The organism is Janthinobacterium paucivorans (assembly GCF_051380805.1).
GTDB classification, from domain to species: domain Bacteria; phylum Pseudomonadota; class Gammaproteobacteria; order Burkholderiales; family Burkholderiaceae_D; genus Janthinobacterium; species Janthinobacterium lividum_D.
In genome coordinates this window covers 1-57,671 of sequence record NZ_JBNYXR010000020.1, presented here as the reverse complement: position 1 = coordinate 57,671, position 57,671 = coordinate 1, and the positions used below count along the sequence as shown (strand labels likewise).

General features: G+C 56.4%; 47 protein-coding genes, 1 tRNA gene and 1 pseudogene (1 of these 49 running past the window's edge). 33 read left to right on the top strand and 16 right to left on the bottom strand.

The window, feature by feature from the left end:
* The 19 genes from pseC to ACQ4V8_RS20095 all read left to right on the top strand — a co-directional run.
* On the top strand, positions 1–362 hold the 3' end of the coding sequence (gene pseC / locus ACQ4V8_RS20185) for a UDP-4-amino-4,6-dideoxy-N-acetyl-beta-L-altrosamine transaminase (RefSeq protein ID WP_010401122.1). The gene continues 796 nt to the left of window position 1, outside the view; only the last 362 of its 1,158 coding nucleotides appear in the window; the start codon falls outside the window, past its left edge; it ends in the stop codon at positions 360–362.
* Positions 359–1,261: an aldo/keto reductase gene (locus tag ACQ4V8_RS20180; RefSeq protein WP_010401121.1), complete on the top strand. Its 903-nt coding sequence runs from the start codon at positions 359–361 to the stop codon at positions 1,259–1,261. The genes pseC and ACQ4V8_RS20180 overlap by 4 nt, the downstream gene beginning before the upstream one ends.
* A complete protein-coding gene (locus ACQ4V8_RS20175; RefSeq protein WP_010401120.1) occupies positions 1,258–2,037 on the top strand; it encodes a cytidylyltransferase domain-containing protein in 780 nt (259 codons plus the stop codon). Before ACQ4V8_RS20180 ends, ACQ4V8_RS20175 begins: the two co-directional genes overlap by 4 nt.
* Position 2,038: 1 nt before the next feature.
* The gene (locus ACQ4V8_RS20170) at positions 2,039–3,328 is read left to right on the top strand and encodes an aminotransferase class III-fold pyridoxal phosphate-dependent enzyme (protein WP_029496643.1); all 1,290 of its coding nucleotides are present in this window, start codon (positions 2,039–2,041) and stop codon (positions 3,326–3,328) included.
* The gene (pseG, locus tag ACQ4V8_RS20165; RefSeq protein ID WP_029496642.1) at positions 3,325–4,422 is read left to right on the top strand and encodes a UDP-2,4-diacetamido-2,4,6-trideoxy-beta-L-altropyranose hydrolase; all 1,098 of its coding nucleotides are present in this window, start codon (positions 3,325–3,327) and stop codon (positions 4,420–4,422) included. Before ACQ4V8_RS20170 ends, pseG begins: the two co-directional genes overlap by 4 nt.
* 6 nt (positions 4,423–4,428) lie before the next feature.
* Complete coding sequence (gene pseH, locus ACQ4V8_RS20160; RefSeq protein ID WP_010401116.1) at positions 4,429–4,977, top strand: UDP-4-amino-4,6-dideoxy-N-acetyl-beta-L-altrosamine N-acetyltransferase; 549 nt, start codon at positions 4,429–4,431, stop codon at positions 4,975–4,977.
* Positions 4,978–4,982: 5 nt separating this feature from the next.
* On the top strand, positions 4,983–6,026 hold the full coding sequence (pseI, locus tag ACQ4V8_RS20155) for a pseudaminic acid synthase (protein WP_029496641.1): 1,044 nt from the start codon (positions 4,983–4,985) through the stop codon (positions 6,024–6,026).
* A 116-nt stretch (positions 6,027–6,142) separates the two neighbouring features.
* On the top strand, positions 6,143–7,468 hold the full coding sequence (locus tag ACQ4V8_RS20150) for a UDP-glucose dehydrogenase family protein (protein WP_010401113.1): 1,326 nt from the start codon (positions 6,143–6,145) through the stop codon (positions 7,466–7,468).
* Positions 7,469–7,578: 110 nt separating this feature from the next.
* The gene (locus ACQ4V8_RS20145) at positions 7,579–8,517 is read left to right on the top strand and encodes a UDP-glucuronic acid decarboxylase family protein (RefSeq protein WP_010401111.1); all 939 of its coding nucleotides are present in this window, start codon (positions 7,579–7,581) and stop codon (positions 8,515–8,517) included.
* An 83-nt stretch (positions 8,518–8,600) separates the two neighbouring features.
* Positions 8,601–9,551: a phytanoyl-CoA dioxygenase family protein gene (locus ACQ4V8_RS20140; protein ID WP_050855962.1), complete on the top strand. Its 951-nt coding sequence runs from the start codon at positions 8,601–8,603 to the stop codon at positions 9,549–9,551.
* A gap of 23 nt (positions 9,552–9,574) precedes the next feature.
* Positions 9,575–10,834, top strand: a complete 1,260-nt coding sequence (locus tag ACQ4V8_RS20135) for a hypothetical protein (protein ID WP_436572080.1) — start codon at positions 9,575–9,577, stop codon at positions 10,832–10,834.
* A complete protein-coding gene (locus ACQ4V8_RS20130; RefSeq protein ID WP_436572079.1) occupies positions 10,831–11,829 on the top strand; it encodes an acyltransferase in 999 nt (332 codons plus the stop codon). The genes ACQ4V8_RS20135 and ACQ4V8_RS20130 overlap by 4 nt, the downstream gene beginning before the upstream one ends.
* A 21-nt stretch (positions 11,830–11,850) precedes the next feature.
* Positions 11,851–13,134: an O-antigen polysaccharide polymerase Wzy gene (locus tag ACQ4V8_RS20125; protein ID WP_010401104.1), complete on the top strand. Its 1,284-nt coding sequence runs from the start codon at positions 11,851–11,853 to the stop codon at positions 13,132–13,134.
* 13 nt (positions 13,135–13,147) lie between these two features.
* Positions 13,148–14,716, top strand: coding sequence for a hypothetical protein (locus ACQ4V8_RS20120; RefSeq protein ID WP_436572078.1), 1,569 nt, complete (start codon positions 13,148–13,150; stop codon positions 14,714–14,716).
* Positions 14,706–15,464: a glycosyltransferase family 2 protein gene (locus ACQ4V8_RS20115; RefSeq protein ID WP_010401101.1), complete on the top strand. Its 759-nt coding sequence runs from the start codon at positions 14,706–14,708 to the stop codon at positions 15,462–15,464. Before ACQ4V8_RS20120 ends, ACQ4V8_RS20115 begins: the two co-directional genes overlap by 11 nt.
* 60 nt (positions 15,465–15,524) lie before the next feature.
* Positions 15,525–16,511, top strand: a complete 987-nt coding sequence (locus ACQ4V8_RS20110; protein WP_436572077.1) for an NAD-dependent epimerase/dehydratase family protein — start codon at positions 15,525–15,527, stop codon at positions 16,509–16,511.
* On the top strand, positions 16,495–17,055 hold the full coding sequence (locus ACQ4V8_RS20105; RefSeq protein ID WP_029496636.1) for a sugar transferase: 561 nt from the start codon (positions 16,495–16,497) through the stop codon (positions 17,053–17,055). Before ACQ4V8_RS20110 ends, ACQ4V8_RS20105 begins: the two co-directional genes overlap by 17 nt.
* A gap of 115 nt (positions 17,056–17,170) precedes the next feature.
* Positions 17,171–19,117, top strand: a complete 1,947-nt coding sequence (locus tag ACQ4V8_RS20100; protein WP_010401096.1) for a polysaccharide biosynthesis protein — start codon at positions 17,171–17,173, stop codon at positions 19,115–19,117.
* Positions 19,118–19,167: 50 nt separating this feature from the next.
* On the top strand, positions 19,168–20,391 hold the full coding sequence (locus ACQ4V8_RS20095; protein WP_010401095.1) for a GumC domain-containing protein: 1,224 nt from the start codon (positions 19,168–19,170) through the stop codon (positions 20,389–20,391).
* Positions 20,392–20,509: 118 nt separating this feature from the next.
* On the opposite strand, the gene ACQ4V8_RS20090 is transcribed toward ACQ4V8_RS20095, so the two are convergent.
* The gene (locus ACQ4V8_RS20090; protein WP_436572076.1) at positions 20,510–21,418 is read right to left on the bottom strand and encodes a sulfurtransferase; all 909 of its coding nucleotides are present in this window, start codon (positions 21,416–21,418) and stop codon (positions 20,510–20,512) included.
* Between the two features lie 137 nt (positions 21,419–21,555).
* Here ACQ4V8_RS20090 and dnaE point away from each other — a divergent pair, with 137 nt between their 5' ends.
* Positions 21,556–25,095 (top strand): DNA polymerase III subunit alpha, encoded by a 3,540-nt coding sequence (gene dnaE / locus ACQ4V8_RS20085; RefSeq protein WP_010401090.1) that lies wholly within the window; start codon positions 21,556–21,558, stop codon positions 25,093–25,095.
* A gap of 63 nt (positions 25,096–25,158) precedes the next feature.
* Here dnaE and ACQ4V8_RS20080 read toward each other — a convergent pair whose 3' ends face one another.
* Positions 25,159–25,389: a DUF6139 family protein gene (locus ACQ4V8_RS20080; protein ID WP_010401087.1), complete on the bottom strand. Its 231-nt coding sequence runs from the start codon at positions 25,387–25,389 to the stop codon at positions 25,159–25,161.
* 441 nt (positions 25,390–25,830) lie between these two features.
* Here ACQ4V8_RS20080 and ACQ4V8_RS20075 point away from each other — a divergent pair, with 441 nt between their 5' ends.
* Positions 25,831–27,045 (top strand): O-antigen ligase family protein, encoded by a 1,215-nt coding sequence (locus ACQ4V8_RS20075; protein ID WP_010401085.1) that lies wholly within the window; start codon positions 25,831–25,833, stop codon positions 27,043–27,045.
* An 89-nt stretch (positions 27,046–27,134) separates the two neighbouring features.
* Here the strand turns inward: ACQ4V8_RS20075 and ACQ4V8_RS20070 are convergent.
* Positions 27,135–28,373, bottom strand: a pseudogene (locus ACQ4V8_RS20070) (malic enzyme-like NAD(P)-binding protein); the annotation flags it as partial.
* Between the two features lie 207 nt (positions 28,374–28,580).
* Here ACQ4V8_RS20070 and ACQ4V8_RS20065 point away from each other — a divergent pair.
* Positions 28,581–29,606, top strand: a complete 1,026-nt coding sequence (locus ACQ4V8_RS20065; protein ID WP_043462670.1) for a LacI family DNA-binding transcriptional regulator — start codon at positions 28,581–28,583, stop codon at positions 29,604–29,606.
* Between the two features lie 72 nt (positions 29,607–29,678).
* Positions 29,679–30,218 (top strand): hypothetical protein, encoded by a 540-nt coding sequence (locus ACQ4V8_RS20060; protein ID WP_280721077.1) that lies wholly within the window; start codon positions 29,679–29,681, stop codon positions 30,216–30,218.
* Here the strand turns inward: ACQ4V8_RS20060 and ACQ4V8_RS20055 are convergent.
* From ACQ4V8_RS20055 to ACQ4V8_RS20005, 11 genes are all read right to left on the bottom strand, one after another.
* Positions 30,194–30,820 carry a LysE family translocator gene (locus ACQ4V8_RS20055; protein WP_436572075.1) on the bottom strand — a complete coding sequence of 209 codons (627 nt, stop codon included), beginning with the start codon at positions 30,818–30,820 and terminating at the stop codon, positions 30,194–30,196. The two genes, ACQ4V8_RS20060 and ACQ4V8_RS20055, sit on opposite strands and share 25 nt — an antisense overlap.
* 79 nt (positions 30,821–30,899) lie before the next feature.
* Entirely contained in the window at positions 30,900–31,697 is a 798-nt protein-coding gene (locus ACQ4V8_RS20050) for an AraC family transcriptional regulator (RefSeq protein WP_070346316.1), read from the bottom strand.
* Between the two features lie 5 nt (positions 31,698–31,702).
* Positions 31,703–32,266, bottom strand: a complete 564-nt coding sequence (locus tag ACQ4V8_RS20045; RefSeq protein ID WP_436572074.1) for a retropepsin-like aspartic protease — start codon at positions 32,264–32,266, stop codon at positions 31,703–31,705.
* A gap of 19 nt (positions 32,267–32,285) precedes the next feature.
* The gene (gene rng, locus ACQ4V8_RS20040; RefSeq protein WP_010401074.1) at positions 32,286–33,749 is read right to left on the bottom strand and encodes a ribonuclease G; all 1,464 of its coding nucleotides are present in this window, start codon (positions 33,747–33,749) and stop codon (positions 32,286–32,288) included.
* Positions 33,750–33,792: 43 nt separating this feature from the next.
* Positions 33,793–34,413: a Maf family protein gene (locus ACQ4V8_RS20035; protein ID WP_010401073.1), complete on the bottom strand. Its 621-nt coding sequence runs from the start codon at positions 34,411–34,413 to the stop codon at positions 33,793–33,795.
* 7 nt (positions 34,414–34,420) lie between these two features.
* A complete protein-coding gene (gene rlmH, locus ACQ4V8_RS20030; protein WP_035821794.1) occupies positions 34,421–34,891 on the bottom strand; it encodes a 23S rRNA (pseudouridine(1915)-N(3))-methyltransferase RlmH in 471 nt (156 codons plus the stop codon).
* Between the two features lie 6 nt (positions 34,892–34,897).
* Entirely contained in the window at positions 34,898–35,587 is a 690-nt protein-coding gene (rsfS, locus tag ACQ4V8_RS20025; protein ID WP_436572073.1) for a ribosome silencing factor, read from the bottom strand.
* Positions 35,588–36,256 carry a nicotinate-nucleotide adenylyltransferase gene (locus ACQ4V8_RS20020; protein ID WP_010401068.1) on the bottom strand — a complete coding sequence of 223 codons (669 nt, stop codon included), beginning with the start codon at positions 36,254–36,256 and terminating at the stop codon, positions 35,588–35,590.
* An 11-nt stretch (positions 36,257–36,267) separates the two neighbouring features.
* The gene (hemF, locus tag ACQ4V8_RS20015; protein ID WP_029496632.1) at positions 36,268–37,182 is read right to left on the bottom strand and encodes an oxygen-dependent coproporphyrinogen oxidase; all 915 of its coding nucleotides are present in this window, start codon (positions 37,180–37,182) and stop codon (positions 36,268–36,270) included.
* A 204-nt stretch (positions 37,183–37,386) separates the two neighbouring features.
* Positions 37,387–38,655 (bottom strand): phosphoribosylamine--glycine ligase, encoded by a 1,269-nt coding sequence (gene purD, locus ACQ4V8_RS20010; protein WP_436572072.1) that lies wholly within the window; start codon positions 38,653–38,655, stop codon positions 37,387–37,389.
* Positions 38,656–38,727: 72 nt separating this feature from the next.
* On the bottom strand, positions 38,728–39,453 hold the full coding sequence (locus ACQ4V8_RS20005) for a YebC/PmpR family DNA-binding transcriptional regulator (RefSeq protein ID WP_010401062.1): 726 nt from the start codon (positions 39,451–39,453) through the stop codon (positions 38,728–38,730).
* Positions 39,454–39,608: 155 nt separating this feature from the next.
* Here ACQ4V8_RS20005 and ACQ4V8_RS20000 point away from each other — a divergent pair, with 155 nt between their 5' ends.
* From ACQ4V8_RS20000 to ACQ4V8_RS19985, 4 genes are all read left to right on the top strand, one after another.
* A complete protein-coding gene (locus ACQ4V8_RS20000) occupies positions 39,609–42,080 on the top strand; it encodes an alkaline phosphatase D family protein (RefSeq protein ID WP_436572071.1) in 2,472 nt (823 codons plus the stop codon).
* Between the two features lie 118 nt (positions 42,081–42,198).
* Entirely contained in the window at positions 42,199–43,119 is a 921-nt protein-coding gene (locus ACQ4V8_RS19995) for a DMT family transporter (RefSeq protein WP_029496630.1), read from the top strand.
* 29 nt (positions 43,120–43,148) lie between these two features.
* Positions 43,149–43,544, top strand: a complete 396-nt coding sequence (locus ACQ4V8_RS19990) for a methylglyoxal synthase (protein ID WP_010401058.1) — start codon at positions 43,149–43,151, stop codon at positions 43,542–43,544.
* A 92-nt stretch (positions 43,545–43,636) separates the two neighbouring features.
* Positions 43,637–44,566 (top strand): quinone oxidoreductase family protein, encoded by a 930-nt coding sequence (locus tag ACQ4V8_RS19985; RefSeq protein WP_050855965.1) that lies wholly within the window; start codon positions 43,637–43,639, stop codon positions 44,564–44,566.
* Between the two features lie 186 nt (positions 44,567–44,752).
* Here ACQ4V8_RS19985 and ACQ4V8_RS19980 read toward each other — a convergent pair whose 3' ends face one another.
* Positions 44,753–45,382, bottom strand: coding sequence for a DUF4136 domain-containing protein (locus tag ACQ4V8_RS19980; RefSeq protein ID WP_010401054.1), 630 nt, complete (start codon positions 45,380–45,382; stop codon positions 44,753–44,755).
* A 218-nt stretch (positions 45,383–45,600) separates the two neighbouring features.
* Here ACQ4V8_RS19980 and pepN point away from each other — a divergent pair, with 218 nt between their 5' ends.
* From pepN to ACQ4V8_RS19950, 6 genes are all read left to right on the top strand, one after another.
* Positions 45,601–48,255, top strand: coding sequence for an aminopeptidase N (gene pepN, locus ACQ4V8_RS19975; protein ID WP_436572070.1), 2,655 nt, complete (start codon positions 45,601–45,603; stop codon positions 48,253–48,255).
* 136 nt (positions 48,256–48,391) lie between these two features.
* Positions 48,392–49,393, top strand: coding sequence for a class 1 fructose-bisphosphatase (locus ACQ4V8_RS19970; RefSeq protein WP_010401051.1), 1,002 nt, complete (start codon positions 48,392–48,394; stop codon positions 49,391–49,393).
* Positions 49,394–49,509: 116 nt separating this feature from the next.
* Positions 49,510–49,585 (top strand) — tRNA-Thr (locus ACQ4V8_RS19965).
* A gap of 229 nt (positions 49,586–49,814) precedes the next feature.
* Positions 49,815–52,184: a type I restriction-modification system subunit M gene (locus tag ACQ4V8_RS19960; RefSeq protein WP_436572069.1), complete on the top strand. Its 2,370-nt coding sequence runs from the start codon at positions 49,815–49,817 to the stop codon at positions 52,182–52,184.
* Between the two features lie 157 nt (positions 52,185–52,341).
* Positions 52,342–53,595 carry a restriction endonuclease subunit S gene (locus tag ACQ4V8_RS19955; RefSeq protein WP_436572068.1) on the top strand — a complete coding sequence of 418 codons (1,254 nt, stop codon included), beginning with the start codon at positions 52,342–52,344 and terminating at the stop codon, positions 53,593–53,595.
* A gap of 274 nt (positions 53,596–53,869) precedes the next feature.
* The gene (locus tag ACQ4V8_RS19950; protein WP_436572067.1) at positions 53,870–57,181 is read left to right on the top strand and encodes a type I restriction endonuclease subunit R; all 3,312 of its coding nucleotides are present in this window, start codon (positions 53,870–53,872) and stop codon (positions 57,179–57,181) included.
* Positions 57,182–57,224: 43 nt separating this feature from the next.
* Here the strand turns inward: ACQ4V8_RS19950 and ACQ4V8_RS19945 are convergent, their stop codons facing one another.
* Positions 57,225–57,383, bottom strand: coding sequence for a hypothetical protein (locus tag ACQ4V8_RS19945; RefSeq protein ID WP_436572066.1), 159 nt, complete (start codon positions 57,381–57,383; stop codon positions 57,225–57,227).
* Positions 57,384–57,671 lie beyond the last annotated feature (288 nt).

Sequence of the window (57,671 nt, the reverse complement as noted above, 5' to 3'; positions counted from 1 at the left end):
ATCGCCATGTGATGGCGCGCCGCTATGATGCCTTGCTGGCAGATTTTCCTGTCATCACGCCATGGCAGCATCCTGACGGTTATTCGGGCCTGCACCTGTACGTGATCCGCCTGCAAACCGAGCGCTTGACGCAGACGCACCGCGACGTCTTCGACGCCCTGCGCGCGCAATCGATAGGCGTCAATCTGCACTATATTCCCGTGCATATCCAGCCTTACTATGAGGCAAAAGGCTTCAAGTCTGGTGATTTCCCGGAAGCGGAACATTATTATTCGCAAGCCATCAGCCTGCCCATGTATGCCACCCTCACGGAAGAGCAGCAAGACCGCGTTATCGAGGCCTTGCGGAAAGCGCTGAGATGAAAATCGGCTTGGGCGCAGTTCAGTTCGGGCTCGATTATGGCATCGCCAATACGGCAGGCAAGGTAAGCGAAGGGGAAGTGGCGGCGATTCTGGCCGCTGCGGCCCAGCTGCAATTGACATTGATCGATACGGCGGCACTGTATGGCGACAGCGAGGCGGTGCTCGGCCGCACGATGTCGCCTGCCTCGCCTTTCGATATCGTGACCAAAACACCGCAGTTTGCCGGTTCGACGCTGAGCGAACTAGCGGCGCAGCAACTGGAAGACAGCCTGCACGCTTCGTTGCGCAAGCTGCAGCGTCGCAGCGTTTATGGCCTGCTGATCCACCGCGTCGACGATTTGCTATTGCCCGGCGGAGAAGTGCTGATGGCGCGCATGGCGCTGTTGAAGCAGCGGGGCTTGGTCAGCAAGATTGGCGTGTCCGTCTATACCGGGCAGCAGATTGATGCCGTACTGGCGCGCTTCCCGATCGACCTGATTCAGCTGCCTATCAACGTGCTGGACCAGCGCTTGCTGCATAGCGGACATTTGCGCAAGTTGAAACAGGCCGGCGTCGAAATACATGCTCGTTCCGCTTTCCTGCAAGGCTTGCTGCTGATGGCACCCCACGAATTGCCTGCCCATTTTGACGGTGTGCGCGAGCATTTGGCTGCCTATCATCGTTTTATTGCCGGGCAAGCTTTGACACCGCTGCAAGCCGCGTTGGGCTTTGTGACTGGACTGGAAGAAATCGACCGCGTGATATGTGGCGTCAATTCCGGAATGCAATTGCATGAAATATGTGCGGCGGCCGGACACGCGGTGGCAGGCACTGCGCGCGCCGACTATGATGCATTTGCGCTCAGCGACGAATTGTTCGTTAATCCCGCCTTGTGGCAGCATTCAAAGGAGAAATCATGATATTGGCAATATTGCAAGCCCGTGTTTCGTCGTCGCGGCTGCCAGGCAAGGTGCTCAAGCCCTTGCTGGGCGAGCCGATGCTGCTGCGTCAGATCGAACGTTTGCGCGACGTGCGCCAGATCGATCAATTGCTGGTGGCAACGAGCCGCGAAGCGTCCGACGACCCGATTGAAGCATTGTGTGTGGCCAACGGTATTGCTTGCTTCAGGGGTGATCTGAACGACGTGCTGGAGCGTTTTTACCAGGCCGCACATACCTTTGCGCCCGAGCATATAGTGCGTCTGACGGCCGATTGTCCGCTGACTGACCCGGCGCTGATCGACGAGGTCATCGCGTTCTATTTGGCAGGCGGCTATGACTACGTGAACAACAGCTTGGAGGCCACTTACCCGGATGGCCTAGATGTGGAAATTTTCCGTGCCTACTGCTTGGACGAGGCGTGGCGCGAAGCGCGTCTGCCGTCGCAACGCGAACACGTCACGCCATTTATTCACCAGCAAGCCGAGCGCTATAAGGTGGGCGTGTACCGTAACGCCACGGATTTGTCGCACTTGCGCTGGACGGTAGATGAACAGAAGGATTTCGAACTGGTCTCCATGATTTATGATGAACTGTATCGGAAAAATACGCGGTTTTCAATGCAGGATGTCCTATCCCTCCTTGACCAGCGCCCCGAATTAGTAAATTGGAACACTATGTATAGACGTAACGAGGGATATAAAAAATCGCTCGATGCCGATGCTATATCGACTACCCTCCCCACTATAGAGAACTAATATGTCTACACGCTATCAACGCTCTGAAGAGTTATTGGAACGCGCCCTTAAAACGATCCCGCTCGGATCGCAGACTTTCAGTAAGAGTAAAACCCAATTTCCATTGGGTGTTTCGCCCTATTTTATTCAACGTGGCAAGGGTAGTCATGTATGGGATGTCGATGGTAATGAATACATCGACTTCATCAGCAGTTTGGCATCGATCACCCTTGGCTATAACGATGCGGATGTAAACAATGCGGTCAAGGCGCAAATGGAGGAGGGCGTAATTTTTAGTCTTCCGCATCAGATTGAAATGCAGGTTGCGGAAAAAATCTGCGAAATCGTTCCTTGCGCCGAGATGGTGCGTTTTGGCAAGAATGGTTCCGATGCTACCGCCGGTGCGATACGCCTTGCACGCGCGTATACTAATCGCGAACACGTAGCCGTGTGCGGCTACCATGGTTGGCAGGACTGGTACATCGGTTCGACCGCGCGTAACCGCGGCGTCCCCGCTGCCACGCGCGAACTGACGCATACCTTTGTCTACAATGACCTGGCTTCGCTGGAAAGGCTGTTTGCCGACTTCCCCGAGCAGATCTCGGCCGTGATGCTCGAGCCGATGAATGTTTACGCACCGGTGGAAGGTTTCCTTGAAGGCGTCAAGGAACTGGCCCACAAACACGGTGCGCTGCTCATCTTTGATGAAACCATTACTGGATTCCGCTACGCCAATGGCGGTGCGCAAGAGCTGTTTGGCGTCACGCCCGATCTCGCGACGTTCGGTAAGGGCCTGGCGAATGGTTATCCGGTATCTGCCATCGCTGGCCGCGCCGATGTCATGAAGCTGATGGAGGAAATCTTCTTCTCGTTCACCTTCGGTGGCGAAACGCTGTCGCTGGCGGCGGCTTTGGCCACGATGGAAAAATTGCAGCGCGAACCTGTCGTGGCGACGATCAAGAAACAAGGCCAAAAAATTATCGATCGTCTCAACGCTATCATCGTTGCCAATGGGGCCGAGCATATCATGAGCGTCGCCGGACATTCGAGCTGGAGTTTCGTGCTGATCAAGGATGCTGGCTCGTATACGCAATGGGACATCAAGACCTTGTTTATGCAAGAAATGCTGGCGCGCGGAATATTGACGTTTGGTTCACATAATGTCAACTATAGCCATAGCGATAGCGATCTGCATCAATTGTTTTCCGCATATGAAGAGGTTATTCCCATGCTCGTTAATGCAGTGAGAGATGACACGCTGGAAGGACTGTTGCGTTGCAAGCCACTTGAACCTTTGTTTAAGGTGCGATGAAAAGATCTATCGTCATTCGCACAGATGCTTCGGTGCAAATGGGAAGTGGGCATGTCATGCGGTGCGCCACACTTGCTGATGAACTTAGAGCCAATGGCGCTAGCGTAACTTTTATTTGCCGAGATTTTCCTGGCAATTATATTGACTGGCTATCGTTAAAGGGATATGAGGTAATTCGACTTACATCCTCCAGTGTCAGACAAGACACGGGGGGAGACTATCCTGCGCATTTATATTGGCTGGGTGTGCCGTTGCAACAGGAAATTATCGAAGTCAGCAGCGTATTGTTACAACGGCCTATATCCGATTGCATAATTGTTGATCATTATGCTCTTGAACTGGAATGGGAACGGCAGATTGCCAAGTTTTCCCGAAAAATGATGGTGATCGATGACCTTGCCGATCGTCAACATGATTGCGATATATTGCTGGACCAAAATTATTATTACGACATGCAATCGCGGTATGATAATTTGATCCCTTTGACATCCACGAAGTTGCTTGGTCCTGCCTATGCTTTATTGCGTCCTGAGTTTATCCGGATGCATAATCACTTAAGGCTACGTGATGGGACTGTAAAGCGGATTATTGTTTTTTTGGGGGGGGCAGATCCTGCCAATGAAACAAGTAGTGTTATTCATGCCCTGCGTATGCTGAAACGTGCAGATCTTGAGGTGGACGTGGTCGTTGGTGCAAGCAATCCACATTGTTCCTTGATCCAGGCGTTATGTGAAGAAACGGAAAATTTTGAATATCACTATCAGATAGACAATATTGCGGAATTGATGCTGGCTGCTGATCTGGCTATCGGTGCAGGTGGTTCCACATTATGGGAACGCGGCTATCTTAGTTTACCGAGTTTGATCATTATTCTGGCGAAGAATCAGGAAAGTGCTGCTCGAGATCTGGAAAAAATCGGCGCATTGAAAATAATTGGAGAGTCTGGAAAGATATCTAGTCGTCAAATATATGAGATCTTGAATGACTACATTGATAAGAAGGATATACTTTTAAGTATGTCTAAAATTAGCAATTCCTTGGTCGGTCATGGCGCAAAAAAAATTCAAGAAACCATCTTTACTACTCTTTGCTAATTAAATATGCCATCTTTTGTCGATTATAGTTTAAGAAAAATTAAGCCTTCGGATCGTGATTTATTACGAAATTGGCGTAATAAAGATATTATCCGGAAGAATATGTATACGGACCATATTATTGGTGATCTGGAGCACAATAAATGGTTTGAAAAGGCGTTGCTTGATACGATTAATCAATATTTTGTTTTTGAATATCAAGCAAGGCCAGTTGGCTTTGTTTCTTTTACAAAAGTTAATGTTTCGGACCGTCGATCTGATTGGGCATTTTATCTCGGTGAGACAGATGTTCCAAAGGGTTCTGGTTCGGCAATGGAATATTTTGCATTGGTGCAAGCGTTTGAGGTTTTAAATTTCAGAAAGCTGTGTTGCGAGGTATTTTCTTTCAATCAATTGGTTCTCAATTTACATAAAAAATTTGGCTTCCAGCAGGAAGGTTTTTTCAAGCAGCATATGAAAAAATCTGAATCATTCCAGGATGTCGTGGCGCTTGCCTTGTTCGACACGGAATGGGCTGCCAGTAAAAATACTCTCTTCAACCGTTGTTTTCGGTGATAACTATGAAAATTAAAGATAGAAATATTGGTTTAGGTCATGCTCCATTCGTTATCGCCGAAATGTCTGGTAACCATAATCAATCGTTGGAACGCGCGCTGGAAATCGTCGAGGCTGCTGCCAGAACCGGTGCCCATGGTTTGAAGATACAGACTTATACGCCCGATACCATGACCTTGGATATTGACGAGCGGGAGTTCCACATCAGTGATCCGAATAGCCTATGGTCCGGTACATCGCTGTACAAGCTGTACGGTGAAGCGTACACGCCTTGGGAATGGCACGCACCGATCTTCAAGCGCGCGCGTGAGCTTGGCATGATACCGTTCAGTACACCGTTTGACGATACTGCAGTCGACTTCCTGGAAACGCTGGACATGGACTGTTACAAGATTGCATCGTTTGAAAACACCGACTTACCGTTGATACGCCGCGTGGCAGCCACTGGCAAGCCCGTGATTATTTCCACGGGCATGGCAACCGTTGCCGAACTCGACGACACTGTGCGCGCGGCGCGCGAGGCCGGTTGCCGCGATTTGATCCTGCTCAAATGCACCAGCACTTATCCTGCCACCGCCGCAAATACGAATATTTTGACGATTCCTCACTTGCGGGAATTGTTTGGCTGTGAAGTCGGCCTGTCCGATCATACGATGGGTGTAGGCGTGTCGGTTGCTAGCGTGGCGCTGGGTGCCAGCGTGGTGGAAAAACACTTCACCTTGAGTCGTGCCGACGGCGGCGTCGACAGCACATTTTCGATGGAACCGGCTGAAATGGCGCAGTTGGTGGTGGAAACCGAGCGCGCCTGGCAAGCACTGGGGCATGTTGCTTACGGTCCGACTGCGGCTGAGAAGAAGTCTCTGCAATTTCGTCGTTCGCTGTACGTTACGCAAGATATCAAGGCCGGTCAGATGTTAACCAGGGAAAATTTGCGAGCGATCCGTCCTGGCCTCGGCCTGCCGACCAAATTCATGGATGTTTTTCTGGGCAAGTGCGTGACCAGTGATGTATCGCGCGGCACCCCTTTGACCTGGGACCTGATTGGTTAGGCGTCGTACTCCCCTTGCTCAAATAGCCCTGACGCCTGCATCTGTTACTGGGCGTGCATCAAGCGAGATTGCTATTGTTTATTAATAAAGTATCAGAATTTTAGAAGAGTAATATTATGAATGTGACTGTCATAGGCACGGGTTATGTTGGCCTGGTCAGCGGTACCTGTTTTGCGGAGGTTGGCAACAATGTGCTGTGTCTGGACCTGGATATAGAGAAAATCCGTATCCTGAATGAAGGCGGCATTCCTATTTTTGAACCACATCTGCTGGAAATGGTACAGCGTAATATCGCTGCCGGGCGTCTGCAGTTCACCACCGATGTCAAGAAAGCTGTTGACCATGCTGCACTGCAATTTATCGCTGTCGGTACGCCTCCAGATGAAGATGGCTCGGCCGATCTGAAGTATGTGCTTGCGGCTGCGCGTAGCATTGGTCAGCACATGCACAGTTACAAGGTGATTGTCGACAAATCGACTGTGCCGGTAGGCACGGCCAGCAAGGTTGCCGCTGTTATTGCAGAAGAATTGGCTTCGCGTTCTGTCGATCTTGCTTACAGTGTCGTGTCGAATCCGGAATTCTTGAAGGAAGGCGCTGCCATCGACGATTTCATGCGTCCTGACCGTATCGTCGTCGGCGCCGATGATGAGCAGGCTATCCATCTGATGCGTGAGTTGTATGCGCCGTTCCAGCGTAATCATGAGCGTCTGATCATCATGGATGTGAAGTCGGCCGAATTGACCAAGTATGCTGCGAACGCGATGCTGGCCACGCGTATTTCCTTTATGAATGAGCTGGCCGATTTGTCCGAGCGTCTCGGTGCTGATATCGAGTCGGTGCGCCTGGGCATGGGGTCTGATCCTCGCATCGGTTATCACTTTTTGTATCCAGGTTGCGGCTACGGCGGTTCCTGTTTCCCTAAAGATGTGAAGGCCCTCATCGGCACAGCCAAGGAGCACCAGCAGGATTTGCAGATATTGAATGCGGTGGAGTCAGTCAACAATGCCCAAAAACATATGCTGACAAAAAAGATCAAGGCTCGTTTTGGCGCTACTCTTGAGGGCATGCATTTCGCCATCTGGGGCCTGGCCTTTAAGCCGAACACGGATGACATGCGTGAAGCACCGAGCCGGGAACTGATCGCCGATTTGCTGGCGGCCGGTGCCGTGGTGAGCGCATACGATCCCGTGTCCTTGCATGAAGCCAAGCGAATTTATGCCGGGCAAGAAGGCATCACTTTTGCAAAATCGCATTTGGGCGCCCTCGATGACGCCGACGCCTTGGTAATCGTGACTGAGTGGAAGGAATTTCGTAGCCCTGATTTTGCTGTGATTAAAGAAAAGTTGAAAACACCAGTGATCTTTGACGGGCGTAATATTTATGAGCCAGCGATGGTGCTTTCGCATGGTTTTGAGTATTTTCCTATTGGCCGTCGGGTATAGTAGCGACGCAGGCGTGCCCTCTCCTTGCTGGCCGTTGCATCGCCACATATAGATACAGGCACTTGACCGCCTAACAAGCCGAATAGGCAAACTTTTAAAAGTATATTGCGATGAAAAAAATTCTAGTAAGCGGCGGTGCCGGTTTCCTTGGCTCACACTTGTGCGAGGAGTTGATCAAGACTGGTAATGATGTGTTATGTGTCGATAATTTCTTTACCGGCAGCAAGCGCAACATCGCGCATTTGATGAGCAATCCGTATTTCGAAGTGATGCGCCACGACGTCACATTTCCTTTGTATGTAGAAGTTGACCAGATCTACAATTTGGCATGCCCAGCCTCGCCCGTGCACTATCAGTTCGATCCGGTGCAAACGACGAAGACCAGCGTACATGGCGCCATCAATATGCTGGGACTGGCAAAGCGTCTGCAAGCACGCATCCTGCAGGCATCAACGTCAGAAGTGTATGGCGACCCGGAAGTCCATCCGCAAACGGAAGAGTACTGGGGCCGGGTAAACCCAGTGGGCATCCGTAGTTGCTACGACGAAGGCAAGCGCTGTGCTGAAACGTTGTTCTTTGATTACTGGCGTCAGCATGCTTTGTTGATCAAAGTAGTGCGTATCTTCAATACCTATGGCCCACGCATGCATCCGAACGATGGTCGTGTTGTCAGCAATTTCATTGTGCAGGCTATTCGCGGCGAAGACATCACCATCTATGGTGAGGGTCAGCAAACTCGCAGCTTCTGCTATGTCGATGATTTGATCAATGTAATGGTTCGCATGATGAATTCGCCAGAAGACTTCACAGGTCCTGTGAATATTGGCAATCCTTGTGAATACACGATGCTGGAATTGGCAGAAATGGTCCTGAAGCTTACGGGGTCGACCAGTAAGCTCGTCTTCAAGCCCTTGCCATCAGACGATCCGAAGCAGCGCCAGCCAAACATTGCGTTGGCGAAGGAGAAGTTGGGTTGGGAGCCGAAGGTCAACCTGGAAGATGGTTTGACGCGCACTATCGAGTATTTTAAGAACGAATTAAGTCTATAAACTGGAATTTCAGAGGGTGGCGTTATTGCCAGCCTTTCTGGCGACTTTGATAATTTTTCTGATGCATGGCTTTAGGAGCATAAATGGCGGTAGCAAAATTGATGCAATTGGCTGGTTCATTCAAGAAAAATCCAGGATATGTTGCAATGCGCAGTATTGCTCGTTTCAAACTGGTACGCCTTGCGGTGAAGGCCGGACGGCATTTTGCGCACAAAAATGCTTGTATTAAATACAAGCAACAGTTGCGTGCTGCTCTGCCCAATAGTGTTTTTGCCGATCGTGATCCGGACGCCTTTGTCGCAGAGTTGCGGCGTGATGGTGTGGCTTTTGGCCTGGCCTTGCCACCGTCCTTGCTATCGGAAATTTGCGCATATACCGATCAAGCCGCATGCTATGCAGATCGAGAACCTGAAAAAGGTTTTATGGCACGGCAGCGGCTTGATGCCGAAGCGCATCTCGGCAAGCCGGTGTTGGTGGCGCAATACCTAAATACTGAAAAAGATTGTCCAGCGATAGAACAGTTACGCAATGATCCTTTCCTGTTGTTAGTTGCTACCGAGTATTTGGGGAGCATTCCTACGCATGTTGGGACAAATTGCTGGTGGACCTTCCCTGTTGATGCTTCTGCCGAGGATAGGATGCGTCACGCGCATGTATTTCATAGCGACTTGGATGATTTCAGTTTCTTCAAGTTCTTTTTCTATCTGAGCGACGTTGAAAATGATGGGGCGCATGTGTGCGTACCGGGATCCCATACGCGTCCACCACGTTTGCGGCTTCGCGATTACTTCCGTGTTCGACGCTGGCGTGACCAGGAAATTGCACAATTCTATGGCGAAGAGAATATCCTAAGCATTAATGGCAAGGCTGGTACAGGTTTTGCCGAAGATACGTATTGTATGCATAAAGGTAGCACTCCCATGCATCAGCCACGATTGCTGCTGCAGATGCAATTTGCCTTGTTCGATTATGGCGTTCAGCACGATAATGTCGCGTCGAACAGGCTGAAACAGATTGCGGATGTGAATTGTTGAATATAGCTGCTCGCATCAGATCAATGACGGCGCGTGCTATTGCGCATCTGAAATATACACCAATACTTGGTTTTGCAGCTATGCTTGGCTTGGTGCGTATCGGTATTTATGCAAAATTACTCGACGTCGCCGAGTTTGGATTGTTGTCCAAAGCATTGTTGATATCAGGCTTTTTCTGTGTGGCTGGTAGCTTTGGTTTCCAAATATTGGCGCAGCGCGATTTGCCGACCGTATTTGCGCATCATCGTTATCGCCTTGGCCTGGTGATATTGGGCAAGGCTGGCATCATTACTTTGGTGGCTGCATTGTTGCTGTGTTTTCTGCCGCTGTTACGGTTTGTTCCGCTGCAGGTCAGTGCATTAGTTTTTTTGATTGCAGTCCTACATGGTTGGGCTCTGCAGAGTTTCATGTTGCTGGCGTTGGACAGTCGTAGTCGGTTGGAAATGATCCCGTATTCCATGCATATCCTATCAAGAACAGTTTTCTCTTTGGTACTGGCTAGCGTTGTGGGATTACTGGGTGGCGGGGGTATCGGGATTTTGCTGGCCGAGTTACTGGTGACCGTAATCCTGGCGGGCGGAATTATGCAGAAGTTATTGTTCTCCGCGCATTTTTCATGGAGTGTTTTCCTACGTTTGTGTAAGAAGGGCTTTACGCGAAAAGAATGGTCTGTCGCGGGAATATTGTTGCTGGGAACGACATTGGCTTTCCTGAGCAGCAGTGCTGATCGGTGGATTGCCGCCGATGCGCTGAGTGCCAAACAATTCGGCTTGTATTCATTTTCGTGGATACCCTTGGTGGCCGCCATGTCGATACAGGGCTTGTTGAACGCAGGCTTGTTTCCACTTATCGCGCAGCGGCGGGTTGCTGGGTCGGATAGAAAAGCATTGCGTGTCACAGCCATGGTTTCAATTGGCTTGCTGTTGTTTTCATTTGCGGCAGCATTTTTTGCGAACTACCTGATAGCGTGGGTTATTCCGAAATGGTTTAGGCAATATACCGATGCATTGCCTTTGTTCCTGCCTTTACTGCTGGCAGCAGCCTTCAGGGTGTCGGATTTTTGGTCAAGTTACTTGATTATCGTGCATCGGCATATTAGTTTGTTGATAACGCAATCTTTTTTGATTTTGATGGCGTTCCTGTATTGCCGTTATGGTTTGCAGAGTGCTGATTGGATGAACGATCCGTATAATTTTACTCTGTTGGCATTATTTTTGGCTGTGGGAAATTATATTGTGAATGCTATTGTTGCATTTTTTGCAGGATATAAGGTTGGTTCGTGAAAAAATTAAAAAGAATTTTTGAGCTCTCACCATTTTGGCGTTGGTGGAGCTGTTTTTTTTGGGCGTGTCAGCGTGTCCGACTGCATCCCTCTGTCCTTATTGAAGGTAATGCCGCGCGTCTGCAGATTGGTCGTTCTACAAAAATTGGCGCTGCTACTGTGTTGGAAATAGGCTCTATGTCTCAAGTCGTGATCGGCTCGCATTGCTGGTTTTATCGCGATATTGAAATACGCAGCAATGGCGTGCTGTCAATCGGCAACAGAACCACGCTGCAAAAAGGGGTAACCTTGAACGGCAATGTCAGGATCGGTGCGAACTGCATACTGGCGCCGAATATCTTCATTTCTTCGGGCACGCATATTTTTGATCGCTGGCCAGGCTTGCCGATTCAATCGCAGGACCAGTTTTTTCTCAATGGTGTCGCTGCGCCTCCTGGCGCCAGGCCCGCTGGCGATTATGACCTTCCGGTGGCGGTTGGCGAAGACTGCTGGCTTGGTGTCAATACGACAATTCTACCCGGCGTGACGATAGGGCGCGGCTGCGTGGTGGGCGCCGGTTCGGTAGTGAGCAAGTCTGTGGCGCCATACAGTATCGTTGCCGGTGTGCCGGCCAAGCCGATAGGCAAGCGCCTGAAGTGGCTACCACCGGTCAGCTTAGATGCGACACAGCGTGACGCAATCCCCTATTTATATGAGGGGTTCGATTGCCAGTTGCAGGCGCCTATGTTGGTCGCGCGCATGGGCGAACGTAGCACAATTGCGCTATCGCCGGAAGTTGCAGCCTGCCTTACCATGAAAGTACAGGCTGCTGCTAGCGGGTGGTTACGTCTGGGCGAACATGAGCAACCGCTGGTCGATGGTGACAATTTACTGTCTTTCCCCATTACACAGGCGACAGGGCGGAGCTACGCCGGTGCAGCCCTGTATGAGTTTGTTCTTTCCGGCTTAGCCCTGAGCAATGGCTTGACATTATTGTCTTGCGAACTGTCGAATTGATATTTTATTGAAGCAGGATTTATGAGCTATAGCTTGCGTGTATTTGTGGGGATCTGGATATTATATTTTGTGATGGTATCGCTCGCACCAGCACATTCAAGGACGTCGGAAATGGGCCAAGTAGTATTTTTGGATGCCGGATTTGTAGTGCTGACGTCGTTGGTCGCGGTATTAACAAATTATTTTCTTGAAAGAAAACTGCGCGTGGATAGTGGATATTATCTAGAGCAGGTTCAAGGTGTTTCAGATAAGTTGATTCGCTTGACTTTGTTATTGGCATTGGTCGGTTTGCTGGCCTTGATGTTCGATAAAATCCAAGTGCAGCATATTGATTATGGTGGCTCGCTGGCGCGTGCTCGGGAAGAGTGGCGTGAATTGGGTGAGGGGCGCGAAGGTGTGTCATCGCCGTATAGCATGATTGGATATGCATTCTCAACCTGTTTTATCCTGACGCTGATCCCTCTCATACTGAATCCGAAGTTCCTGCGTCCGGTAAAGGTAGGCTCTGCCCTACTCGGATTGTTCTTCTTTTTAATGTTGAACTCGATTTTAATAGGTGGCAGATCGATTATTTTGTTGACGCTATGTTTTGCAATTGCGTTTTATGTTATCCGACTTGAGCGCGGTGGGCAGGCGTTTACCTTTTCAAAAAAAACAAAAATAGGATTGATAATATTGGCTGGAGTCGCCATTATATATATTTTCTATGTATTTATGGCACGTGCCAGTGCTACTCATGATGGTGTTTCTGGGGCCGAATATCTGCAGGCGATGCAGGAGTATATGAGATTGAAGACTTCAGCCTGGCCGGCGCTTCTGGAGAGAGAATTTCCCACTTTCGGTTCTCTGGTCGCATTTGGCATGTTGACTGTTACTTATTTATGTCATAGCGCTTTCATATTTGCCGAATATCTGCAGCATCAGACTGATTATGCGAGTGATTCTTTTATTCTATTCAATCATATGCGTGACATTTTCGCAAAATTAGGCCTGATCGGGCCACAAAGCAACGATTGGTTTCTGGCTGGACGTTTTCCATCTTTGCCCGGGGCATTATTTCATGATGGTGGATATATTTTATTGTTTTTGGGAGCTTTGGTATTGGGGGGGGTAGTTGGTGTGGCGAATTTTTTTACCAAGGCAAAGCAAATGTCGTTCGTCCGCATAGGTTTCGTATCTTCCGTCTATACGATTCTTTTCTTGTCGCCATTGCTTTTTGCCGGAGATATCATGAGCTTCCCCTTTATCGTGTTCGAATTTATTATGTTTGGCGTATTTTTTTCCAAATTTAGAATTACAAAATAAAGTAGGTGTAAAAATGCGTTTAGGTTTAGTTTCCCTGTATTCGTTTCGGCCTCATGTCGAACATTTGTACTATGTTTCGACACTGCTGAAGGAGGCAGGTCACGAAGTATTCTTTCTGACGTGTGACGGTGCGCTTGATAATTGCTATGGTCGGGCTCTGAAGGGAACGTCCAAGCTGGCGGAGTGCCCGACTTGCATGGCGGGCGGTATCCGTTCGTTCCCGGTTTCGCAAATCATCTCGGTACGTGCCAAACATCGCGTGGATTTGTCCGAAGACGAGCGTAATTTATTGGCTTCATCGAGCGCATGTACCTTGCTGCGTACCGAAACTGAAGCCGATACGCATTTGCCGGACTATCTGGCGTTAAGAGAAACATTCTACAAGCCTGTTGAAACGATGTTTGGCAATGCCGCTGAATGGATCAAAACCAATCAACTGGAAGGTGTGATTTGTTTCAATGGCAGGATGGATGGCACACGCGCCATTACTTATGCTTGCGAACAGCTGGCCATTCCTTACCTGACAATGGAACGGTCGTGGTTTAGTGATGGATTGCAATTCATCCCACAAGCTAATTGTCTGTCCTTGAAAGACGTTGACCGTCTGAATATCCAGTATCGCGATGTGCCGCTGACCGCGCGCCAGGCTGGGGTGGCTGCCCAGTTAATCGCCTCGCGCTTTGTGCGTACGAATCTGAAGGAGTGGCGTGCTTACAACCTGAATGCCACTCAGGCTGATTGGCCGACCGATGTCGTTGCCGGTCCCAAAGTGTTGATACTGCCAAGTAGCCGTAATGAGTTCCAGGGGCATCCTGAACAGGAAAGTGGTTGGGATAGCTATGTGGAAGGCTTCGAAATGGTGCTGGCATCGCTGGGGATTCCAGCGGCGAATGTGGTGTTGCGTTGCCATCCCAATTGGAGTGAAAAGATTGGCATCGCCGACGGCGCCAGTTCCGAACGCTATTACGCTGACTGGGCAAAAGGACAAGGCATACGCTGCATCGGCGCGCGTGAAACAGCCAGCACTTTTGACTTGATCCAGCAATGTGACATTTTGCTGGTCAATGGCAGCAGCGCTGCGTTTGAGGCTGGTGCCTGTGGCAAGAAGATTATCTGCCTGGGCCATTCCACGTATCAGGAAGCGGGTATCGCCCTGCATCTGGACAAGCGTAGCGAATTGTACAAGCTGCAGGCATTGGAACAGCATATACCACTCGATGTGGTTCGCCGCACTCTGCGCTACGGCTATACGATGGCGCGCCGCTTTGCTCAGTTCACGGATTATGTCGAAGCGCTGACGCCATCACGCTTCCGTTATTTTTCGGGCGCCGACGCCGGCAGGATCGTGCGCGCCCTGTGTTCCGGGATGCTCGACGCCGATGATCCGGAAATTGCCGCCGACGACCGTAGCGAAATGGAGGTGGTTGCCAAGATGCTGGACAAGAAATGGGATCAGCTGGCTGTATTCGATGAGGAAAGGCCTGTACGCCCGGAACTCGACATTGGCCGCCGTATTGGTTTGCGCTGGCTGGACCGCGCGCGTGAAAAGTTACCTACAGGGGATTCGTGGCATGGAAAGTAATAAATTAGTATCGATCATCACACCGGCTTATAACGCGGCCAGGTTTGTGGAGGAGACGATACGTTCGGCGCAAAGCCAGTCTTACCCGCACTGGGAAATGTTGATCGTTGATGATTGCTCGAAAGATGATACTTGCGCGGTCATAGAGCGCATGGCTGCCGATGATGCACGGATTCGCCTGATTCGTCATGAAACTAACGGTGGCGCAGCGGTGGCGCGCGAAACGGCCTTGAAGGCTGCCAGCGGCCGCTACATTGCGTTTCTCGACAGCGACGATGTGTGGTTGCCGGAAAAGCTCACGCGTCAGCTGGCTTTCATGGAAAGCACGGCTGCCCCCTTGTCCTATACCAGTTTTCGGCGTATTTCCGAGAATGGGGATAGCAGTGGCGAACCGATTACCATTCCCATCAGCCTCACGTATCGGCAGTTGCTAGGCAATACGGCAATTGCCACCTCCACAGCTATCATCGATCGCAAGAAGACAGGCCCATTTTCCATCACGCGCACATATTATGATGATTTTGCCCTGTGGCTGACCGTACTCAAGCGCGGGCTGGTAGCGCATGGCTTGCGCGAAGACTTGATGCGTTATCGGGTGGTCAATCAATCCCTTTCCCGTAACAAAAGCAAATCGGCCATGAAAGTATGGCGCGCCTATCGTGATCTGGAAAAATTGGGCGTTTTGGCTTCATCGTGGTATTTCGTGAACTATGCCTGGAACGCGTCCAGAAAATACCGCAATTTATAGACGATCATTCACTCTTACCAGCCTGAGCTGGCATCGTAGTTTTTTTCAGGTAATTACATTGTGCAAAATAGTCAAGATAAATCCAGACATATCGCTGTGACCGGTGCAAATGGTTTTATCGGTAGGCAGTTATGCCTACATTTGAGCGATCAGCAGCATCAGGTGCGGGCGATCGCGCGTACGCAGGGGCAGCAGCCGGTCAAGATAACGCAAGTTATCCAGGATCTGGCTGCGCTAGCGCCGGACAGCCGGCTGTTCGAGGGCTGCGACGTTGTCGTTCACCTTGCCGGTCGTGCCCATGTCTTGCACGAGGAGGTGGCCGATCCGTTGGTGGAGTTTCGCAAGGTAAATGTGGAGCTGACGCGGCACTTGATCGCGGACGCGGCGCGTTGTGGCGTCAAACGCTTCGTCTTTGTCAGCTCGATCGGTGTGAATGGCAATGCCAGTGCTGCCCACCCATTCACGGAAAAGGATGCGGCAGCTCCGCATGACTTGTATGCGATCAGCAAGTACGAGGCGGAGCAAATGATACGGGAGCTGATTCCTGCGTGCGAGATGCAGTTTGTCATTGTGCGCCCGACGCTGGTTTTTGGCCCTGATGCACCAGGAAATTTTTCCTTGTTGCTCAAGCTTGCAGCCAAATCCCTACCATTGCCATTTGGTAGAATACTTTCGCGGCGCAGTCTGTTGAGCATCTGGAATCTGGTGGATTTCTTGCGTGTGTGCGCCACGCATCCCGCCGCGGCAGGAGAAACATTTCTTGTGTCAGATGAGCAAGATTTGATGCTGGGAGACATTTTCCGGCATATAGCTACAGGCATGGGCAAAAAACAGCACATATTGCCCATCCCTGCGGCAGTGCTGCACGCTATGGCGACGCTATGCGGGAAGCAGCAGATGTATGCGAAGTTGACCGCGCAATTGCTGGTCGATACGAGTAAAGCCAGGTCCATTCTTGGCTGGCGCGCACCATACAAGAGTAGCGCGGCACTTGAACGCGCGGGACGGGAATACATATCAGGGAAGATGAATGAAACGAGTATTTGATTTGGTATTGGCGTTGATCGCGTCGTTATTGCTGCTTATTCCGATTAGCCTGGTCGCCCTGATGGTACGGCTGACGTCCGCGGGTCCCGTCGTTTACTGGTCTGATCGTGTCGGGCGGCATAACAAGATTTTCAAGATGCCAAAATTTCGCACTATGCGTGTCGATACCCCTGCTGTTGCGACACATTTGCTGCCGGATCCCAAGCAATTTCTGACTCCGGTGGGCTCCTTTTTGCGTAAGTCCAGCCTCGACGAATTGCCGCAACTGTGGAGTATCTTGAAGGGCAACATGAGCTTTGTCGGCCCACGTCCTGCCTTGTTCAACCAGCACGATCTGATCGAACTGCGCAGCCGCCACGGTGTCGATGGCATCTTGCCTGGCTTGACCGGATGGGCGCAAATAAATGGGCGCGATGAGTTGCCTATTGTAGATAAAGTCAAACTGGATGCTGAGTATTTGCAGCGCCGTTCGCTGGCACTGGATCTGCGCATTCTGTTCCTGACTTTCCTGAAGGTGGTGCGCCGCGATGGAGTAAGTCATTGATGAATATCTCGTCCGGTCTGTCAGAGATTGTGTCTGGCAGTTGCGTATTGATTATGCTGCAGTCCAGGTGTTGCCTGGTCTTGTCACCAGTAGCGGCAGAGAAAGGAACCTTTGAATGAAGCCGAGATTTAACTTTTCGCGTTTTCACAAACAGATTGTGGCGGCGTTTGCTGATCTGTTTTTCTTGCCACTGACTTTTTGTATTGCGATTGCCATGCGTTTCGATGAATTGGCCTATGCGCAGTTTTATTCTTACATTTGGCTGATCCTGGCGGCACCTCTCGTTTCACTGCCTATTTTTATCAAACTGGGGCTGTACCGTGCGGTGATACGTTTTATCGATTACAAAATAGTCTATGTGGTTCTGCTCGGTGTGAGTTTGTCTGTGGCCGTATTGCTGGCCATGGCGGTGTTTTTGAATGGCATGAATGGTTTGTCGCGCGGCGTCTTCGGGATCTTCTGGGTGTGCGCCATCATGTATGTGGCGGCCAGCCGTTTTCTGGCGCGCGGGTACTTTTTGTACACCAACCGGCGTACGGATGGCATTCGCGTGGTCGTTTATGGCGCCGGCGCTTCCGGCAATCAGTTGGCGCAGGCCCTGAACCATGCTGGCGAGTACAAGGTAGTCGCCCTGATCGATGACAAGAAAGAATTGCATGGAGTTAATATCGGGGGCATACGGGTATATGCCCCTGAAGCTTTGCCAGATTTAGTGGTAAGCAAGAATATTGGCAAGGTGTTGCTTGCCATGCCGTCCCTGAGCAAGGCGCAGCAACGCCGTATTCTGGAAAAATTGGAGCCGCTGAAAATCAAGACGCTGGTGACTTCACCAATCAAGAGCTTGATACGGGCCAGTACGCAGATGCAGGATTTGCGCGAGATCGAAATCGAAGATTTGCTGGGGCGCGATGCGGTGGAGCCGGACCAGGACTTGATGGCCATGTGTATTTCTGGCAAGACGGTGATGGTAACAGGTGCGGGGGGGTCGATCGGTTCGGAATTGTGCCGGCAGATATTGCGTCAACGGCCAGCTTGTCTGATTCTGTATGAAATGTCGGAATTTGCCTTGTATTCCATCGAACAGGAATTGCAAGGCTTGAAAAAAGTGTTACGGGTTGAAGTGGAGTTGCTGCCGTTTCTTGGGTCGGTGCTGGAAACCGCCAAGTGCGAAAGAATTCTGCGCACTTTCCGTGTTGAGACTTTGTACCACGCCGCGGCGTATAAGCATGTGCCTCTGGTGGAACATAATCCAATCGAAGGCATACGTAACAATGCATTGGGCACATTGAGCATGGCGCGTGCCGCGATCGATGCCCAAGTGAAGCGCTTCGTCCTCATTTCGACAGACAAGGCCGTTCGTCCAACCAATGTCATGGGTTCCACCAAGCGACTGGCAGAGCTTATTTTGCAGGCATTTGCCCGCAAACAGGACAAGACGCGGTTTTGTATGGTCCGTTTTGGCAATGTACTGGGATCGTCAGGGTCAGTTGTGCCCTTGTTCCGCAAACAGATTATGGCGGGCGGGCCGATTACGATTACGCATCCGGAAATCACGCGTTACTTCATGACGATTCCCGAGGCTGCACAACTGGTACTGCAGGCGGGGGCCATGGGGCAAGGAGGGGACGTGTTTGTTCTCGATATGGGGGCCCCCGTCAAGATCGTCGACCTTGCAAAGCGCATGGTGCATTTGAGTGGTTTGGAAGTGAAAAGTGAACAGGCCCCCGAGGGAACAATTGAAATTCATCATGTAGGCTTGCGTCCGGGCGAAAAGCTGTATGAGGAGTTGTTGATCGGAGACAATGTTGAAGGCACCGATCATCCTTTGATCATGCGTGCGCGCGAGGTTGAGATCCCATGGGCGAAGCTGGAAGGCATGCTTAGCGAATTGACGAGAGCATGCGATCAATTTGACCATGACGCCGTACGAGCGCTGTTGTTGAAAATCGTTACCGAATATGAACCGCAGTGCGGCATCGAGGACTGGGTTTGGAATGCCCAGCGAACTGCTCAGTCCAACAGCCCGCTCGTGGTGATGGCGCGCCAGGCCACTGCAGGCTGATGGCAGACAATCGTTTTATTTTTGATGTACTTACTACTTAAAGAAGAATCATGGACAAACTGGTAGAAACGAAACAGGCGCCGGAGCAGCAAAATGCGCCTGAATATTCCTTGACGGAGATACTAATCGCGTTATGGAAAGGTCGTAAATTGATTGCAGGTGGCACAGTGGTCATGATGATATTGTGCGTATTGTTTACCTTGTATACAGCGACGTATAAAAGCGAGGGCTTCTATCAGTTTGGCGGCGCGATACCGGTACCAAAGGAACAGAGTAATAATGAAACTCCAGGTATCGCGTTGGGCGACTATAAACGCTATGCTGCGGCATTAAGCAGTAGCGGTCGCTTTGACGACTATATGCAACAAGTCAAGCTGAACAATGATCCTAATGTGCAAGAGTTGCGTCGTACTCTGATCGGGCGCGACCACTTTTCCAAATTGCTGGAGCCGATTTATCCGATGACCAAGCTCGATGCCAAGGAGTTGATGGATACGGCCAAGGATATTAGTAACAATGTCATCGGCTTGCGTATCAGTTACCAAGCGACGACGCCTCAAGATGCGCAACGTATGGTTGCCCTGTTGGGCCGCTATGCGATGGATAGCGTGACTTATTTGGTGTATTCGGACTTCTTGCGTTCCAAGCACCTGGATTTGACGAGCAAGATCACTAAACTTGATAATGAGATTATCAGTAACAAAGTGAAGCTGGAAAGTTTTTCCCGTAAAGGCGATACCTTGAGAAAAATTGTTTCACGCTATCCTGATGCTGTGGTGCAGGGAAGCCGTCAGGTGGTCAGCGTGACTGAGGATAGTGCGCGCTATCTGTCGCCATCGACGCAATTGATGTCAACCGAGGTCGATGCCTTGATGGCAAACGAAGCAATTCTTAAGGCGCTACGTGAACAAAAGCAAATTTTCATATTGCGCGAGTACTATGATGGCGCCAAGTCTGTGTTAGACAACAATAAGTCTGGCGAAGCGGTCTTGCGCTCGCTCGAATCGGTCAAGGAAAACGTCTTCAAGAAGAAGGACTTGAATGATGAATCAGTCAAGGAGGTCTTCAATGCGATTACTGTCGAAAATCAGAAAGCCACGGCCGTTTATCTGGAAAAGAGCCGCTTTATTGCGGGACCGACCTTGCCAGAAAACCGCACCAGTCGTTTGTCGAATAGCGTGCTGGCGGGTTTTTTGGCCGGCCTGGCGTTCTTCTCGTTGCTGGTATTCGGCCGCAGCTGGTGGCGGGCAAACCGTTTGACGATGGCTGACTAACTGCCGTCACAATGACCGCCACGCGCAGCAATGTGCTGGCGCAATTGCAAATGCCCATCCTGGCAGGCCATGGCCAGGATGGGCATTTTAGTCTACTGTAGGCGCGGCGAGCCGGTACTTATTTTTCGTCACTGTTGTAGCAATGCGGGCATGACACCTCATACACATATTCCGGCGCCAGTTGCTGGCGCGGCGTGACGACGGCGCGGCAGACGAAACACTGCACCGTTTCCGTCGGTTCCAGTTTTGGGTTCAGCGCCGTGCGGTAGTCGAAAACGAAACAGTCGCCCGTGTAGTGCTCGCCGCCCACTTCCTCGAAATATTTCAAGATACCGCCGTCGAGCTGGTACACGCTGTCGTAGCCGATTTCCTTCATGTGGATGGCGGCCTTTTCGCAGCGGATGCCGCCGGTGCAGAAGGTGACGACGGTCTTGCCTTCCAGCTCATCCTTGTGCGCGGCGGCGACGGCCGGGAATTCCGTGAACTTGTCGATACGGTAATCGAGCGTGTTGTTGAACGTGCCGACGTCCACTTCAAAGGCGTTGCGCGTTTCCATCATGACCACCGGTTTGCCGGCGTCGTCGACGCCGGCGTCGAGCCAGCGCTTGAGCGTGTGCGCGTCGACGGATGGCGCGCGGCCCAGTTCCGGCTTGATCAGCGGCATGCGCATGGTGATGATTTCTTTTTTCAGCTTGACCAGCATGCGCTTGTGCGATTGCTCGTTCGACAAGCTTTCTTTCCACTCCAGATCGGCCAAACGCTGGTCGCTGCGCACCCAGGCGAGGAAGGTGTCAATATGTTCGCGTGTGCCCGACAGGAACATATTGATGCCTTCCGGCGTCAGCAGGATCGTGCCTTTCAGTTCCAGCGCCAGACATTGCTCCTGATACAAGGGGCGCATGTCTTCGGTATCGGCCAGCGTAATGAATTTATACGCGGCAATATTGACAAAGGTGGCGGCGAGGGTGGAAGCCAGCGGGCTGGCGGCGGCGGAAACGGCGGGTGTTGCTGGGGTGATGGCTTGCATGATGGCGATCGGCTTAGACTGAACAGCCGATATTATAAGCCCGACAGGCCAGCCAGGATACCCGGTGCGTACCCGTGACGCGGTAGAATAGACCCCATTGAATTTTGCACGAAACGGTACACAGGATGGAAATGGTAATGCAAGAGGCCGGCGCTCCGGCAGGTTCACAGCAAGCGATGCAGCCCGGTCCTGCCTTCGTCCACTTGCGCGTGCACTCGGAGTACTCGATCGTCGATGGCTTGGTGCGCATCGACGACGTGGTCAAGGCGGCGGCCAAGGACAAGCAGGTGGCGCTGGCCGTCACCGACTTGTCGAACCTGTTTGGCATGGTCAAGTTTTACAAGGAAGCACGCGGCAAGGGCATCAAGCCCATCGTCGGTGTCGATGTGTGGATCACGAATGACGATAACCGCGAAAAGCCGTCGCGTTTGCTGTTGCTGGCGAAGAACCGCATGGGTTATCTGCAACTGTGCGAACTGTTGTCGATGGCTTGGCTGAGCAACCAGTACAAAGGACGCGCCGAGCTGCGCATCGAGTGGCTGCAGGCGCTGGCGACGAATACCTATGAGCTGTACCCGGATGACAGCGCAGCGAATGGCTTGATCGTGCTGTCCGGCGCCCATTTCGGCGATGTCGGTATCGCTATCGAGAATGGCAACTTGGCGCTGGCCGAACGCAATGCGCAGCGCTGGGCCGACATTTTCCCTGGCCATTTTTATGTCGAGATCCAGCGCGGCGGCCAGGCCAACCAGGAAGCGCAAGTACGCCATGCGGTGGCCCTGGCGGCCAAGCTGGGTTTGCCTGTTGTTGCCACGCATCCCGTGCAATTCATTTCCCCTGAAGAATTTGTTGCCCACGAAGCGCGCACCTGTATCGCCGAAGGCGAAATGCTGGCCAACGCCAAGCGCGTGAAACGTTTTAATGACAGCCAGCGCTTCCTGTCGCAGGCGGACATGGCGCAGTTGTTTGCCGACTTGCCGGCCGCGCTGGCCAATTCGGTGGAAATCGCCAAGCGCTGTAATCTGACCCTGACTCTGGGCAAGCCGCAACTGCCGAACTTCCCCACGCCGCCCGGCATGACGATCGACCAGTTCCTCGTCGCCGAATCGCAGGCTGGCCTGGAAAAGCGCTTGATCCAGCTGTATCCGGACCCGCAGCGGCGCGAACAGGAGCGTGCGCGCTACGAATCGCGGCTCAAGTTCGAGACCGATACGATTTGCAACATGAAGTTTCCCGGCTACTTCCTCATCGTCGCCGAGTTTATCCAGTGGGCCAAGGAAAACGGCGTGCCAGTCGGCCCGGGCCGCGGTTCGGGTGCCGGTTCGCTGGTCGCCTATTCGCTGCTGATTACCGATCTCGATCCATTGCAATACAACCTGCTGTTCGAGCGTTTCCTTAATCCTGAACGCGTCTCGATGCCCGACTTCGATATCGACTTTTGCCAGGAAGGGCGTGACCGCGTCATCCAGCACGTCAAGGATTTGTATGGCAAGGAGGCCGTCTCGCAGATCGCCACCTTCGGTACCATGGCGGCCAAGGGTGCGATCCGCGACGTGGGTCGCGTGATGGACTTCGGCTACAACTTCTGCGACGGCATTTCCAAGCTGATCCCGTTCAAGCCGGGCAAACCCGTGTCGATCGCCGACGCCATCGAGGAAGAGCCGCTGCTCAAGGAGCGCCTGGAAAACGAGGAAGAGGTCAAGCAGTTGCTGGAGCTGGCGCAGCAAGTCGAAGGCATCACGCGCAATATCGGCATGCACGCCGGGGGCGTCTTGATTGCGCCCGGCAAACTGACCGATTTCTGCCCGCTGTACACGCAGGGTGGCGATTCGGGCGTCGTGTCGCAGTACGACAAGGATGACGTGGAAGCGGTCGGCTTGGTGAAGTTCGACTTTTTGGGCTTGACCACGCTGACCATTCTCGACCGCGCCGTGCGCTACATCAAGCAGCTCGATCCCGCGCAAGCCGATTTCGACCTGGCTACCTTGCCGCTGAACGATAAGCCGTCCTACGACTTGCTGACCAAGGCCAAGACCGTGGCCGTGTTCCAGCTTGAGTCGCGCGGCATGCAGGGCATGCTGAAAGACGCGCGGCCCGACCGTTTCGAAGACATTATCGCGCTGGTGGCGCTGTACCGTCCGGGCCCGATGGACTTGATTCCCGATTTTTGCAAGCGCAAGCACGGCGAACGCTTCGATTATCCCGATCCGCGTACGGAATCGATTCTGTCCGAAACCTACGGCATCATGGTGTATCAGGAGCAGGTGATGCAGATGGCGCAGATCGTCGGCGGTTACTCGCTGGGCGGCGCCGACATGCTGCGCCGCGCCATGGGTAAAAAGAAGGCTGAAGAGATGGCCGAGCACCGCGAGATTTTCCGTGCCGGGGCGGCGAAAGATGGCTTGACGGCGGAAAAGGCCGACGAGATCTTCGACTTGATGGAAAAATTCGCGGGCTACGGTTTCAACAAATCGCACGCCGCCGCCTACGCCCTGCTGTCCTACCACACGGCGTATTTGAAAGCGCACCACACGGCCGCCTTCATGGCCGCCAACTTGTCGCTGGCCATGGACGACACGGACAAGATCAAGATTCTGGTGGAAGACTCGCTGGAAATTTGCAAGCTGACCTTGTTGCCGCCCGATATCAACGAATCGGACTACCGCTTCACGCCGAGCGGCGAAGCGCCGTCGGTGAGTGGCAAAAAAGTCACGCAGATCCGCTATGGCCTCGGTGCCGTGAAGGGGTCCGGGCAGAATGCCATCGAAGCCATCATCGCCGCGCGCACGGCCGGTGGCCCCTTCACCAGCCTGTTCGATTTCTGCATGCGTGTCGATAAGAAGCAAATCAACCGCCGCACCATCGAGTCCCTGATACGCAGCGGTGCCTTCGACTGCCTGAAGGTCGACCGCGCCATCTTGCTCGCATCCGTGGCATTCGCCATGGAGTGCGCCGACCAGGCCGCCAAGGCGGCGAACCAGGTGAGCCTGTTTGGTGGCGACGACAGCGACATGGTGGCGCCGCCCGACTATGTCAAGGTTCCCGTGTGGAGCGATAAGCAGCGCCTGACGGAAGAAAAGATCGCCCTGGGCTTCTACCTTTCTGGACATCTGTTCGATTCGTATGCGCCCGAGGCGCGCCGTTTTGCGCGCACGAAACTGTCCGAATTGTCACCGTCGCGCGAACCGCGCATGATGGCCGGCATCATCACTGGCTTGCGCACGCAGATGACGCAGCGCGGCAAGATTCTTATCGTCACGCTCGACGACAAGAGCGGCACGGTGGAAGTGACCGTGTATGGCGAATTGTTCGATGCCAACCGGAAAATCTTCAAGGAAGATGAATTCCTCGCCGTCGTCGGCAAGGTGTCGGAAGACCGTTTTTCGGGCGGCTTGCGCATTACGGCCGAGAGCGCCTTTGATATCATCGCCGCGCGCGTGCAGTATGGCCGTCAGCTGGGCCTGGTGTTGCCGGCCACCCTGGATGCCAAGCGTATCCGCGACGTGATCCTGCCGCACCGGGCCGAGACGGGCTTGCCTATCGCGGCGCGGGTCAGCCCGCAAGGCATCAGTTGCGTGCTGCAGTTTGGGGATGAGTGGAAAGTGGCGCCATCGGATGAGTTGCAGATGGCGCTCGAGCAGATGCTCGGTGCGCAAGAGGTGGCGGTCGAATACTGACCGGCACTGCCCGGCGCCTACAACAAAGCCAAACCGCAGATATGCTGGTTTGGCTTTTTTCGTTTACATATCTTTCAAGCCCGTGATCGCATAGCCCTTGGCGGCGATTTGCTGGTGCGGCTGTTCGATGTGGTAGTCGGGCAAGGCCTGGGCCTCGTCGGCCACTTCGCTGGCGCGCACTTCGAGTTGCCAGTCGGTATTGGTCACTTCTTCAGGAATTATCTTTCCTTCCGGTACGGCGAGGTAGGAAAAAATGCCGTCGTGCTCGGCCCGGCGGTAGATGTCTACGCGCATGAATGCCTCCTTGTAAGCGTTGGGGAAACCGGCGCACCGTAATGCATACCGATAGCGTGAGCGTAACAGGATTGTGCCGGCCACGGATTGTAGCGTGTGCAGCAAGAGGCAAGGCGAGGCGGCTAGTGACTCACAGCAACGATGCGCGTGTTCGGCCGCTTTTTCCGTGCGCCGCAGCAGGCGCAGGCGGGCAGTGGCCAGGGCTTGTCCATCGTCGCTTCTGGTCGTGCGCCAGCACGGCGGCACGAGTCAACTGCACCGCGCCAGCGGCGGCCAGGGACTGCTGGTGGAAATAAGCCTGCCGCTGGCACCGCCAGGCTAAGCCGGCGGCGGTTTGACTTGCCCTGATGCATAGGCGATACTGCTTTCCTGCACCGGCCCGCTACCGTGTGTCGCGCTGCAGCGCCACCGTTTTTCACTAGATACCGAGCCCCTCCCTCCATGAATTTCTTTGCCCGCCGTTCGCAATCGCCTCAAGCCATTCTTGCCGTCTTGCCGTTCACCCTGTTCTTTCCACTCGGCTTCATGTACACCGGCGTGGTGGCTTTCATCATCGCCTACCTGCTGGCCGGGGACTTTGCCAGTCGCTGGCGGCACATCAAGGAAAGCCCCTTGCGCTGGCCGGTACTGGCGTTGAGCGTCGTCTCCGTGTGCGCCGGCATCTTCCTCGAACGCCCGCCCAGCGAATTCTGGACTGATATCGTGCATTATCAGATTTTTGTCTTCTTATTGTTCTTTTCCAGCATCGGTCCCGGTGCGTGGCAGCGCCGCGCTATGAATACCTTTTTTACCGGCGCCACGGTGGCCGCTACCCTGTTTTATCTCAATTATCTGGGTCTGCTGCCGCACTGGAATTTTTTCCGCAGTTATGTGACTTATGCTGGCAACAAGTCGATCCTGCTGGGAGTGTTGCTCGGTCTTGCTTCCGCCTGGATGCTGTACCAGTTGAGCGAGCAGCCGGCGCGCCCCGTCAACTGGCCACGCCTGCTGCAATTCCTGTATGTGGCCGCAGCCGGGCTATTGCTGGGCAAGACGCGCACCGGCAGCCTGATCTTTGTCATGCTGTGCATGCTCATCGGTTCGCGCCACCTTCATCTGTCATGGCGCAATGTGCTGGGCGTGCTGACAGTGGGCGTGCTGCTGGCCCTGCTGTTGGCGCAAGCGTCTGGACTGCGCCAGCGCGTCGACGGCACGTTGGCAGATCTCAACGCCTTTTCCGAAGGCAAGGCGACCAGCGAACAGGGCATCCGCCTGGCGATGTATGGCGTCACCTTGCGCATCATCGCCGAGAAGCCGCTGCAGGGGCACGGTGTCGGCACCTGGCTGCAAGAATACCGCGCCAGGACAGTGGGCGACCCGATCAGCATTCAATTGACGCCGCACAATGACTATATGCTGTATATGTCCGAAATCGGGCTGTTCGGCCTGCTGGCATTGCTGTGGGTACTGGTGGGGCTGCTCGTGCATGCCTGGCGCACGGGGGGCGAGCATGGCATGTCGCTGGGGATGCTGACGCTGTCGCTGATGCTCGGTGCCATGTTCAACGCGATGATACGTGATGGCGTCTTCGGCATGGCCTTCATGATCTTGCTGGCCATTCCGCTGGCGGGCGCCTTGCCGGCGCGGGCGGGGCAGCAGCCCCGCGTACCGGACTGATACGGTAATGCGCGCCGTCCCCATGTGCGGGCGGCGCGGTCCTGCTTTCCTGCTTTACATCAACTGGCTTACTTGCCGCTGGCCGGCACGCGCGTAGCCACGCCGCTGGCGATGGCCGCTTGCGACACGGCAGGCGCGACCCAGCTGCGCAGGCGCTCGTCGAACGGCGACGGTATCAGTTGCAAAGGCGTCAGCGCGCTGCTGGTGTGGCCTGGCAACGGTTCTTTTGCCAGGGCGGCGATGGCGCGCACGCAGGCCAGCTTCATCTCTTCGTTGATGGTGGTGGCACCCACGTCGAGCGCGCCACGGAAGATGTAGGGGAAGCACAGCACGTTGTTGATCTGGTTCGGGTAGTCCGAGCGGCCCGTGGCCACGATGGCGTCGTCGCGCACGGCATGCACTTTTTCCGGGGCGATTTCCGGATGTGGGTTGGCCAGGGCGAAGATCAAAGGCTTGGCAGCCATCGATTCGACCATCTGCGCGCTGACCACGCCGCCCTTCGAGACACCGATGAAGATGTCGGCGCCGACCATGGCAGCGGCCAGGTCGCGGTCGCTCGTGTCATTCGCGTAGCGCGCCTTGTTCTCTTCCATGTTGGCATCGCGGCCCGGGTAGATGACGCCCTGGCTGTCGCACACTTTCAGCAGCGACTTGTTCAGCCCCAGCGAGACGAGCAAGTCGAGACAGGCGATCGAGGCTGCACCGGCGCCCGAGACGGCCACTTTGACGTTGCCGATATCCTTGCCCACCAGTTCCAAACCGTTCAGGATGCCGGCCGCGACGATGATGGCCGTGCCGTGCTGGTCGTCGTGGAAGACGGGGATGTTCATGCGCTTGCGCAATTGCTGCTCGATGTAGAAGCAGTCCGGTGCCTTGATGTCTTCCAGGTTGATGCCGCCGAAGGTTGGCTCCATGCGCACCACGGTGTCGATGAACAGGTCGGGATCGTTCTCGGCCAGTTCAATGTCGAACACGTCGACGTCGCCAAACTGCTTGAACAGGCAAGCTTTTCCTTCCATCACCGGCTTGCTGGCCAGCGGGCCGATATCGCCCAGTCCCAGCACGGCGGTGCCATTCGTGATCACGGCCACCAGATTGCTGCGCGAGGTGTAGATGCCGGCCGTGCGCGGATCTTCCACGATGGCTTCGCAGGCGAAGGCCACGCCTGGCGAATACGCCAGGGTCAGGGCGCGTGCGTCGCCCAGTGGTTTGGTTGGCGTAACGGAAATCTTGCCTGCGCGGGGTTCAGCGTGATAGGCGAGGGCGGCTTCTTTCAGGTTGAAATTTTCGCCGTGTTGGTCGGCGTGCTGGCTGTGGGAAGTAGACATAAGAATGATGGGAGGGGCATACAGTGCCCGAGTGGTGAATCCAGACCATGTTATGCAAGCGTTTGCACGCTGTCAAGGCTCGATTGGTGGGAAGTCGATCAAAACCGCTTTGAGAAATGGCTTTATTCCAATGCAAGCGTTTGCTCGGTTTTTGACGGAAAGAGGAATTTTTACGATAAAATCAAGGTATTGCGATCCGAAAAGCCCATGACAAACAAGAACCCCACCTTAAGCGACGTAGCACGGGCCAGCGATGTGCACTTTTCCACTGTCTCGCGCGTGATGAACCCGGCAACGCGGCACATGGTCAGCGCCGAGGTGGCCGCGCGCGTGCTGGCCGAAGCGGGCAGGCTCGGCTACCGCCCGAATCGCGCTGCCTCTACGCTCGTCACGCGCAAGTCGCGCATCATCGGCGTGGTCTTGCCCGACATTACCAACGCCGTATTTCCGCCGATACTGTTGGGTATTGAGGAAGGCTTGCGCAAGCATGGCTATCTGGCCATCGTCGCCAATGTGGGCGCCGACGAGGAAGAGCAGCTGTTCGTCATCAACCGTCTGCTGGGGCAGCAAGTCGATGGCCTGATACTGGCTACGGCGCGCCGCCACGATCCAGTCATCAAGATGTGCATCGACCAGAATGTGCCTGTCGTCACCGTCAACCGCAGTGACGAGACGGGCATCGCATCGTGCGTCGTCAGCGACGACGCGGTCGGCATGCGCCTGGCCGTCGAGCACTTGCTGGCGCTGGGCCACCGCCATATCGCGCACATCGCCGGCCCGGAAAACCTGTCCACGGGCCACGTGCGCCGTCTCGGTTTCCTGGCCGCCATCGAGGCCAGCGAACTCGATCCCTCGCAAGCGTTCGTGTTTGAAAGCAGCGGCTATTCGCGCGAATGCGGCAAGGCAGCCTTGCTGGCGCTGCTGCGCGAATCGCCGCAGACGACGGCCGTGGTGACCGGCAGCGACCTGGTAGCCATCGGCTGCTACGATGCCATCCGCGAACTGGGCTTGAACTGCCCGCAAGATATTTCCGTCGTGGGCCACAACGACATGCCCTATATGGATATGATCCGTCCACCCCTGACCACCATCCGCATTCGCCACCATGGCATCGGCACGGAAGCGGCGCGGCTGATCCTGCAAACCATCGATGCGCCCGATTGCGCGGTGCTCGACGTGCGCTTGAAGCCCGAACTGGTGGTGCGCGAATCGACGGCCGCCCCCAGGCACTGATGCAAAGCTAGTGGTCGCGCCGCTGCAAGGTGGTACACTGGCGGCCCTCAACGTATTTTGCCCTCCATCGCCATGACCAAAACCACCACGCCTTCCCCGAAACGCCGCGAAGAGGGCGTCGCCAAGCTGACCGTCAATCCTTTTCTTGACGCCGAGTTTTACGCGCGCATGCGCGATTACACGGAGCGCGATGCGGCCATCATCAAGGAATTGAAAGCGATCGCCGAGATCCGCGCCGGCAACAAGCAGCCCGATCCCCGCCTGGCGCCGTCGTTGCAAGCCCTGCGCGATACCGTCAAAAAAGGCTTGAGCTTCGGCGACATGCTCGATCGCATGGCCGCCGGCAAGGAAAAAGGCTTGTGGGAACCGTGGATGACGACCTTCGGCATCGAGATCCGCGCCGTCAACTACGGCGCCGGCCCGCGCAACGCCTGCCTGGTGCTCGATCTGGCCGCAAATGCCCCTGCGCACGCGATGTTCGCCAAGGCGGGCATCCAGAACTGGCGCAGCCTGGCCGCCGACGACTGCTCCGTCGTGCGTTCGGAAAAAGCCACCGAAACGTCGCCACTGAAAGTGTACGCCGTGTTTTACCTCGATCCATTGCCAGCCTGATCCGCCAACAGCACCACCGCCAGCACGATCAGCATCACGCCCGACAGCCGTTCCAGCAGCGGCAGCGCGCGCGCAAAGCGCTGCCGCAGGGCGCTGCTGCCGATGGCCAGCGCCACCGCCATATCCCACGCCAGCACGGCAACGACCATCCACGCGCCATACGCCACCATCGCAACGGGATTCGTCTGCCTGGCGGCCAGCACGGTGGCCAGGCTGACGTAGAACAGCGCATTCTTCGGGTTCAGGATGGCGGAGACAAACCCCATCGCTACACCGCCGCGCCAGCGCGCCTTGCCGGTGGCAGGCTTGGCATCCAGGCGGCTCTTGCCCGCATGGCGCAAGAACAGGCAGCCCAGGTACAGCAGATAGGCGCATCCGGCCAGCCGCACTACCAGAAATGCCGTACTGCCCGCCTTGAGCACCGATAGTCCCGCAAACGCCGCCGCGATAAACACCGCATTGGCCAGCGTAATGCCCACGCACGTGCCGGCTGCGCCGCGCCAGCCGTGGGCCAGCGAGGTGCGTGCGATCAGGAAAAAATCGGGACCGGGCGATAGCAGGGAAAGAAAGTGGGCGGCGGCGATGAAGAGGAAATCGTGCATGGAGTTTGGCTCCGGCAATGGCGATGCGCGAGTATGCAGGGGCTGACGGCAGCCTGTATTGAAGAAAATTGCGGGCGCCTTAGCTGCCCTGGCCGCGATAGCGCCCCGGCGTGATGCCCGCATGCGCCTTGAAGACGCGCTGCATATGGCTCTGGTCGGCAAAGCCCAGCTCATGCGCCAGTTGCGCCAGCGCCGTCCCTGCCTGCAAGCGACTGCGCGCGCGGTTGACGTGCATATTTAGCTGGTAGGCATGCGGCGTCATGCCCGTGGCGGCGCGAAAAGCGCGTATCAATTGATACGGGCTCAGGCCCGCCGCTTGCGCCAGCTGCCGCAGGCTGGCCGAAGGCCGCGCCTGCAGCGTTTCGAACACGGGCGCCAGTTGCAGCGGCAGCGGCTTGCGTCCCGAGGGCAGCAGGTCTGCACGGGTATCGGCGCAAGCGCCCAGGAACGCCAGCAGCGCCGCATCCTTCTCTGCCACGCCGGCGCTTGAAAACAGCAGCGCATTCATGGCGCAAAACTGTGCGTACAGCCGTGGGCAGTGCAACACCGTCGCCGTGTCGCCATCGAGCGCCGGCGCGTGTGCCTGCAGCCACCGCGCATCGAGATGCAGCATCTGGTAGCTCCAGAAGGCGCCAGGCAGGGGGTTGCAGGCGTGCACGCAGCCGGCCGGCACCAGCACCAGGCTGCCATTGCCGAGGGCGACCTTGCCGTCTTTGCTGCCCGTAAAGATGCTGCCGCCAGCGTCGACGGCGCCAATCGAAAACGTGGGATGGCTGTGCGGCTTGTAGCACGCCTGGCTGTGGCAGGCGCGCCGGCTCTCCATGTGGGGCAGAGCCGGGTCACGCCAGAAGGCGGTGCTGCCGTTGTGTGCGGACATAGGCGTCAAGCAGCAGGCGCGGGCGGGCGCAAATACAGCATTTGATGCTGCAGGTCGAACAGCACCGGCATTTGCTGGAAGAAATCCGTGCCTAATATGCCATCTGCCTTGAGTTCATCTGGCAATGCCATCAACAGGGACGAGATACTCTTGCCACCCGGCAGCGACAGTGTGATCGTGCGGCAGGGGCGTCCGGGACCCAGCTTGAACGCGCATTGTTCCACGCGCGAAGCTGCTTCAGCTGCCGAACTCTTGATGATAGAGACGGAGGCAGCCGTATCGAGTACCAGGCGATAGGTTTTCTTGCCGTCGGCCAGATGCAGTAGCAGTCCTTCATCGATGCTCTTGCGCTGCCGGCCCGTGCAGGCCAGCCCCGGCAGCGATTCTGCGACCTCCGGCGTCAGGTGCAGGCTGGTGCTTGCACCCGTGTCGAGCACGAAGGGCAGCGTCTTGCCATTCAGGTCCAGTTGCACCACAGGCGTGCCGTTGGCGAGGCTGACGGGGAGCGCAGCGGCCAGGGCCGTCGATGCATACAGCAGTAACAGGCACAGGGCGGCGTTTGTTTTCATGCTCAGCGTGCGCAGTGGGCTACATCAGGATGACGTCGTACTGCTCCTGGTGGTAGGCATTTTCCACCTGCAGCGAAATTTTCTTGCCGATGAAATCACCGAGCATGGCCAGGTGCTGCGATTCTTCTTCGAGGAACAGATCGACGACTTCCTGCGAGGCGAGGATGCGGAACTCGCGCGGGTTGAATTGTTTCGCTTCGCGCAGCAGTTCGCGCAAGATTTCATAACAGATGGTGCGCGAGGTCTTGACTTGTCCCTTGCCGGCGCAGGCCGGGCACGGTTCGCACAGGATGTGGGCCAGCGACTCGCGCGTGCGCTTGCGCGTCATTTCCACCAGACCCAGCGGCGAGAAATTGCTCACCGACACCTTCGTGCGGTCGCGCGACAAGGTGCGTTTCAATTCGGCCAGCACGGCGTTGCGGTGCTCGGCGTTGTCCATGTCGATGAAGTCGAGGATGATGATGCCGCCCAGGTTGCGCAGGCGCAGCTGGCGCGCGATGGCGTGCGCCGCTTCCAGGTTGGTCTTGAAGATCGTGTCGGCAAAATTGCGCCCGCCGACAAAGCCGCCCGTGTTGACGTCGATGGTGGTCATCGCTTCCGTCTGGTCGACGATCAGGTAGCCGCCCGATTTCAGATCGACGCGGCGGCCCAGTGCGCGCAGGATTTCCTCTTCCACGCCGTACAGGTCAAACAGCGGGCGTTCGCCCGTGTAGTGCTGCAGACGTGTCAGTTCGCTGGGCGTGTAGATTTCCGCAAATTCGCGCAATTTCACATAGTTTTCGCGCGAATCGACCTGGATGGTGGCCGTTTCATCGCCGACGAAGTCGCGCAGCACGCGCTGTGCCAGGCTCAAGTCCTGGTGCAGCAAGCTGGTGGCCGGGCGCGTGCGCGCGCCGTGCGTGATGGTGCTCCAGGTCTTGCGCAGGTAATCGACGTCCGCCTTCAGGTCCGCGTCCGAGGCATCCTCGGCCATGGTGCGCACGATGTAGCCACCCTTTTCATCGGGCGGCAGCAGGCTTTGCAGGCGCACGCGCAACTGTTCGCGTTCCGCTTCCTTCTCGATTTTCTGCGAGATGCCGATATGCTTGTCTTGCGGCAGGTACACCAACATGCGCCCGGCGATGGAAATTTGCGTCGACAGGCGTGCCCCCTTGGTGCCGATCGGATCCTTGATCACCTGCACCGTCAGCACCTGGCCGTCGAAGAGGATTTTTTCAATCGGCGCGGGAGTGGTGTTCTGGCCATCGTGGCCACGCGCTTCCCAGATGTCGGCCACGTGCAAAAAGGCAGCGCGCTCCAGGCCGATGTCGATGAAGGCCGATTGCATGCCCGGCAATACCCGCACGACTTTGCCGGAATAGACATTCCCGGCCAGGCCGCGCGTGAGCGTGCGCTCGATGTGCAATTCCTGCACGGCGCCTTGCAAGATGAGGGCGACGCGGGTTTCTTGCGGCGTGATATTGATCAGGATGTCTTCGTTCATGGAGGCGGGGTAGTGGAGGCAACGAATGACATCATACCCGTCTTCAGGGCAGGGGCAAACCTGCTAGCTTGAGCAATTGTGCGGTCTCGTACAGAGGCAGGCCCATGATGCCGGAATGGCTGCCTTCGATGTGCTCGACGAACAGGGCGGCGCTGCCCTGGATGCCATAGCCGCCGGCCTTGTCATATGGCTCGGGCGTTGCGCAATAGGCGGCGATGGCGGCCGGCGAGAGTACGCCGAAGCGCACGTGTGACACTTGTGTGCGCTGCTCGGCGAAGTGTTGGTAGTGCACGGCGATCGAGGTCAGCACCTGGTGCGTGCGGCCAGACAGCTGCTGCAGCATCGCCACGGCTTCAACGCGGTCGGCTGGTTTGCCAAGGATGACGCCATCGATGGTGACGGTGGTGTCGGCTGCCAGCACGGGGCGCGGTGGCAGGTGGCGGCGGTGCACCAGGTTCCAGGCAAAGGCGGCTTTTTCATTCGACACGCGGGCGACATAGTCGAGCGCCGACTCGCCAGCGAGGACTTCCTCGGTGACGTCGGCGCCGCGCGGGCCATCGCTGCGCAGCAGCAGCAATTCGAAATCGATGCCGATCTGGCGCAGCAATTCGCGCCGGCGCGGGCTTTTGGAGGCAAGGTAGATCTTGTGATCAGCCGTTTTCATGGGAAGTTCAGACGCGGTGGTAGGGGTGGTTTTGCGTGATCGACCAGGCACGATACAGCTGCTCGGCGAGGATCACGCGCACCACGCCGTGCGGCAGGGTCATGCTGGAGATGCGCAACATGCCTTCGGCTCGCGCCTTGAGTTGCGGGTCGAGGCCATCGGCGCCGCCGATCAGGAAGGCCGTGTCGCGGCCATCCTGCTGCCACGTCATCAATTGCTGCGACAGGCCGACGCTGGTCAAGTCCTTGCCGCGTTCGTCGAGGGCGATGATACGCACGCCCTTGGGCAAGACGGCTTCGATGCGTTCGCGTTCCAGCGCCATCGCCGTGGCGGCGGTCTTGCTGCCGGAACGCTCCACCGGCTTGATTTCTTTCAGCACGATGCGCAGTTCCGGTGGCATGCGCTTCGCGTATTCGGCGAAGCCCGTCTCTATCCAGGCCGGCATTTTATGGCCGACCGCAGCGATGATGAGCTGCATCGAGGCTTACTCTTCGACTTTTTTGATACGCTTGATCACGGTTTTTGCCGGTGCAGCATCGGCTGCCGGCTTGGCCGCGCGTGGGGCACGCACTTTTTTCTCTGGCAGCGCTTTCAAGGCTTTCACGGCAGCCGCTTCGGTCTTGGTCGGCGCCACTTTCACGGTTTTGCCGACAGCTTTGGAAGCAGCAGCTTTTTTCGCCGGCGCTTTCTTGGCGGCGCTCGCTGGCGTGGCTTTCTTCGCGGGCGCTTTCTTTTCGATCACAGGCGAAGCTTCCACCTTGGCCTTGCTTGCTGCCAGATGGCCGCTGACCTTTTTCGGCTCATCACCGGCAGCTTTTTTCGGCGCGCGCTTGGCGGCACCGAGCTTGATCGGGGTATCGCCCCAGATTTCTTCCAGGCGGTAGTAGGCGCGGATAGGTGCTTGCATGATGTGGACGATCATGTCGCCCAGATCGACCAGTACCCATTCGCCCGTTTCCTCGCCTTCCATGCCGATGATTTGGCCGCCGGCGTCCTTGACTTTGTCGCGTACCGAGGCAGCGAGCGCCTTGGTTTGACGGTTCGAGGTACCGGAGACGATCGCGATGCGGTCGAACAGGCTGGTCAGGTGACTCGTTTCGAAGACGGCGATGTCTTGGCCTTTGACGTCTTCAAGGGCGTCAACGACGAGGGTTTGCAGTTTTTTGATGTCCATTTAGCTTTTGTATAAATTATGTTGTTCAATATAGTCTAGCACTAGCGGGGAAACAAGCGAGCTTGCCCGATCCCCCCGTTGTAATGCCGCACGTATTTCGGTGGCGGAGATATCCACCGCGAAGTCCTGTGCCAGATAAGTCAGACCGTGCGGCGTGTTGCGGATGCTTTCCAGCGACCCCAGGCGGCGCGAAAATTCGTCGGCGACCACTTGCGGTACTGCTGTGTCATTCAGCGCGAAGCCGGGGCGGGCTGCGACGCAGATATGTGCGTATTCAAATAATTGCTGCCATTGGCGCCATGTCGCGAGGCGCTGCAGCTGGTCGGCGCCCATCAGGAAAACGATGGAAGCGCGCGGTCCCAGTTCTGCGCGTACCTGGCGCAAGGTATCGATGGTGTAGCTGGCCTGGCCATGTTCGCTGCGCTCGATTTCCTGGCGGTCGATCACCACGCGCAGGGGCAGGCCGGCAAAGGCAAGGCTGGCCATCTCGGCGCGCTGCTGGCCGGTGGCGCCCAGATTGCCCTTTTGCCAGGGCGCGCCCGCTGGAATCACGCGCAGCTCGTCGGCTTGTAGCAGGCTGGAAAAAAGCGTGCCCAGCGCGACATGGCCATGATGCACCGGATCGTAGCTGCCGCCCAACAGCGCCACGCATGCCGTCGTTGCCGTCATGCTACCTACGGTCACGCCTTCAGCCAGTCGCGATGCACGAGGAAATCAGTATACAACGCCGCTTCTGGACTGCCCGCTTCCGGGTGCCAGTCGTAGCGCCACTTGACTATGGGCGGCATCGACATCAGGATCGCCTCGGTGCGTCCGCCCGACTGCAGTCCGAACAGGGTACCACGGTCGAAGACCAGGTTGAACTCGACATAGCGTCCGCGCCGGTAGCACTGGAAATCGCGTTCGCGTTCAGCGTAGGGCGTGTCCTTGCGGCGCGCCAGGATCGGCACATAGGCGTCAATGAAGGCGTCGCCGACGCTGCGCAGCATCGCAAAGCTGTCGTCAAAGCCCAGGGCATTGAAGTCGTCGAAGAAGATGCCGCCCGCGCCGCGCGCTTCGCGCCGGTGCTTCAGGTAGAAATAATCGTCACACCACTGCTTGAACTTCGGATGCAGCTGCGCGCCAAACGGTGCCAGCGCATCATGGCAGACCTGGTGAAAGTGCTGCACGTCGTCCGCATCGCCATAATACGGCGTCAGATCCATGCCGCCGCCAAACCACCAAACGGCTTCGCCATCGGTATTGACGGTGCTGAAAAAGCGCACGTTCATGTGCACCGTGGGCGCATACGGATTGCGCGGATGCAGCACCAGCGACACGCCCATCGCTTCCCATGCCTTGCCACCGAGTTCAGGGCGCGCCGCTGCTGCCGATGGCGGCAATGCGGCGCCGGTAACGTGCGAAAAATTCACGCCGCCACGCTCGAACACATTGCCTTCCTCGATCAGCCGCGAAATGCCGCCACCGCCCTCGGGGCGCTGCCAGGTATCGGTCAGGAAGGGCTTGCCGTCCTGCGCTTCGAGCGCTTGCACGATACGGCTTTGCAGATCGAGAAAATAAGCCTTAACGGCCGAAGGAGAGGGAGTTGACGACATCGCGTGGGCCGACGAGGCCGAAATAAAAATTAAGGGTGGATTGTACCCTGTTACGCGTTTTTGTGATAGCGCGGAGCTTGCACTGTGCGTTCGTGTTGTGATTCAGCGCACCTGCGGCGCGGCGCTTTCCTGCATGACGGTGATGGACGGGACCGGGGCGGATAAATACCGCGCCGGCCCCGCCGTTTGCCGTCAGCGGCTGGCTTAGTGCTTCAGGCCGCGCCAGCCGATGTCGCGGCGGTACTGCGCGCCGTCGAAATGGATTTTTTCCACCGTTTCATATGCCTGCTTCTGCGCCATCTTGATGCTGTCGCCCAGGCCCACCACGCACAGCACGCGCCCGCCGTTGGTGACCAAGCGCTCGGCCTCGATGCGGGTGCCCGCATGGAAGGTGACGGAGTCGCTCGTTTCGGCCGGGATGTCGCCGATTGGCGTGCCTTTGACGGGATCGTCCGGGTAGCCGGCGGCAGCCATGACCACGCCGACAGCCGTGCGGCGGTCCCATTCCAGTTCCACCGCATCGAGCGTGCCGTTGACGGCGTGTTCCATGACGCTGACCAGATCGGTTTTCAGGCGCGCCATGATGGGCTGCGTTTCCGGGTCGCCCATGCGGCAGTTGAATTCCAGCGTCTTCGGCGTGCCCTTGTCATCGATCATCAGGCCAGCGTACAGGAAGCCCGTGAATGTGATGCCGTCCTTGGCCATGCCCTGGATGGTCGGATTGATGATTTCGCGCATGACGCGTGCATGCATGGCCGGCGTGACGATCGGTGCCGGCGAATACGCGCCCATGCCGCCCGTGTTTGGTCCCTGGTCGTGGTCCTTCAGGCGTTTATGGTCCTGGCTGGTGGCCAGTGGCAGGATGTTCTTGCCGTCGCACATGACGATGAAGCTCGCTTCTTCGCCAGCGAGGAATTCTTCGATGACGATGCGCGCGCCGGCGTCGCCGAACTGGTTGTCGGCCAGCATCATGTCGACTGCCTGGTGTGCTTCTTCCAGCGTCATGGCAACGACCACGCCCTTGCCGGCGGCCAGGCCATCAGCCTTGATGACGATGGGCGCGCCCATGGCATTGATGTAGGCATGCGCGGGCCCGACGTCGGAAAACGTCTGGTAGGCTGCCGTCGGAATGCCGTGGCGCTGCATGAAGGCCTTGGCGAAGTCTTTCGACGATTCCAGCTGCGCCGCTTCCTTGGTCGGGCCGAAGATTTTCAGACCGCGCGAGCGGAACAGGTTGACGATGCCGGCCGCCAGCGGCACTTCCGGACCGACCACGGTGAGGCTGATGTGTTCCTGCTGAACGAAGTCGGCCAGCAATTGCGGGTCGCTGATGTCGAGGTTGACCAGACGCGCATCGCGCGCGGTGCCGCCATTGCCCGGAGCGACATACACCATCTGTATGCGTTCGGACTGGGCCAGTTTCCAGGCCAGGGCGTGTTCGCGGCCGCCAGAGCCGACTACCAGAATTTTCATAGGGACCGTTCGTTCAGTGTGGGTTGCAGGGCGGCGCTGCCGCCCTTGTAGGCAGAGTAATTAGTTCTCTGATTAGTTCTCTATTAAAGCGTTGGTGAACACTTCCTGTACGTCGTCGAGCAACTCCAGCGCATCGATCAGCTTTTGCATCTTGATGGCATCGTCGCCCGCGTACACGGTTTCGGTCGCCGGTTTCATGATGACTTCGGCCACTTCGGCCTTGAAACCGGCCGCTTCCAGCGCTTCCTTGACGGTGGCGAAATCGTGCACGGGGGTCAGCACCTCGAAGCCGCCTTCTTCGTCGGCGATGACGTCGTCGGCGCCTGCTTCCAGCGCCGCTTCCATCAGCTTGTCTTCATCGGTGCCCGGCGCGAACAGCAACTGGCCGCAGTGCTGGAACATGAAGGCGACCGAGCCTTCGTTACCCATGTTGCCGCCGTTCTTGTTGAAGGCGTTGCGCACTTCGGCCACCGTGCGTACTTTGTTGTCGGTCATGCATTCGACGATGACGGCTGCGCCGCCCACGCCGTAGCCTTCATAGCGCACTTCTTCATAGTTGGCGCCGTCGACGCCGCCGCTGCCGCGGTTGATCGCGCGCTGGACGTTGTCTTTTGGCATGTTCGCATCGGCCGCCTTGTCGACAGCCAGGCGCAGGCGCGGATTGGTGATGGCGTCGGCGCCGCCCATGCGGGCCGCGACCGTGATTTCCTTGATCAGGCGTGTCCAGATTTTGCCGCGCTTGGCATCGGTGGCAGCCTTTTTATGCTTGATATTGGCCCATTTGCTATGTCCTGCCATGTCGAATCTTCCTTAGACGGGTGTTCAATTGTGGCCGACATTTTAGCATATCGCCCTCCCGCCAAGCGCCGTGGTCACGTCATCAAGATGACACAATCTGTTGCTAAAGTGACGCGCTTTCACCATATCGAGAGCGCGACATCATGGCAAGTCAAATGGATAGACGGCAATTTCTTAAATTGGGCGGTTTTATAACTGCCTCTGTCGCCACCGTCGGCCTCGCCGCCTGCGGCAGCACCGACTACAGCGATCCGGGCGTGCCGCTGGCATCGGGCAGCGACTGGAAATTCCCGCAAAGCGTAGCCTCGGGCGATCCGCGCGCCGACAGCGCGATGCTGTGGACGCGCGTCGTGCCTGCCAGCTTTGATGCTGTCGCCCCTGCCGTGGCCGGCAAATCGGACGTGGCCGTGCGCCTGATCGTCAGCGCGCTTGATAATACGGCCGCGTTGGGCAGCAACACGGCCCTGGCCGGCGCCCCGATCGTCGATGCAAAACTGCCTCTGAAAGCTGATTTCGACAATACGCTGCGCCACAAGGTGACGGGCTTGCAGCCAGGCCAGGTATATTTTTACCAGTTCATCGCCGGCGACGTGCGCTCCAACGTGGGCCGCTTCAAGACGGCGCCCGCCGCCACGGCCGACGTAGCGCAGTTGCAGTTCGCCTATCTGACGTGCCAGGACTGGAGCATCAATCACTGGGGCGCGCTGTCGCACATCGCCGCCAACGAGTCGCTCGACTTCATTGTCCACCTGGGCGACTACATCTATGAAACGGTGGGCGAGGGCTTCCAGAGCGGCGCCGTGGAAAGCCGCCATGACCAGCTGAAATTGCCCGATGGCACGTTCAAAAGCGGCAACGCGGGGGCCAAGTACGCCACCACGGTGGCCGATTACCGCTATCTGTACAAGAAATACCGCACCGATACGCGCTTGCAAGCCGTGCACGAGCGCTACGCCTTCATCGCCATCTGGGATGACCACGAATTCACCGACGACGCCTGGCAGGACGCCTCTACCTATGAAGGCATCGTGGCCGCCGATGGCAGCGACCTGCACCAGCCGAATCGCCGCCGCAGCGCCAACCAGGCCTGGTTCGAATTCATGCCGGCCGACGTTACGTTCGATGCCGCCGCGACGACGTTCCAGAATATCCAGATTTATCGCGATTTCCAGTTCGGCAAACTCATGCAACTGGTCATGACGGACGAGCGCCTGTACCGCGCCGACCACGCGATCGCCGAAGCGACGATCAATCCGGCCACGGGCAAGCCCATGGGCAGCGTCGGCAGCCGCTACCTGGTGCCGCAAGCGCTGTTCGATAGCGTGGAAGGGCAGAAAATGGCCGCCGCGACAAAGGCTGGCACCGATCCGCTGGCCGCCGTCGGCATGCTGGGCAGCACGCAGCGCGACTGGTGGAAAGGCAAGATGAAGGCGGCCACGTCCACCTGGAAGCTGTGGGGCAATGAAGTGTCATTGCTGCGCATGGGCTTGAATGGCACGGATGCGATAGCCACTTTGCTGGCGCTGAGCGCCATGTCGAAAGTGGGTCAGGCCATTGCCAGCACCCTGCCTTTGGTGGGCGGCAGCGTGCCGCTGGCGTCGGCCATCGTGGCCGCCTCGACGGCGGGCGCGTCAACGACCGTGGCGCAGGCGGCGGCCATGGCCATTGCCGGCGCAGCCGCGAACGCCAGCGCGCAGGGCGCCGCAGCGGTGGGCGCCGGCTTGAGCGCGGCCCAGGCTGGCATCACGGTGGCTGCCTATAATAGCGGCTCGCCGGCCGCTGCCGCGCAAGTGATCGCCTTCGGCTGGATCAAGCCCGACGTGCAGGCCAAGGGCGCCGCCTCGGCCTTTGTTGTCGCATCGGGCCAGCAAGCCGCGCTGGCACCATTCTTCACACGCTTCTTGCTCAATTGCGACCAGTGGGATGGCTACAACAGCGAACGCAAGAATCTGATGGCGCACCTGAAAACGAATGCCATCGGCAACGTGGTGGCCATCACGGGCGATATTCATTCCTTCTTTGCCGGCACGGTCAACGACGATTTTGACGCGCCAGGCGGCGGCACGCCCGTCATGGTGGACCTGGTGTCGGCCGGCGTCAGTTCCGACTCCTTCTTCAGCTACCTGAAGTCGGCCGCCGGCAGCATGGGCGATATCGGCACCCTCGTCAGCTATCCGCTGGCCATTCCCGTGACGGGCCTGGGCACGCTCAACCTCGACATCAACCTGCTCGACTACACCATGGGCAAGGCGGCGCCTACCGTCGATAGCCTGCTCGAGCAGTTGCGCGTGCAGTTGCGCGGCGCGCTGGCCGCCAAGGGCGTGCCGGAAGTGCAGCTCGATGCCACGGTCGTAGCCGTGCAGGCGGGCTTGAAAGCGAGTGCTGACTTCAATACGACGCTGCTGGGCCTGGCGCAGCAATTGTCCGGCCTGGGCAATAACCCGTGGATCAAGCATCTCAATACCGATGCGCAGGGTTACACGGTGGTCACTGTGACGCCGGGCAAGCTGGTGGCGCAGTTCAAGCAGGTGAATAAACTGATCGGCACGGCGGCACCAAGCAACGTGATTGCGCGTGTGACGACGGCTACGGTCACGGCGGGCGCGGCGGCGGTGGTGGTTTCTTAAACTTGTTTCTTGAAAGTTAAGCCCAAGGCAAGGGCCGGGGTCGGACCCTGAGGGTCCGACCCCAGTATTTGCGGTTGGGGTTATCAGCCGCCCTTGGCTTTTGCCTTACAATCTGGGCATGAGCTCCAGTTCCCCGCAAGCCACACCATCTTCGCTTCCCCGTTCCGTCTACCTCGGTGGCTTGGCCATTGCCGTGGGCGGGGCGGTACTGTTTTCCACCAAGGCCATCGTCGCCAAGTTGCTGTACCGCTACCAGATCGATGCCGTCACCCTGATCGCCTTCAGGATGATTTTCTCGCTGCCCGTGTTCGCCGTCATCGCCTGGTGGAAGATGCGCACGGCGCCGCCGTTATCCAACAGCGATCGCTGGCGCTTGATCGGGCTGGGTCTGGTTGGCTATTACCTGTCGAGCTATCTGGATTTCCTGGGCCTGCAATATATTTCCGTGGGGCTTGAGCGGCTGATCCTGTTTCTGACGCCCACTTTCGTGCTCTTGATTACCACCGTCTACTTCAAGCAGCGCATCAGCCGCATCCAATGGCTGGCCCTGCTCACTTCGTATTGCGGCATCGTACTGGTCTTCGTGCATGACTTGCAGGGCGGTGCCAGCAACGTGGCGCTCGGTTCCACGCTGGTGCTGGGCTCGGCCTGTGCGTATGCCGTGTATCTGCTGGGCTCGGGCGAATTGGTAAAACGCATCGGTTCGATGCGGCTCGTTTCCTACGCCATGTGCGTGGCCAGCTTTGCCTGCATTGCGCAGTTTTTCATCCTGCGCCCGGTCGGGATGCTGATACAGCCCATGCCTGTGTATGGCTTGTCTGTATTGAATGGTCTCTTTTGCACGGTGATGCCCGTCTTCATGACGATGATCGCCGTCGAGCGCATAGGCGCGCCCGTCGCCTCGCAGGCGGGCATGATCGGCCCCGTATCGACGCTGTTCCTGGGCGCCATGATCCTCGATGAGCCCATTACCAACTGGCAACTGCTCGGTACCAGCCTGGTATTGGCCGGTATTTACTTGCTGTCGAAAAAGAAATAATTCCTCCACCCACAGAACTGATTCTCACCATGAAAACACGCATCGCCCTGATTGCCCACGATAAGAAAAAAGATGACATGATTACCCTGGCGGGCGAATACCTGGATTTTTTGAAGGGGTGCGAACTGTCGGCCACGGGTACCACGGGCGGGCGCCTGATCAATGAGCTGGGCTTGCAAGTGGAGCGCAAGCATTCCGGTCCGTTCGGCGGCGACTTGCAGATCGGCTCGCTGCTGGTGGAAGGCTTGATCGATTGCGTGATCTTCTTGCGCGACCCGATGACGCCGCAGCCACACGAGCCCGACATCAACGCCCTGGTGCGCGCCTGCGACGTGCACAATGTGGCTTGCGCGACGAATCTGTCGTCGGCCCACCTGGTGCTGTCGCAGCTGCAACTGCGGGCGCTGGCCAATCCGGCGCCCTGAGCTTTTCCCGATTCTTCTTCAAGGAGCATAGTGTGAGCGCAACGATTAGCACCAAAGCCATCCGCGTGCAGCGCGTAGGCGGCCCGGACGTGATGGAATATGTGGATGTGGAGCTGCCGCCGCCCGGCCCTGGCGAGGCGCGCGTGAAACACGCGGCGATCGGCCTGAACTTCATCGATGTGTATTTCCGCACCGGCTTGTATCCGCAAGCGCTGCCCAATGGCCTCGGTGTCGAGGGCGCGGGTACCGTCGAGGCGGTGGGAGAGGGCGTCACCGAGGTGAAAGTGGGCGACCGTGTGGCGTATGCGGCGCGCATCAACGGCGCGTATGCGCAGCAGCGCAACCTGCCGGCGGCGCTGTTGCTGGTGCTGCCCGAGCGCATCGCTTTCGACACGGCCGCCGCCATGATGCTGCAGGGCTTGACGGTGCAATACCTGTTTCACCGCACGGTGGCCCTGAAGGCTGGCGACACGGTGTTATTCCATGCGGCGGCGGGCGGCGTCGGCCTGATCGCCTGCCAGTGGGCGAAAGTGCTGGGCGTACACCTGATCGGCACGGCCGGTACCGATGAAAAGGCGGCGCTGGCCAAGGCGCATGGCGCCGCCCATGTCATCAACTACAACACGGAAAACTTCGTCGAGCGCGTGCGCGAGATCACGCGCGGCAAGGGCGTCTGCGTGGTCTACGATTCCATCGGCAAGGATACGTTTACGGGCTCGCTCGATTGCCTGGCGCCGCTGGGCATGATGGTCAGCTTCGGCAACGCGTCCGGTCCCGTGCCGGCGTTTACGCTGGCCGAGCTGGCCTCGCGCGGTTCGCTCTTCATCACGCGCCCGGCCCTGTTCAGCTATGCGTCCAACCGCGCTAACCTGGAAGAGATGGCCGCTTCGCTGTTTGGCGTCGTCAGCAGCGGTGAAGTCAACATCGAGATCAGGCAGCGCTATGGCTTGGCTCATGTGGCCCAGGCGCACGCCGACCTGGAAGGACGCAAGACCACTGGTTCTAGCATCATCGTGCCATGAGCGGCGACAATGACGGCACGCCGAAATTGGGCCGCCTGCTAATCGTGCTGGCATTGGCCGTAGCCCTGATCGGCGTACTCACTTTTGCTGCCGAGGCGTATTACTCGTAGATATAAAATACGCGTAGACATAAAAAAACCGGCTTGCGCATTGCTGCACCAGCCGGTTTTTTGTCTGGCCAAGTCTTTAGTCGATTTTGACTTCGACCTTGCGCGGTACGCCGCTCTGGCCGGGGAAGTCGGCAAAGGCGCTGGCCACCATGGCCGGCATGATTTGCGACGTGGCGCGCTTGTTGCCGGTCGAGTGCACGGTCACGTCGTACAGTTTCTTGCCGTTGCGGTCATTGATCGTGACGCGCAATTCGCGTTCGTATTGATGCCGCACGCTTTCTTCCACCTCCATCGGGCCATACCAATAGGGGTTGTAGGCGAAGCGGCCATAGCCTGGCCATGCACCGTAGCGATAGCCGTAGCGGCCAGGCCAGTAGCCGGCGCCATACCAGAATGGATCGGCCGTTTGCAGCACGCGCTCAGGATAGTCGACGGTCGAAAAATGCATGGCCACGCGCAAATTGGCCGCCGCAGGGCCGGAAGCCTCGCCGAAGCCGTGTTTTTCCAGTTCCGCGCGCAACAGGTTTTGATAGCTGCGGTATTCCAGCGTGTCGTTTTCCGCCACCGGCGCTTCAAAGACATACGATTGGTCATGCAATTGCGCCGGCCACTCATGGAACACGGTCACATCGCTGCGCACGGTGGTGGCGCATCCGGTCAGCAGCACGGTCAATGCGGCCAGCATGATGGTGAGGTATCGTTTCATCGCATGATCTCCTGATAGTAGACGCAATTTGTCGCCTGGAAGTATAAGAATAGTTCTATTTTTCCCCAGGTATTATTACAGAATGTTACCTGCCATGCCGGCGTGCAAGGCAATCTGACATTCCTGAACTGAATCGGCGCAATTGGCGGCTGAATCGGTCCTTTCCCTGCCTGGTGTTGGTAAAATAGGCTTTTGCCTCCGCTCCCGCCAAAATCCCTATGCGCACAGACAGCCCTCAGACGATTTACCGCAAAGATTACACGCCGCCCAGCTTTCTCGTTGACAGCGTCGAACTTGGCTTCGATCTCGATCCCGCCCGCACAGTGGTGGCGAGCCGGATGCGCATGCGCCACAATCCGGCCAGCAGTAGCCGCAGCATCGAGTTGCACGGCGAACACATTGAACTGGTGCAAGTACGCCTGAACGGCAAGCTGCTCAAGCCGTCGCAATACAAGCTGACGCCGAGCATGCTGACCATCCCCAAGGCGCCCGACGAGGTGCTGCTCGAGATCGAGACTGTGCTGGCGCCGCAGGGCAATACCTCGCTGTCCGGCCTGTACGTGTCGAACCATAACTTCTTCACGCAGTGCGAAGCCGAAGGTTTCCGCCGCATCAGCTTCTTCCCGGATCGCCCGGACGTGATGGCCAGGTACACCGTCATGCTGCGCGCCGACAAGGACAAGTATCCGGTGCTGCTCTCGAACGGCAACCTGATCGAAGAGGGCGACCTTGGTGACGGCCGCCATTACGCCAAGTGGGAAGACCCGTTCAACAAGCCGTCTTACCTGTTTGCCCTGGTGGCGGCGCGCCTGGTGTGCCAGGAAGAGCGCTACACCCTCAAGTCCGGCCGCGAAGTGCTGTTGCAGGTGTGGGTGGAAGAGGGCAATCTGGATAAAACCGATTACGCCATGCAGTCGCTGAAAAACTCGATACGCTGGGATGAAGAACGCTTCGGCCTGGAGCTGGACCTGGACCGCTTCATGATCGTTGCCGTGGGCGACTTCAATATGGGCGCCATGGAAAACAAGGGTTTGAACATTTTCAATACCAAGTATGTGCTGGCCAATTCACGCGTGGCGACCGACGTCGATTACGCGGGTATCGAAGCGGTGGTGGGCCATGAGTACTTCCATAACTGGACCGGCAACCGCGTGACCTGCCGCGACTGGTTCCAGCTGTCCTTAAAAGAAGGCTTGACGGTGTTCCGCGACCAGGAATTCTCCGCCGACATGATCGGCACGGAGACGGGGCGCGCCGTCACGCGCATCGATCAGGTGCGCACCTTGCGCCAGGCGCAGTTTCCCGAAGACGCGGGCCCGATGGCGCATCCCGTGCGTCCCGATTCTTTCGTTGAAATCAATAACTTTTATACCGTTACGATCTACGAAAAAGGCGCCGAAGTAGTGCGCATGTATCAGACCCTGGTGGGCCGCGACGGTTTCCGCAAGGGCATGGACCTGTACTTTGCGCGCCACGATGGCCAGGCCGTGCAGTGCGACGATTTCCGCGCCGCCATGGCGGACGCGAACGGCCGTGATTTCACGCAGTTCGAGCGCTGGTACAGCCAGGCCGGTACGCCCATCGTGCAAGCTTCCACGCGCTACGACGCGGCCAGCCAGACGTTCGAGCTGACCCTGGCGCAAAGCTGCCCCGCCACGCCGGGCCAGCCGGAAAAACTGCCATTCCACATTCCTTTCAGCGTCGGCTTGCTGGGCGCGGATGGGCGCGACCTGCCGCTGCACCTCGATGGCGTGGCGTCGAACGGCGCCACCAGCGTCGTACTGGAGCTGACCGAAGCGTCGCAAACCTTCCGCTTCACGCACGTGACGCAAGCACCAGTGCCTTCGCTGCTGCGCGATTTTTCCGCACCGGTGGTGCTGGAATACGACTATACCGATGCGCAGTTGCTGCACCTGTTCCGTCATGACAGCGATCCTGTCAACCGCTGGGAAGCGGGCCAGCGCCTGGCCATGGAACGCCTGCTGACACTGACCGGCGCCGTCGCCACTGGCGCCACGCTGGCGCTGGACGACACCTTCATCGCCGCGCAGCGCGCCTTGCTGGCCGATGAAACGCTCGATCCCGCCTTCCGCGAGCTGGCCTTGATACTGCCGTCTGAAACCATCATCGCCGAGCGCATGGCGCAAGTCGACCCGCAGGCGATCCACGCAGCGCGCCAGTTCATGCGCAGCACCATCGCCACCGCCTTGAAGCCCGAATTGCTGGCGCAATACCACGCCAACCAGACGCCGGGCGAATACAGCCCCGACGCCCTCTCGGCCGGCAAGCGGGCGCTGAAAAACCTGGCCCTGTCCTACCTGTTGATCGCACCAGGCGCGCAAGAACTGGCGCTGGCGCAGCAGCAGTTCGACAGCGCCGGCAACATGACGGACCGCGCCGCAGCGCTGGCGGCCCTGATCCATTCGGGTTCCACTGCGCACGCGCAGGCCGCCCTGGTCAGTTTCTATCGCGACTTCGACAATGAAGCGCTGGTGATCGACAAGTGGTTCGCCATGCAGGCGGCCGCGCCAACGACCGACGTGCAAGCCGTGCGCCAGTTGATGACGCACCCGGCTTTCACCTTGAAAAATCCGAACCGCGCGCGCAGCCTGATCTTCAATTTCACCAGTGGCAATCCATCGCAGTTCCATGCAGCGGACGGCAGCGGCTATGCCTTCTGGGCCGAGCAAGTCATCGCGCTCGACGCCCTGAACCCGCAAGTGGCTGCACGCCTGGCGCGTTCCATGGACCGCTGGCGCCGTTACGTGCCGGCCCTGCAAAGCCGCATGCGCGAGGCGCTGGAACAAGTCGCCGGCCAGACCAGCTTGTCGAATGATGTGATGGAAGTGGTCAGCAAGGCATTGGCCCACTGAATGCATGTCGGATCACGCACTGCGGGCGAATCCGACCTACGCGGCGTCATGATTTCGTAGGTCGGCTTAGCGCCAACGGCGCGTAAGCCGACAATCACCGCACGAGACGTATTTAAAACACTAACTAAGGGGTTTCATGAAACGCATCAGTCTTACGCAATACCTGGTTGAAGAGCAGCGCTCGAACAACAGCATTCCGGCCGAACTGCGCCTGCTGATCGAAGTCGTCGCGCGCGCCTGCAAGACCATCAGCCACGCTGTCGGCAAGGGCGCCCTCGGTGAAGTTCTGGGCACGGCCGACACGGAAAACGTGCAGGGCGAAGTACAGAAAAAACTCGACATCATCTCCAACGAGATCCTGCTCGAAGCGAACGAATGGGGCGGCCACCTGGCGGCCATGGCGTCCGAAGAAATGGAATCGATCCACCCGATCCCGAACCGTTATCCGAAGGGCGAATACATGTTGCTGTTCGACCCACTCGATGGCTCGTCGAACATCGATGTCAACGTCTCCATCGGCACCATCTTCTCGGTGCTCAAAGCGCCGGAAGGCATGGGGCAGCCGACCGAGCAAGACTTCATGCAGGCAGGCACCAAGCAGGTCGCCGCCGGCTACGCCGTGTATGGCCCGCAAACCATGCTGGTGCTGACGTTCGGCAATGGCGTGAACTGCTTCACCCTGGACCGCGAAATGGGTTCGTGGGTACTTACGCAAAGCAATATGCAAATTCCGCCGACGACCAAGGAGTTTGCCATCAATATGTCGAACGCGCGCCACTGGCATCCGCCCGTCAAGCGCTATGTCGACGAACTGCTGGCCGGCGACACGGGCCCGCGCGGCACCAACTTCAATATGCGCTGGATCGCCTCGATGGTGGCCGACGTGCATCGCATCCTGAATCGCGGCGGCATCTTCATGTACCCGGCCGACCTGCGCGACACCTCGATGCCGGGCAAGCTGCGCCTGATGTACGAAGCGAACCCGATGGCCTTCATCGTCGAGCAAGCCGGCGGCGCGGCCACCGACGGCCAGCAGCGCATCATGGACATCGCTCCGCACAAGCTGCACCAGCGCGTGCCCGTCTTCCTCGGTTCGAAAGACGAAGTGGCCCGCGTCACGGCCTACCACGCTGAGTAAAAAGCCGCACTTTTCCACGCTTTTCAGCGGCTCGCAACGGGGCCGCGAAAAAAATGCAAAAAAGTTCGCGTTGACACTAGCAAATTTTGTGCATTGTTTGTAGAATGTGGGTCTTCGCCGTTGTAGCTCAGTTGGTAGAGCAGCACATTCGTAATGTGAAGGTCGCCAGTTCGATTCCGGCCAACGGCACCAAGTTTCATCAGAAAACCCGCTGACTTGCAAAAGTCAGCGGGTTTTTTGTTTTTTTATCTCGTTTTCTGGCTGGTCCTCAAAGTCCGAATTTGGATTGCCAATTATTGTTGTTGGTGCCTGACCCTTGGGCTATGATGTCCGCGGTCCAATTATCGGCGAGTTCCAGTGGCATATACAGACGTGTTTTCATGTCGCCCTGCGCCGGTAGACAAATCAAGGATTAAATTCTATGAGCTCAAACTTCACCCAAACCGCCGCCTTTATCTGGTCTGTCGCGGATCTGTTGCGTGGTGACTTCAAGCAGAGCCAATATGGCCGCATCATCTTGCCTTTTACTTTGCTGCGTCGCCTTGAGTGTGTATTGCAAGCCAAAAAGACGGTGGTGATTGCCGAAGCCGCGCGCATTGCGCCAATGAAGTTGCCGGAGGATGCGCAGGAGAAGTTTCTGCATCGCGCTTCTGGACTCACATTTTTCAATATCTCACCGATGGACTTGTCCAAACTGGGCGAGAAGGATATCAAAGACAACTTGCTCAATTACGTGAGCTGCTTTTCGCGTGATGCGCGCGAGATTTTCGACTATTTCAATTTCAGTGAGTTCGTCGGCCAGCTCAGTGATGCCAATCTGCTCTACAAGGTCACGCGCAAGTTCGCCACGACCGACCTCAGCCCAGCTGCCGTCAGCAACCACGAGATGGGCCTGGTTTTCGAAGAGCTGATCCGGCGTTTCGCGGAAAGCTCGAACGAGACCGCCGGCGAACATTTCACGCCGCGCGATATTGTGCGCTTGACGACCTCACTCGTATTCATGGAAGACGATGCCGCCCTCACGCGCCCTGGCATCATCCGCACCATTTATGACCCGACGGCAGGCACGGGCGGTTTCCTGTCGAGTGGTATGGAATACGTGCATGAACTCAACAAGCACGCCACGATGGGGTCCTTTGGACAAGAACTCAATCCTGAAAGTTATGCTATCTGCAAGGCGGACATGCTGATCAAGGGGCAGGATATCTCCCGCATCAAGCTTGGCAATACGCTGTCGAATGATCATCTGCCAAACGAAAAATTTGACTATATGCTGTCGAATCCTCCCTTTGGTGTCGACTGGAAGAAGGTCGAATCGGACATCACTACCGAGCATCTGGTCAAAGGTCATGCGGGTCGTTTCGGCCCCGGCTTGCCGCGCGTTTCAGACGGCTCCTTGCTGTTCCTGATGCATCTGATCAGCAAGCTGCCGACCGAGGCTGGGCGCACGGGCCGCATTGGCATCATCCTCAACGGTTCACCTTTGTTCACCGGTGGCGCGGGTAGCGGCGAGAGCGAAATTCGCCGCCATATTTTAGAAACAGACTTGCTTGAAACTATAGTCTCGCTGCCCAACGATATGTTTTACAACACCGGCATCGCCACCTACGTCTGGATTTTGACCAACCACAAGAGCGCCGAGCGCAAAGGCAAGGTGCAGCTTATTAATGGCGTCGACCTGTGCGAGAAAATGCGCAAGTCGCTGGGCAGCAAGCGCAATGTCATGTCCGAGGACGATATTGCCTTCATTACGCGCAGCTTCGCCAATTTTGAAGAGATCAGCCCGACGGTGCTCGACAAGCAGTCTGACGTCAAGAGCAGCCGTGGCCGCAAGTCCGAGAAAAGCAGTGCGCCAGCACCTAAAACCTTCGCCAGCAAGATATTCCCTACCCATGCATTCGGCTACCGGCGCATCACTGTTGAGCGCGCACTGCGCACGTCGGCTCAGTTGAGCGACGAGCGCCTGGCTGACTTGCGCTTCGCACCCAAACCGTTCAATGCGCCGATGCGCTGGGTTTATGAACAATTCGGTGCGACCTGGACGCAGGACGATTACGGTGTGTTCGATGCCGACCAGGCGCTGCTTATTCGCGCTAAGGTCAAGGCTGACTTCAGCGAACTCAAGGAAGCCCAGATCAAAGACTTGACGGCGCCAACACTGTGGCGCGATCAGGCGAACTTGCTGCAAAAGGCGCTGCTGCTGCAAAGCGCCCTCGGCCGTGCGCAATGGGACAATTACAATTTGTTTGACCTCGCCTGCAAGAATGCGCAGGCCGCCAGTGATGTCAAACTCGATAGCAAAGAGAAAAAACAGTTTGAGGCCGCTGTGACCTGGACCAACCCTGGTGCCGACCGTGTGATTGCCAAGAACCATAAATCGGCTATGCCCGCCGATCCCCTGTATGGCCTATTCGCCTGCGACGCGGCCGAAGTGGCATGCAACACGCCCAAGACTGGCAAGGCGCTTGTCAAGCTCGGTGATGTGCTCGAATTCGCTACTGACAGCGCGCTGCGCGAACATGAAAACGTCCCGCTCGATCCGAGCTGCCTCGTTAAAAAAGGTATCGAGGCATATTTCCTGCGCGAGGTCGCCCCACATGTTCCCGATGCCTGGATCGATGACGACAAGCGCGACAAGAAGGATGGCGCGCTTGGCATCGTCGGCTACGAAATCAATTTCAATCGTTATTTCTACCAGTATCAGGCACCGCGCCAGTTGGCCGACATTGACGCCGACCTGAAAGCGGTGGAGGCCGAGATTGCAGCATTGCTGAGCGAGGTGACAACGTGAGAGGATTTACGCGCGGAAATTCATTTTGCATACGCCAGTTTTACGATACCTACCGGGACGATACAAAAGTGTCAGCGCTGATGACACAATTACCTTGGACGTATAAAAAGACGCTGCACGCATCCTATGCGCTCAATGTTGACGATGAGGGGCATCCATGAGCCACTACAAGCCATATCCGGCCTACAAGGATTCGGGCGTTGAGTGGTTGGGGGCGATACCTATCGATTGGGCTGTGGTGCCATTGAAATTTCTTGCTGTTATTAAGAACGGGAAAGACCACAAGGAAGTTGAAACTGCGGATGGTGAATTTCCGGTAATTGGATCCGGTGGAGAGTTTGCAAGAGCATCACAATGTATGTTCAACGGAGAGTCCGTGCTGCTGGGCCGCAAGGGCACGATTGATAGACCGCTATATGTAAATGGGCCTTTTTGGTCGGTCGACACCATGTTCTATACAGAAATCGGTCCGAAGACGAGCGCCAAGTACTTCTTTTACTGTACCTTGACCATTCAATTCAATCGGTATTCGACCAGTACAGCATTACCCAGCATGACCCAAGAAGTATTAGGGAGAATTCTGTTTGCAATACCTTCACACGCAACGCAGTGCGCGATTGTTGATCATCTTGACCGCGAAACAGTTCGCATCGACGGACTGATCACTAAGAAAACTCGCTTCATCGAACTGCTGCGAGAAAAGCGTCGAGCCTTGATTACAAGCGCCGTCACGAAGGGACTCGATCCCAATGCGCCGATGAAGGATTCCGGCGTCGAATGGTTGGGTGATGTGCCTGCGCATTGGGACGTTTACCGGCTCTCGTTTTGTGTCCGTTTGAACCCGCCGGAAAAACCTGGGCTTGGATTAAATGACGAGGTTTCGTTCTTGCCAATGGAGGCAATCGGTACTGATGGCACGCTTAATCTAGATAGGACGCGCATCCTGGCAGAAGTTCGGGCCGGTTATTCGTATTTCGAAGATGGCGACATCGCTTTTGCTAAAGTTACGCCATGTTTTGAAAATGGCAAAGGTGCCATTATGCGTAATTTGGTGAACGGACTGGGCTTCGGTACAACTGAATTGACTGTACTTCGTCCTGCTATAAATATCAACGTTGACTTTCTGTCATATCTCATACAGAGTGACCGATTCCGATCATTCGGAGCAGGGGCGATGACAGGGGCGGGTGGATTGAAACGAGTTCCCGATGAATTCACTCGGAATTTCAAGACGTCATGGCCTGATCTCGCCGAGCAACATGCGATTGCTGAATATCTAGATTGTGTACTTAATCGAATGAACATGCTGATCAGCACAACCGAGAGCAGCATTGAACTGCTCAAGGAGCGACGCAGCGCGCTTATCACCGCCGCCGTCACCGGGCAAATCGACTTGCGCGAAACCGCGTGAACGACCGGATTGGCTCAGCTAGCACTGGCTGCTCAACCCTGTTTGCGGTGACGGGTTGCGGCGGATGTGCTCTTCCAAAGCAGCATTTCCAGTGACGAAAAGCTAGCCTTACGCTAAACTTTCAATATTGCATTTTTTGCAAAATGATTCAATTCAATGTCGATGAAGTCGAACTGTGCGGGGATGCCAGGCATCTTCGTCAGACATCGTGAAAATTGTTCCAGCCCCTGCCCACGCAAGGGGAGCATCACCCATATATCGAAAAGACCGCTACATGAGCAGCCAGGCCAATGAAAAACACTTCCAGAACAACATCATTGAGGAGATGCAAGCCAATGGCTGGCTGATCGGCAAAAGTGAAGACTACAACCGTGAACGCGCGCTGTATGAAGCCGATCTGCTCGCGTTTGTCCAGACGTCGCAGCCTGAAGAGTGGCGCAAGTACCAGGGGATTTATCCGCTTGACACGGAGCGCCACTTCCTTGAGCGGGTCACCGCGCAACTGAGTAAGACCGACCCACAGGCCTCCGTCACGCACACCAATACCGAGCTGCGCACCTTCGGTACACTGGGCGTCTTGCGGCATGAATTGCGCGATCGCGGCTGCCGTTTCAAGCTCGTGCAGTTCAAGCCTGACCATGACCTCAATCCTGACATTCTGGCGCGCTACCGGGCCAATCGTCTACGCATGGTGCCGGAGCTGGTCTACAGTCCTTACGCGACACCCACCCATCTGGCTGAGACAGGCAAGCGATCCAAGACCTGGCGCATCGATCTGGTCTTGTTTGTGAATGGTATCCCCGTGGTCACCATGGAACTCAAGTCGGAGTTCATGCAAGCCATTTATAATGCCAAACGCCAGTATTGCCAGACCCGTCTGCCGCGTGATCCCGCCACAAACAAGCCTGAACCTTTGCTCAGCTTCAAGCGCGGTGCATTGGTGCATTTCGCCGTCAGTCAGTTCGAGGTGTATATGGCGACCAAGCTGGCCGGTTCCGACACTTATTTTCTCCCCTTCAATAAAGGCAGTGCGGGCGGCGGCGCCGGCAATGACGCGCCAGCCGATACCAACCGTTATGCGACTGATTATCTGTGGAATGAGGTGCTGTTGCCGGATAACTTGTTGCAAGTGCTAGGACGCTTCGTGCATTTGCAGATCGAGGAAAAAGAGGATTGGGAGGGGCGCAAGTCAAAGAAAGAATCGCTCATTTTTCCGCGCTATCACCAGTGGGACGCGGTGAACAAGATACTCACCGCAGTGGCGCAAGAGGGGACGGGCCACAAGTATTTGATCCAGCATAGCGCGGGATCGGGAAAATCCAATTCGATCGCGTGGGTGGCGCATCAGCTTGCCTCTTTGTACGACGCGCAAGGGAGCAAACAATTCAATTCGGTGATCGTGGTAACAGACCGTACGGTACTTGACGATCAGTTGCAGGACACTATTCATCAATTCGAGCATGCCGACGGGGTGGTAGGACGCATCAACAACAAGGAAGGCGATGGCTCCAAATCCGAGAAGCTTGCCGCCGCGCTGAAGCAGTCGCAACCGATTATTATCGTTACAATGCAGACGTTTCCGTTTGTGCTGAAGGCGATTGAAGACAGTGTGGTCCTGAAAACGCGACGTTATGCAGTCATTGCCGATGAAGCGCATTCGTCGCAAAGCGGCAGCACGGCCAGTCAATTGAAGGGCGTGCTGATGCTTGACGAGCGGACTAATGATGAAGAGCTCAGTAGCGAAGACATGATGACGGCGGCGGTGCAGGCAACCATGTTGTCACGCAAGGGATCGTCCAACCTGAGTTTTCTAGCCTTCACGGCAACACCGAAGGCAAAGACACTCGAGCTGTTTGGTCGCTTGCCGCATCCTGAACTGCCACCCTCGGATAGCAATCTGCCGGTCGCGTTTCATGAGTACACGATGCGCCAGGCGATTGAGGAGGGATTTATTCTAGATGTGCTGAAGAACTATACGACTTACAAGGTGGCATATCAATTAGCTCAGCAAGCCGAGGCGCAAGATACCGAAGTCGATAGCCAGCGTGCTAATACGCGCCTCAATCAGTGGGTCAAGCTGCATCCGACGAATATCGCGCAAAAGGTCAAGATTATCATCGAGCATTTTCGCAGCAACGTAGCCGGCGTGCTGGGAGGGCAGGCGAAAGCGATGGTGGTGACGGGATCGCGCAAGGAGGCGGTACGCTACAAGCTTGCCTTCGATGCCTATATCGCCGACAGGATGAAGACCGAACGTGGTTACGAGCGCATCCGCGCGATGGTCGCATTCTCGGGTGAAGTAACAGATACGGATCACTCGTCCGAGCCGTTTAATGAGCGCAACATGAACCCCATGCTCAAGGGTCGGGACATGCGTAAGGCTTTCGATACGGATGATTTCCAGGTCATGCTGGTGGCGAATAAATTCCAGACAGGATTCGATCAGCCCAAGCTGTGCGCAATGTATGTCGACAAAAAGCTCGCTGGCGTCGACTGCGTGCAAACACTCTCACGTCTGAACCGTATCTATCCTGGCAAGAAAGAGTCAGGCACCTTCGTACTCGATTTTTTCAATGATCCGCAAGATATATTAGACGCGTTTCAACCCTATTATCAAACGGCTGAGCTGGCTGATGTGTCGAATCCAAATTTGGTGTACGACTTGCAGCAAAAACTCGATAGCCTGGGCATTTATCAATGGCAAGAAGTGGAAAAGTTTTGCGCGGCGTTCCATAACAAGAGCGTTAGCAAGGCTGCCTTGGGTAACTATTGTAAACCCGCGATGGAGCGCTGGCAGAAGCGCTATGGGTCCGCAGTCGATGCCTTCAAATTGGCGCGTCATATGTTCGAGCGTACCCAGAAAACTGGTGATTCTGTGTTGATGGCGAACGCGGAAACGAGTTTGAAAGCCTGTGCGACCGAGAAAGACCGTTTGGAGATTTTCAAAAAAGATCTGCAGAGTTTCAGTCGGTTCTATGAGTTCATGGCACAGATAGTCGACTACAACGATACCGACTTGGAAAAGCTCAATTTGTTCGCTAAACATCTACGTCCCTTGTTACGTGAAAAGGTCGGTGATGAGGATGACGAGATTGATCTTTCTACCGTTGTGATGACACACTACCGGCTATCAGAAATCCGCAAGCAGGATCTTTTGCTGCAGCAAGACAGCGAAGAGTACAAACTACAACCGGGCAAAGACCTGGGTAGTGGCAAGGCGAAAGACAAGCTCGAAGAGCTGCTGTCGCAGATTTTGCAGCGCCTCAATAGTCTCTTCGTCACCGATGCGTTAAGCGACGGCGATATGGTCAGCTATGCGTACACGATCGTGAGCAAAGTGCGGGAAAATACCAAGGTGATGGACCAGATCAACAATAATACTGCTGAGCAGGCCTTGTTGGGTGATTTCACGAAGGCGGTAGACGAAGCTGTCATGGATAGTGGAGCAGCGCATCAAAATCAAATGATTCAGTATCTCTCTAGTCCTCAGTTGGCAAGCGGGTTTGCCAGAGTCATATTTGATTTGATGCTTGCAGGGAAAGATGCCGGCAATGGCGCGGGGGAAATCCGAAAGGATGTTAGGTAAGCTGGCATTTTGGCTATTTTCTTCCATAGTTGATGCCAACCACCTAAATGACAAACTCCCTGCGCACCACCAGCTTGTGCGCTAGTGGCAGCGATAGCTTTTTCAAGGTGGTAGCCAAGCGTGCATGGTCGCGAATGCTGCCCAGCGAGATGCGGATGGCTTTCGGCAAGCGGCCGTCGTAAAAGGCTTCCGAAGCCGTCATGGTCACGCATTGCGCGCCCGACTGCAGTGTGTGCGCCGAGCCGACATGTTTCCATTGCGTCGCCAGCGCCGTCGTGTCTGGGACTGGCCAATTGCCGTAACTGCAGTAGGAAAACTCCCCACCCGCCCCACCAGGCCGGTGGGGATTGTTATTTCTGGCAGGCATTTAAGTCGTAAGCGTAAAGCCAGCGCCGTCTTGAGCCCGGCAATGAATTAGAAGATGATGGCATCACACCGCTGGGAAGCGGCGTGTTTTTAAGCCGAGGGAAGCGGCGTGGCGCAGTTCCAG

Excerpts from the sequence above, each read along its gene's own strand:
- ACQ4V8_RS19980 (WP_010401054.1), bottom strand. The coding sequence starts at position 45,382 with ATGAAACGATACCTCACCATCATGCTGGCCGCATTGACCGTGCTGCTG.
- ACQ4V8_RS20075 (WP_010401085.1), top strand. The coding sequence starts at position 25,831 with ATGAATTTCTTTGCCCGCCGTTCGCAATCGCCTCAAGCCATTCTTGCC.
- ACQ4V8_RS20145 (WP_010401111.1), top strand. The coding sequence starts at position 7,579 with ATGAAAAAAATTCTAGTAAGCGGCGGTGCCGGTTTCCTTGGCTCACAC.
- ACQ4V8_RS20065 (WP_043462670.1), top strand. The coding sequence starts at position 28,581 with ATGACAAACAAGAACCCCACCTTAAGCGACGTAGCACGGGCCAGCGAT.
- ACQ4V8_RS20060 (WP_280721077.1), top strand. The coding sequence starts at position 29,679 with ATGACCAAAACCACCACGCCTTCCCCGAAACGCCGCGAAGAGGGCGTC.
- ACQ4V8_RS20180 (WP_010401121.1), top strand. The coding sequence starts at position 359 with ATGAAAATCGGCTTGGGCGCAGTTCAGTTCGGGCTCGATTATGGCATC.
- ACQ4V8_RS19960 (WP_436572069.1), top strand. The coding sequence starts at position 49,815 with ATGAGCTCAAACTTCACCCAAACCGCCGCCTTTATCTGGTCTGTCGCG.
- ACQ4V8_RS20115 (WP_010401101.1), top strand. The coding sequence starts at position 14,706 with ATGGAAAGTAATAAATTAGTATCGATCATCACACCGGCTTATAACGCG.
- ACQ4V8_RS19970 (WP_010401051.1), top strand. The coding sequence starts at position 48,392 with ATGAAACGCATCAGTCTTACGCAATACCTGGTTGAAGAGCAGCGCTCG.
- ACQ4V8_RS20170 (WP_029496643.1), top strand. The coding sequence starts at position 2,039 with ATGTCTACACGCTATCAACGCTCTGAAGAGTTATTGGAACGCGCCCTT.
- ACQ4V8_RS20120 (WP_436572078.1), top strand. The coding sequence starts at position 13,148 with ATGCGTTTAGGTTTAGTTTCCCTGTATTCGTTTCGGCCTCATGTCGAA.
- ACQ4V8_RS20100 (WP_010401096.1), top strand. The coding sequence starts at position 17,171 with ATGAAGCCGAGATTTAACTTTTCGCGTTTTCACAAACAGATTGTGGCG.
- rsfS (WP_436572073.1), bottom strand. The coding sequence starts at position 35,587 with ATGGACATCAAAAAACTGCAAACCCTCGTCGTTGACGCCCTTGAAGAC.
- ACQ4V8_RS20150 (WP_010401113.1), top strand. The coding sequence starts at position 6,143 with ATGAATGTGACTGTCATAGGCACGGGTTATGTTGGCCTGGTCAGCGGT.
- ACQ4V8_RS20125 (WP_010401104.1), top strand. The coding sequence starts at position 11,851 with ATGAGCTATAGCTTGCGTGTATTTGTGGGGATCTGGATATTATATTTT.
- ACQ4V8_RS19950 (WP_436572067.1), top strand. The coding sequence starts at position 53,870 with ATGAGCAGCCAGGCCAATGAAAAACACTTCCAGAACAACATCATTGAG.
- ACQ4V8_RS20140 (WP_050855962.1), top strand. The coding sequence starts at position 8,601 with ATGGCGGTAGCAAAATTGATGCAATTGGCTGGTTCATTCAAGAAAAAT.
- ACQ4V8_RS20005 (WP_010401062.1), bottom strand. The coding sequence starts at position 39,453 with ATGGCAGGACATAGCAAATGGGCCAATATCAAGCATAAAAAGGCTGCC.
- purD (WP_436572072.1), bottom strand. The coding sequence starts at position 38,655 with ATGAAAATTCTGGTAGTCGGCTCTGGCGGCCGCGAACACGCCCTGGCC.
- ACQ4V8_RS20020 (WP_010401068.1), bottom strand. The coding sequence starts at position 36,256 with ATGACGGCAACGACGGCATGCGTGGCGCTGTTGGGCGGCAGCTACGAT.
- pseH (WP_010401116.1), top strand. The coding sequence starts at position 4,429 with ATGCCATCTTTTGTCGATTATAGTTTAAGAAAAATTAAGCCTTCGGAT.
- ACQ4V8_RS20000 (WP_436572071.1), top strand. The coding sequence starts at position 39,609 with ATGGATAGACGGCAATTTCTTAAATTGGGCGGTTTTATAACTGCCTCT.
- hemF (WP_029496632.1), bottom strand. The coding sequence starts at position 37,182 with ATGTCGTCAACTCCCTCTCCTTCGGCCGTTAAGGCTTATTTTCTCGAT.
- ACQ4V8_RS19945 (WP_436572066.1), bottom strand. The coding sequence starts at position 57,383 with ATGACGGCTTCGGAAGCCTTTTACGACGGCCGCTTGCCGAAAGCCATC.
- ACQ4V8_RS19955 (WP_436572068.1), top strand. The coding sequence starts at position 52,342 with ATGAGCCACTACAAGCCATATCCGGCCTACAAGGATTCGGGCGTTGAG.
- ACQ4V8_RS20105 (WP_029496636.1), top strand. The coding sequence starts at position 16,495 with ATGAAACGAGTATTTGATTTGGTATTGGCGTTGATCGCGTCGTTATTG.
- dnaE (WP_010401090.1), top strand. The coding sequence starts at position 21,556 with ATGCAAGAGGCCGGCGCTCCGGCAGGTTCACAGCAAGCGATGCAGCCC.
- ACQ4V8_RS19985 (WP_050855965.1), top strand. The coding sequence starts at position 43,637 with ATGGAATATGTGGATGTGGAGCTGCCGCCGCCCGGCCCTGGCGAGGCG.
- ACQ4V8_RS19990 (WP_010401058.1), top strand. The coding sequence starts at position 43,149 with ATGAAAACACGCATCGCCCTGATTGCCCACGATAAGAAAAAAGATGAC.
- pseI (WP_029496641.1), top strand. The coding sequence starts at position 4,983 with ATGAAAATTAAAGATAGAAATATTGGTTTAGGTCATGCTCCATTCGTT.
- ACQ4V8_RS20095 (WP_010401095.1), top strand. The coding sequence starts at position 19,168 with ATGGACAAACTGGTAGAAACGAAACAGGCGCCGGAGCAGCAAAATGCG.
- ACQ4V8_RS20055 (WP_436572075.1), bottom strand. The coding sequence starts at position 30,820 with ATGCACGATTTCCTCTTCATCGCCGCCGCCCACTTTCTTTCCCTGCTA.
- ACQ4V8_RS20090 (WP_436572076.1), bottom strand. The coding sequence starts at position 21,418 with ATGCAAGCCATCACCCCAGCAACACCCGCCGTTTCCGCCGCCGCCAGC.
- ACQ4V8_RS20045 (WP_436572074.1), bottom strand. The coding sequence starts at position 32,266 with ATGAAAACAAACGCCGCCCTGTGCCTGTTACTGCTGTATGCATCGACG.
- pseG (WP_029496642.1), top strand. The coding sequence starts at position 3,325 with ATGAAAAGATCTATCGTCATTCGCACAGATGCTTCGGTGCAAATGGGA.
- ACQ4V8_RS20135 (WP_436572080.1), top strand. The coding sequence starts at position 9,575 with ATGACGGCGCGTGCTATTGCGCATCTGAAATATACACCAATACTTGGT.
- ACQ4V8_RS20050 (WP_070346316.1), bottom strand. The coding sequence starts at position 31,697 with ATGTCCGCACACAACGGCAGCACCGCCTTCTGGCGTGACCCGGCTCTG.
- ACQ4V8_RS20035 (WP_010401073.1), bottom strand. The coding sequence starts at position 34,413 with ATGAAAACGGCTGATCACAAGATCTACCTTGCCTCCAAAAGCCCGCGC.
- rng (WP_010401074.1), bottom strand. The coding sequence starts at position 33,749 with ATGAACGAAGACATCCTGATCAATATCACGCCGCAAGAAACCCGCGTC.
- ACQ4V8_RS20175 (WP_010401120.1), top strand. The coding sequence starts at position 1,258 with ATGATATTGGCAATATTGCAAGCCCGTGTTTCGTCGTCGCGGCTGCCA.
- ACQ4V8_RS20080 (WP_010401087.1), bottom strand. The coding sequence starts at position 25,389 with ATGCGCGTAGACATCTACCGCCGGGCCGAGCACGACGGCATTTTTTCC.
- rlmH (WP_035821794.1), bottom strand. The coding sequence starts at position 34,891 with ATGCAGCTCATCATCGCTGCGGTCGGCCATAAAATGCCGGCCTGGATA.
- ACQ4V8_RS19995 (WP_029496630.1), top strand. The coding sequence starts at position 42,199 with ATGAGCTCCAGTTCCCCGCAAGCCACACCATCTTCGCTTCCCCGTTCC.
- pepN (WP_436572070.1), top strand. The coding sequence starts at position 45,601 with ATGCGCACAGACAGCCCTCAGACGATTTACCGCAAAGATTACACGCCG.